52 protein-coding genes and 3 tRNA genes (2 of these 55 running past the window's edge) are annotated in these 56850 nt (G+C 72.4%); 36 read left to right on the top strand and 19 right to left on the bottom strand.

Annotation, left to right across the window (positions count from 1 at the left end; all coding sequences use genetic code 11):
- Positions 1 to 413, bottom strand: partial view of a Yip1 family protein gene (locus tag ACFYXS_RS19020; RefSeq protein WP_389249450.1) — the start only. It extends 442 nt beyond the left edge of the window; only the first 413 of its 855 coding nucleotides appear in the window; its start codon is at positions 411 to 413; the stop codon falls past the left edge of the window.
- Between the two features lie 228 nt (positions 414 to 641).
- Here ACFYXS_RS19020 and ACFYXS_RS19015 point away from each other — a divergent pair, with 228 nt between their 5' ends.
- The gene (locus tag ACFYXS_RS19015) at positions 642 to 1430 is read left to right on the top strand and encodes a thioredoxin domain-containing protein (protein WP_389249448.1); all 789 of its coding nucleotides are present in this window, start codon (positions 642 to 644) and stop codon (positions 1428 to 1430) included.
- A 91-nt stretch (positions 1431 to 1521) separates the two neighbouring features.
- On the opposite strand, the gene ACFYXS_RS19010 is transcribed toward ACFYXS_RS19015, so the two are convergent.
- A complete protein-coding gene (locus ACFYXS_RS19010; protein ID WP_389249446.1) occupies positions 1522 to 3789 on the bottom strand; it encodes a (Fe-S)-binding protein in 2268 nt (755 codons plus the stop codon).
- A gap of 324 nt (positions 3790 to 4113) precedes the next feature.
- On the opposite strand from ACFYXS_RS19010, the gene dnaK reads away from it, so the two are divergent.
- From dnaK to ACFYXS_RS18990, 4 genes are read left to right on the top strand one after another with little or no spacing between them, the layout of a single operon-like run.
- Positions 4114 to 5955, top strand: a complete 1842-nt coding sequence (gene dnaK, locus ACFYXS_RS19005; protein WP_389249444.1) for a molecular chaperone DnaK — start codon at positions 4114 to 4116, stop codon at positions 5953 to 5955.
- Positions 5952 to 6623 (top strand): nucleotide exchange factor GrpE, encoded by a 672-nt coding sequence (gene grpE / locus ACFYXS_RS19000; RefSeq protein WP_389249442.1) that lies wholly within the window; start codon positions 5952 to 5954, stop codon positions 6621 to 6623. The genes dnaK and grpE (ACFYXS_RS19000) overlap by 4 nt, the downstream gene beginning before the upstream one ends.
- A 39-nt stretch (positions 6624 to 6662) precedes the next feature.
- The gene (gene dnaJ, locus ACFYXS_RS18995; protein WP_389249440.1) at positions 6663 to 7847 is read left to right on the top strand and encodes a molecular chaperone DnaJ; all 1185 of its coding nucleotides are present in this window, start codon (positions 6663 to 6665) and stop codon (positions 7845 to 7847) included.
- Positions 7848 to 7851: 4 nt separating this feature from the next.
- Entirely contained in the window at positions 7852 to 8319 is a 468-nt protein-coding gene (locus ACFYXS_RS18990) for a heat shock protein transcriptional repressor HspR (protein ID WP_360900298.1), read from the top strand.
- A 10-nt stretch (positions 8320 to 8329) separates the two neighbouring features.
- Here the strand turns inward: ACFYXS_RS18990 and ACFYXS_RS18985 are convergent, their stop codons facing one another.
- Genes ACFYXS_RS18985 through ACFYXS_RS18975 form a run of 3 tightly spaced genes read right to left on the bottom strand, consistent with a single transcriptional unit; the run spans position 8330 to position 12112 of the window.
- Positions 8330 to 8872, bottom strand: coding sequence for a hypothetical protein (locus ACFYXS_RS18985; RefSeq protein WP_389249437.1), 543 nt, complete (start codon positions 8870 to 8872; stop codon positions 8330 to 8332).
- Complete coding sequence (locus ACFYXS_RS18980; protein WP_389249435.1) at positions 8869 to 10038, bottom strand: helix-turn-helix domain-containing protein; 1170 nt, start codon at positions 10036 to 10038, stop codon at positions 8869 to 8871. The genes ACFYXS_RS18985 and ACFYXS_RS18980 overlap by 4 nt, the downstream gene beginning before the upstream one ends.
- Positions 10039 to 10087: 49 nt before the next feature.
- Positions 10088 to 12112, bottom strand: a complete 2025-nt coding sequence (locus tag ACFYXS_RS18975; protein ID WP_389249433.1) for a PA14 domain-containing protein — start codon at positions 12110 to 12112, stop codon at positions 10088 to 10090.
- A gap of 218 nt (positions 12113 to 12330) precedes the next feature.
- Here ACFYXS_RS18975 and ACFYXS_RS18970 point away from each other — a divergent pair, with 218 nt between their 5' ends.
- Positions 12331 to 12795, top strand: a complete 465-nt coding sequence (locus tag ACFYXS_RS18970) for a hypothetical protein (RefSeq protein ID WP_389249431.1) — start codon at positions 12331 to 12333, stop codon at positions 12793 to 12795.
- A gap of 148 nt (positions 12796 to 12943) precedes the next feature.
- Here ACFYXS_RS18970 and grpE (ACFYXS_RS18965) read toward each other — a convergent pair whose 3' ends face one another.
- The 4 genes from grpE (ACFYXS_RS18965) to ACFYXS_RS18950 all read right to left on the bottom strand — a co-directional run bounded on the left by grpE (ACFYXS_RS18965) (position 12944) and on the right by ACFYXS_RS18950 (position 16829).
- Entirely contained in the window at positions 12944 to 13546 is a 603-nt protein-coding gene (gene grpE / locus ACFYXS_RS18965; RefSeq protein ID WP_389249428.1) for a nucleotide exchange factor GrpE, read from the bottom strand.
- A complete protein-coding gene (locus tag ACFYXS_RS18960) occupies positions 13543 to 14703 on the bottom strand; it encodes a tetratricopeptide repeat protein (protein WP_389249426.1) in 1161 nt (386 codons plus the stop codon). The genes grpE (ACFYXS_RS18965) and ACFYXS_RS18960 overlap by 4 nt, the downstream gene beginning before the upstream one ends.
- 22 nt (positions 14704 to 14725) lie before the next feature.
- A complete protein-coding gene (locus ACFYXS_RS18955) occupies positions 14726 to 16309 on the bottom strand; it encodes an Hsp70 family protein (protein ID WP_389249424.1) in 1584 nt (527 codons plus the stop codon).
- Between the two features lie 115 nt (positions 16310 to 16424).
- Positions 16425 to 16829 (bottom strand): pyridoxamine 5'-phosphate oxidase family protein, encoded by a 405-nt coding sequence (locus ACFYXS_RS18950; RefSeq protein ID WP_389249422.1) that lies wholly within the window; start codon positions 16827 to 16829, stop codon positions 16425 to 16427.
- A gap of 183 nt (positions 16830 to 17012) precedes the next feature.
- Between ACFYXS_RS18950 and clpB the strand changes: the two genes are divergently transcribed.
- The 3 genes from clpB (at position 17013) to ACFYXS_RS18935 (ending at position 21358) form a co-directional block, all read left to right on the top strand.
- On the top strand, positions 17013 to 19610 hold the full coding sequence (clpB, locus tag ACFYXS_RS18945) for an ATP-dependent chaperone ClpB (protein ID WP_389249420.1): 2598 nt from the start codon (positions 17013 to 17015) through the stop codon (positions 19608 to 19610).
- A gap of 95 nt (positions 19611 to 19705) precedes the next feature.
- Entirely contained in the window at positions 19706 to 20242 is a 537-nt protein-coding gene (locus ACFYXS_RS18940; RefSeq protein ID WP_389249418.1) for a YbjN domain-containing protein, read from the top strand.
- A 213-nt stretch (positions 20243 to 20455) separates the two neighbouring features.
- A complete protein-coding gene (locus ACFYXS_RS18935; RefSeq protein ID WP_389249416.1) occupies positions 20456 to 21358 on the top strand; it encodes an ATP-grasp domain-containing protein in 903 nt (300 codons plus the stop codon).
- 13 nt (positions 21359 to 21371) lie between these two features.
- On the opposite strand, the gene ACFYXS_RS18930 is transcribed toward ACFYXS_RS18935, so the two are convergent.
- Positions 21372 to 22565 (bottom strand): pyridoxal phosphate-dependent aminotransferase, encoded by a 1194-nt coding sequence (locus ACFYXS_RS18930; protein ID WP_389249414.1) that lies wholly within the window; start codon positions 22563 to 22565, stop codon positions 21372 to 21374.
- A gap of 103 nt (positions 22566 to 22668) precedes the next feature.
- Between ACFYXS_RS18930 and ACFYXS_RS18925 the strand changes: the two genes are divergently transcribed.
- The 14 genes from ACFYXS_RS18925 to ACFYXS_RS18860 all read left to right on the top strand — a co-directional run bounded on the left by ACFYXS_RS18925 (position 22669) and on the right by ACFYXS_RS18860 (position 36208).
- Positions 22669 to 23007, top strand: coding sequence for a hypothetical protein (locus tag ACFYXS_RS18925; protein WP_389249412.1), 339 nt, complete (start codon positions 22669 to 22671; stop codon positions 23005 to 23007).
- A 346-nt stretch (positions 23008 to 23353) separates the two neighbouring features.
- On the top strand, positions 23354 to 23887 hold the full coding sequence (locus ACFYXS_RS18920; RefSeq protein WP_389249410.1) for a DUF2617 family protein: 534 nt from the start codon (positions 23354 to 23356) through the stop codon (positions 23885 to 23887).
- 108 nt (positions 23888 to 23995) lie between these two features.
- The gene (locus tag ACFYXS_RS18915; protein ID WP_389249408.1) at positions 23996 to 25576 is read left to right on the top strand and encodes a polyamine aminopropyltransferase; all 1581 of its coding nucleotides are present in this window, start codon (positions 23996 to 23998) and stop codon (positions 25574 to 25576) included.
- Between the two features lie 84 nt (positions 25577 to 25660).
- Entirely contained in the window at positions 25661 to 26617 is a 957-nt protein-coding gene (locus ACFYXS_RS18910; protein WP_389249406.1) for an SRPBCC family protein, read from the top strand.
- A 10-nt stretch (positions 26618 to 26627) separates the two neighbouring features.
- Complete coding sequence (locus tag ACFYXS_RS18905; protein ID WP_389249404.1) at positions 26628 to 27458, top strand: aldose 1-epimerase; 831 nt, start codon at positions 26628 to 26630, stop codon at positions 27456 to 27458.
- Positions 27459 to 27468: 10 nt separating this feature from the next.
- Positions 27469 to 28008 carry an orotate phosphoribosyltransferase gene (gene pyrE, locus ACFYXS_RS18900; RefSeq protein WP_389249402.1) on the top strand — a complete coding sequence of 180 codons (540 nt, stop codon included), beginning with the start codon at positions 27469 to 27471 and terminating at the stop codon, positions 28006 to 28008.
- Positions 28009 to 28198: 190 nt separating this feature from the next.
- On the top strand, positions 28199 to 29221 hold the full coding sequence (fbaA, locus tag ACFYXS_RS18895) for a class II fructose-bisphosphate aldolase (protein WP_389249400.1): 1023 nt from the start codon (positions 28199 to 28201) through the stop codon (positions 29219 to 29221).
- Positions 29222 to 29306: 85 nt separating this feature from the next.
- Positions 29307 to 29720 (top strand): DUF3151 domain-containing protein, encoded by a 414-nt coding sequence (locus tag ACFYXS_RS18890; RefSeq protein ID WP_389249398.1) that lies wholly within the window; start codon positions 29307 to 29309, stop codon positions 29718 to 29720.
- 195 nt (positions 29721 to 29915) lie between these two features.
- Positions 29916 to 30749 carry a tryptophan 2,3-dioxygenase family protein gene (locus ACFYXS_RS18885; RefSeq protein ID WP_389249396.1) on the top strand — a complete coding sequence of 278 codons (834 nt, stop codon included), beginning with the start codon at positions 29916 to 29918 and terminating at the stop codon, positions 30747 to 30749.
- Entirely contained in the window at positions 30742 to 31965 is a 1224-nt protein-coding gene (kynU, locus tag ACFYXS_RS18880) for a kynureninase (protein ID WP_389249394.1), read from the top strand. Before ACFYXS_RS18885 ends, kynU begins: the two co-directional genes overlap by 8 nt.
- A gap of 2 nt (positions 31966 to 31967) precedes the next feature.
- The gene (locus tag ACFYXS_RS18875) at positions 31968 to 32921 is read left to right on the top strand and encodes an alpha/beta hydrolase family protein (protein WP_389249392.1); all 954 of its coding nucleotides are present in this window, start codon (positions 31968 to 31970) and stop codon (positions 32919 to 32921) included.
- Between the two features lie 84 nt (positions 32922 to 33005).
- Positions 33006 to 34301, top strand: coding sequence for a histidine kinase (locus tag ACFYXS_RS18870; protein WP_389249390.1), 1296 nt, complete (start codon positions 33006 to 33008; stop codon positions 34299 to 34301).
- Entirely contained in the window at positions 34298 to 34966 is a 669-nt protein-coding gene (locus ACFYXS_RS18865) for a response regulator (RefSeq protein ID WP_389249388.1), read from the top strand. The genes ACFYXS_RS18870 and ACFYXS_RS18865 overlap by 4 nt, the downstream gene beginning before the upstream one ends.
- A gap of 24 nt (positions 34967 to 34990) precedes the next feature.
- Entirely contained in the window at positions 34991 to 36208 is a 1218-nt protein-coding gene (locus tag ACFYXS_RS18860) for a cytochrome P450 (RefSeq protein WP_389249386.1), read from the top strand.
- 72 nt (positions 36209 to 36280) lie between these two features.
- Here the strand turns inward: ACFYXS_RS18860 and ACFYXS_RS18855 are convergent, their stop codons facing one another.
- Both ACFYXS_RS18855 and ACFYXS_RS18850 read right to left on the bottom strand, forming a co-directional pair.
- On the bottom strand, positions 36281 to 37804 hold the full coding sequence (locus tag ACFYXS_RS18855) for an ABC transporter permease (protein WP_389249884.1): 1524 nt from the start codon (positions 37802 to 37804) through the stop codon (positions 36281 to 36283).
- Positions 37805 to 37869: 65 nt separating this feature from the next.
- Positions 37870 to 38784, bottom strand: coding sequence for an ATP-binding cassette domain-containing protein (locus ACFYXS_RS18850; RefSeq protein WP_389249384.1), 915 nt, complete (start codon positions 38782 to 38784; stop codon positions 37870 to 37872).
- A gap of 70 nt (positions 38785 to 38854) precedes the next feature.
- Here ACFYXS_RS18850 and ACFYXS_RS18845 point away from each other — a divergent pair, with 70 nt between their 5' ends.
- Positions 38855 to 39346: a GbsR/MarR family transcriptional regulator gene (locus ACFYXS_RS18845; protein WP_389249882.1), complete on the top strand. Its 492-nt coding sequence runs from the start codon at positions 38855 to 38857 to the stop codon at positions 39344 to 39346.
- Here the strand turns inward: ACFYXS_RS18845 and ACFYXS_RS18840 are convergent.
- Positions 39343 to 40158 carry a diacylglycerol kinase gene (locus ACFYXS_RS18840; RefSeq protein ID WP_389249382.1) on the bottom strand — a complete coding sequence of 272 codons (816 nt, stop codon included), beginning with the start codon at positions 40156 to 40158 and terminating at the stop codon, positions 39343 to 39345. The two genes, ACFYXS_RS18845 and ACFYXS_RS18840, sit on opposite strands and share 4 nt — an antisense overlap.
- 151 nt (positions 40159 to 40309) lie before the next feature.
- Here ACFYXS_RS18840 and ACFYXS_RS18835 point away from each other — a divergent pair, with 151 nt between their 5' ends.
- The 4 genes from ACFYXS_RS18835 (at position 40310) to ACFYXS_RS18820 (ending at position 44550) form a co-directional block, all read left to right on the top strand.
- Entirely contained in the window at positions 40310 to 41593 is a 1284-nt protein-coding gene (locus tag ACFYXS_RS18835) for an adenylosuccinate synthase (RefSeq protein ID WP_384285382.1), read from the top strand.
- Positions 41594 to 41695: 102 nt separating this feature from the next.
- A complete protein-coding gene (locus ACFYXS_RS18830) occupies positions 41696 to 43054 on the top strand; it encodes an aspartate aminotransferase family protein (protein ID WP_389249380.1) in 1359 nt (452 codons plus the stop codon).
- 110 nt (positions 43055 to 43164) lie between these two features.
- The gene (locus ACFYXS_RS18825) at positions 43165 to 43851 is read left to right on the top strand and encodes a GntR family transcriptional regulator (protein WP_389249378.1); all 687 of its coding nucleotides are present in this window, start codon (positions 43165 to 43167) and stop codon (positions 43849 to 43851) included.
- A gap of 45 nt (positions 43852 to 43896) precedes the next feature.
- Positions 43897 to 44550, top strand: coding sequence for a hypothetical protein (locus tag ACFYXS_RS18820; RefSeq protein WP_389249376.1), 654 nt, complete (start codon positions 43897 to 43899; stop codon positions 44548 to 44550).
- An 18-nt stretch (positions 44551 to 44568) separates the two neighbouring features.
- Here ACFYXS_RS18820 and ACFYXS_RS18815 read toward each other — a convergent pair whose 3' ends face one another.
- Positions 44569 to 45321, bottom strand: a complete 753-nt coding sequence (locus ACFYXS_RS18815; protein WP_389249374.1) for an SLATT domain-containing protein — start codon at positions 45319 to 45321, stop codon at positions 44569 to 44571.
- A gap of 231 nt (positions 45322 to 45552) precedes the next feature.
- Between ACFYXS_RS18815 and purD the strand changes: the two genes are divergently transcribed.
- From purD to ACFYXS_RS18795, 4 genes are all read left to right on the top strand, one after another.
- Entirely contained in the window at positions 45553 to 46803 is a 1251-nt protein-coding gene (gene purD, locus ACFYXS_RS18810; RefSeq protein ID WP_389249372.1) for a phosphoribosylamine--glycine ligase, read from the top strand.
- A 201-nt stretch (positions 46804 to 47004) separates the two neighbouring features.
- On the top strand, positions 47005 to 48672 hold the full coding sequence (locus ACFYXS_RS18805; protein WP_389249880.1) for a hypothetical protein: 1668 nt from the start codon (positions 47005 to 47007) through the stop codon (positions 48670 to 48672).
- Positions 48673 to 48816: 144 nt separating this feature from the next.
- A complete protein-coding gene (locus tag ACFYXS_RS18800; RefSeq protein WP_389249370.1) occupies positions 48817 to 50301 on the top strand; it encodes a N,N-dimethylformamidase beta subunit family domain-containing protein in 1485 nt (494 codons plus the stop codon).
- A 72-nt stretch (positions 50302 to 50373) separates the two neighbouring features.
- Positions 50374 to 51270: a phosphoribosylaminoimidazolesuccinocarboxamide synthase gene (locus ACFYXS_RS18795; RefSeq protein WP_389249368.1), complete on the top strand. Its 897-nt coding sequence runs from the start codon at positions 50374 to 50376 to the stop codon at positions 51268 to 51270.
- 188 nt (positions 51271 to 51458) lie between these two features.
- Here the strand turns inward: ACFYXS_RS18795 and ACFYXS_RS18790 are convergent, their stop codons facing one another.
- The 5 genes from ACFYXS_RS18790 to ACFYXS_RS18770 all read right to left on the bottom strand — a co-directional run bounded on the left by ACFYXS_RS18790 (position 51459) and on the right by ACFYXS_RS18770 (position 52922).
- Positions 51459 to 51701, bottom strand: coding sequence for a DUF6059 family protein (locus ACFYXS_RS18790; RefSeq protein WP_389249366.1), 243 nt, complete (start codon positions 51699 to 51701; stop codon positions 51459 to 51461).
- A gap of 186 nt (positions 51702 to 51887) precedes the next feature.
- A tRNA-Gly gene (locus tag ACFYXS_RS18785) sits at positions 51888 to 51960 on the bottom strand.
- 343 nt (positions 51961 to 52303) lie between these two features.
- A tRNA-Gly gene (locus ACFYXS_RS18780) sits at positions 52304 to 52376 on the bottom strand.
- Positions 52377 to 52423: 47 nt separating this feature from the next.
- Positions 52424 to 52495, bottom strand: a tRNA-Gly gene (locus tag ACFYXS_RS18775).
- A 109-nt stretch (positions 52496 to 52604) separates the two neighbouring features.
- Positions 52605 to 52922: an Lsr2 family protein gene (locus tag ACFYXS_RS18770; RefSeq protein ID WP_319660269.1), complete on the bottom strand. Its 318-nt coding sequence runs from the start codon at positions 52920 to 52922 to the stop codon at positions 52605 to 52607.
- Positions 52923 to 53182: 260 nt separating this feature from the next.
- On the opposite strand from ACFYXS_RS18770, the gene purS reads away from it, so the two are divergent.
- From purS to ACFYXS_RS18750, 4 genes are all read left to right on the top strand, one after another.
- Positions 53183 to 53428 carry a phosphoribosylformylglycinamidine synthase subunit PurS gene (gene purS, locus ACFYXS_RS18765; protein ID WP_319660270.1) on the top strand — a complete coding sequence of 82 codons (246 nt, stop codon included), beginning with the start codon at positions 53183 to 53185 and terminating at the stop codon, positions 53426 to 53428.
- Positions 53425 to 54105 (top strand): phosphoribosylformylglycinamidine synthase subunit PurQ, encoded by a 681-nt coding sequence (gene purQ, locus ACFYXS_RS18760; RefSeq protein WP_389249363.1) that lies wholly within the window; start codon positions 53425 to 53427, stop codon positions 54103 to 54105. The genes purS and purQ overlap by 4 nt, the downstream gene beginning before the upstream one ends.
- Positions 54102 to 56360, top strand: a complete 2259-nt coding sequence (purL, locus tag ACFYXS_RS18755; protein ID WP_389249361.1) for a phosphoribosylformylglycinamidine synthase subunit PurL — start codon at positions 54102 to 54104, stop codon at positions 56358 to 56360. Before purQ ends, purL begins: the two co-directional genes overlap by 4 nt.
- Positions 56361 to 56458: 98 nt before the next feature.
- Positions 56459 to 56850, top strand: the 5' portion of a protein-coding gene (locus ACFYXS_RS18750; RefSeq protein ID WP_389249359.1) for a hypothetical protein. 466 nt of this gene lie beyond the right edge of the window; the window shows 392 of its 858 coding nt (coding positions 1–392); the start codon lies at positions 56459 to 56461; the stop codon falls past the right edge of the window.

Genomic DNA, 56850 nt, shown 5'->3' with positions numbered 1-56850 from the left:
AGCGCGGGCGCCCACACCTGGTAGTCGCGCATCTGCCAGAAGGTGGCCGCCGGGCGCATCACGATCCCGCTGAGCAGCTGCTTCCAGGGCAGCCGCGGGCCGGCCGGGGGCGCCGTGGTCCGGCCGGCGCGGTAGGTGGAGACGTTGTCGGGGTGCTGCGTCCCCTCGGGGTCGTAGGCGTCCGGGCCGTCGCCGATGGAGAAGGCGCGGGTGTGCCCGGGGTTGTTGTCGTACGAGCTGTGCTGCGCCGGCGTGCCGAAGTACTCGGGCTCGCCGTCGGCGGCCTGCGAGAACCCGTACTGGGGCGGCTGCTGGCCGCCCGGCCGCGTGTTCTGCTGAGGGTGTCCGCCGTACTGCTGATGCGGGTGCTGCACGTCCCCGTCCCGTCCGCGTCCGTTGTCGAATCCAGCCACGTCTTCGAACGTACCCGTTCCAGCGGGTGAAGAGCGGGGCCCTCCGCCCGCGGACGGGCTTTGCGGCCAAGCTGTGACAGTGGGCGGACGGGCCGCCGGAACTGGTCGCGGGCACGGGTTTTTTCGCGGGCGGGGGTGTGACGCCTTAGCGTTCGGGGGCAATGTGATCCGAAGGGACGGGAACCGCCGATGGCCATCAGGGTTGTACCGAACGCAGCACGCCCGCGCGTGCGTCATGCCGCCCGCGTCGCGGCCGGGGCGGCCGCCGCCGGGCTGCTGACCCTCTCGCTGTCGGCCTGCGGCCTGCTGACGACCGATTCACAGGGTTCCCCGGGTTCCTCCGGCTCCTCCGGTGCGTCGGGGTCCTCGGCCTCGCCGGCGGCCGGCTCCGTTCCGGGGGTGCCGACCGCGACCGATCCCAAGGTGCTGGCCGGGCTGCCGGCCCGCATGGAGGCCGACGGCACGACGATCACCGTCGGCGACCCGGCGGCGCCGAAGACCGTGCACGTCTACGAGGACCCGCGCTGCCCCATCTGCCAGGCCTTCGAGAAGGCGGCCGCACCGCAGTTGGCGGCGCTCGCGGCGGACGGCCGGATCCGGCTGCAGTACACGCTGGCCTCGTTCCTGGACGACAAACTGGGCGGTGAGGGCTCCAAGAGGGCCGCGAACGCCCTGCGCGCCTCCGTCGAGGCCGGCACGGGCGCCTTCGCGACGTACCACGAGACGCTCTACGCCCATCAGCCCGCGGAGACCGAGGACGGCTTCACCGACGCGTACCTGCTGAAGCTCGCGTCCGACGTCAAGGGGCTGCGCGGCAGCGCCTTCGACCAGGCCGTGGCCAAGCGGTCCTACGGGGACTTCGTCGGCGCCTCCGAGGAGGCGTTCATCAAGAGCGGTGCCACGGGCACCCCTTACGTGCAGATCGACGGCCGGGCGGTGTCCCAGGACGACCTGCAGAAGCTGTTCGACCCTGCGTCCTTCGCCCTCCTGCTGCGGCAGGCCGGGATCGGCGCCTGACGGGACCGGGCGGCGACCCGCACAACGCCGGTGGGCGCGTACGGACTTCCGTACGCGCCCACCGGCGTTGTGACGTGGGGGAGGGGCCCGGCTACTTCGCGGGCTCGGGCTCCGGCTCCACGGCCGACTCCTGCGCGCCGTCCGGGTCGAGCGGGACCCTGACGGAGTCCAGCAGCAGCTGGGCGACGTCGACGACCTGCAGCGACTCCTTGGCCTTGCCCTCGTTCTTCCGGCCGTTGACGGAGTCCGACAGCATCACCAGGCAGAACGGGCAGGCGGTGGAGACGATGTCCGGGTTGAGGGACAGCGCCTCGTCCACGCGCTCGTTGTTGATGCGCTTGCCGATCCGCTCCTCCATCCACATGCGGGCACCGCCGGCGCCGCAGCAGAAGCCGCGCTCCTTGTGGCGGTGCATCTCCTCGTTCCGCAGGCCCGGCACCTTGGCGATGATCTCGCGCGGCGGTGTGTAGACCTTGTTGTGGCGGCCCAGGTAGCAGGGGTCGTGGTAGGTGATGATGCCCTCGACCGGGGTGACGGGGACGAGCTTGCCCTCGTCGACCAGGTGCTGCAGCAGCTGGGTGTGGTGGATGACCTCGTACTCGCCGCCGAGCTGCGGGTACTCGTTCGCCAGGGTGTTGAAGCAGTGCGGGCAGGTGGCGACGATCTTCTTCTTCGAGGCGGGGAGCTTGGTGCTCTCGTCCTCGTCGTCCTCGCCGAAGGCCATGTTCAGCATCGCGACGTTCTCGGCGCCGAGTTGCTGGAAGAGGAACTCGTTGCCCAGGCGGCGGGCGGAGTCGCCGGTGCAGTTCTCCTCGCCGCCCATGATCGCGAACTTCACGCCCGCGATGTTCAGCAGTTCGGCGAAGGCCTTGGTGGTCTTCTTGGCGCGGTCCTCCAGGGAGCCGGCGCAGCCGACCCAGTAGAGGTACTCCACCTCGGTGAGGTCCTCGATGTCCTCGCCCACGACGGGGACCTCGAAGTCGACCTCCTTGACCCACGCCAGGCGCTGCTTCTTGGGCAGGCCCCAGGGGTTGCCCTTCTTCTCCAGGTTCTTGAGCATCGTGCCCGCCTCGGACGGGAACGAGGACTCGATCATGACCTGGTAGCGACGCATGTCGACGATGTGGTCGATGTGCTCGATGTCCACCGGGCACTGCTCGACGCAGGCGCCGCAGGTGGTGCAGGACCACAGGACGTCGGGGTCGATGACGCCGTTCTCCTCGGCGGTGCCGATCAGCGGGCGCTCGGCCTCGGCCAGGGCCGCCGCGGGGACGTCCTTGAGCTGCTCCTCGGAGGCCTTCTCCTCGCCCTCCATGGTCTTGCCGCCGCCGGCCAGCAGGTACGGGGCCTTGGCGTGCGCGTGGTCGCGCAGCGACATGATCAGCAGCTTGGGGGAGAGCGGCTTGCCGGTGTTCCAGGCGGGGCACTGCGACTGGCAGCGGCCGCACTCGGTGCAGGTCGAGAAGTCGAGGATGCCCTTCCAGGAGAACTGCTCCACCTGGCTGACGCCGAAGACGTCGTCCTCGCCCGGGTCCTCGAAGTCGATCGGCTTGCCGCCGGAGGTCATCGGCAGCAGGGCGCCGAGCGCGACGTCGCCGTCGGCGTTGCGCTTGAACCAGATGTTGGGGAAGGCCAGGAAGCGGTGCCAGGCGACGCCCATGTCGGTCTTGAGGCCGACCGTGATCATCCAGATGAAGGAGGTGCCGATCTTGATCATCGCGGTCAGGTAGACCAGGTTCTGCAGCGTGCCGACGCTCAGCCCCCTGAAGGCCGTGACCAGCGGGTACGAGGCGAAGTAGGCGGCCTCGTAGCCGTGCACGCCCGCCAGGGCGCCCTCCAGGCCGCGCAGCGTCATGATCGCGAGGCCGATGATGAGGATGACGGCCTCGACGAAGTACGCCTGGCCGAGGTTGGAGCCGGAGAAGCGCGACTTGCGGCCGGGCCGGTCGGGCAGCGACAGCTGGCGGATGACGATCAGGGTGAGGATGCCGAGCGTGGTCATCAGGCCGATGAACTCGACGAAGACCTCGTAGGGCAGCCAGTGGCCGATGATCGGCAGTGCCCAGTCGGCCTGGAAGAGCTGCCCGAAGGCGTTCACCAGGGTGAGGACGAGGGAGAAGAAGCCGACGGCGACGAACCAGTGGGCGACGCCGACCACGCCCCAGCGGTTCATTCGGGTGTGCCCCAGGAACTCCCGCGCCACCGTGATGGTGCGCGCGCGCCAGTCGTCGGTGCGCGTGCCCGCGGGTACGTCCTGGCCGAGTCGTACGAACCGGTAGATCTGGGCGATGGCTCGGCTGAACAGCGCCACGCCGACCACGGCGAGTACCAGCGACACGATGATCGCGGCGAGTTGCATTTCAGGGCTCCTCGGGCCTGCGAGAGCGGAGGCGCGGGCCGACTGCCCGGCTGACTACTAAGCAGTAACTTATTCGTTTCTCCTGAGGGTACCCAGTATCGGCGCACGTGCGCAGCCGCGCCGCCGGTGATCTGCGTCGCTGAGGGCCGCCTTGCCTGGGCCGGGACGGGGGCGAAACGGCTCGTGAACGCGCTGCGCAGGCGGCCATGCGCGCAGCGTCCGCTCCAAAGTTGAGTGGCTTCGACTCAGGTCTGTTGACACCGGGAAAACCGTCCGGCACTCTTGAGTCAGTTCCACTCAAGTAGGCAGTTGGAGGGTTTCACCATGGCACGTGCGGTCGGCATCGACCTGGGCACGACTAACTCCGTCGTCAGCGTTCTCGAAGGCGGCGAGCCCACCGTCATCACCAACGCCGAGGGTGCCAGGACCACGCCGTCCGTCGTCGCCTTCGCGAAGAACGGTGAGGTTCTCGTCGGCGAGGTCGCCAAGCGCCAGGCAGTCACCAACGTCGACAGGACGGTCCGGTCGGTCAAGCGCCACATGGGCACCGACTGGCGGATCAACCTGGACGGCAAGGACTTCAACCCGCAGCAGATGAGCGCCTTCATCCTGCAGAAGCTGAAGCGTGACGCCGAGGCCTACCTGGGCGAGAAGGTGACCGACGCGGTCATCACCGTCCCGGCGTACTTCAACGACTCCGAGCGCCAGGCCACCAAGGAGGCCGGCGAGATCGCGGGCCTCAACGTCCTGCGCATCGTCAACGAGCCCACGGCCGCCGCCCTGGCGTACGGCCTGGACAAGGACGACCAGACCATCCTCGTCTTCGACCTCGGTGGCGGCACCTTCGACGTCTCGCTGCTGGAGATCGGCGACGGCGTCGTCGAGGTGAAGGCCACCAACGGCGACAACCACCTCGGTGGTGACGACTGGGACCAGCGCATCGTCGACTACCTGGTGAAGCAGTTCGCCTCCGGTCACGGCGTGGACCTGTCCAAGGACAAGATGGCGCTGCAGCGTCTGCGCGAGGCCGCCGAGAAGGCGAAGATCGAGCTGTCCTCGTCCACCGAGACCTCGATCAACCTGCCCTACATCACCGCGTCGGCCGAGGGCCCGCTGCACCTGGACGAGCGCCTCACCCGCGCCCAGTTCCAGCAGCTGTCCGCGGACCTGCTCGAGCGCTGCAAGATCCCGTTCCACAACGTCATCAAGGACGCGGGCATCCAGCTCTCCGAGATCGACCACGTCGTCCTCGTCGGTGGCTCCACCCGCATGCCCGCCGTCGCCGAGCTCGTCAAGGAGCTGACCGGCGGTCAGGACGCCAACAAGGGCGTGAACCCGGACGAGGTCGTGGCCATCGGCGCCGCGCTCCAGGCCGGTGTGCTCAAGGGCGAGGTCAAGGACGTCCTGCTGCTCGACGTCACCCCGCTGTCCCTCGGTATCGAGACCAAGGGCGGCATCATGACCAAGCTGATCGAGCGCAACACCACGATCCCGACCAAGCGCTCCGAGATCTTCACCACGGCCGAGGACAACCAGCCGTCGGTCCAGATCCAGGTCTACCAGGGCGAGCGCGAGATCGCGGCGTACAACAAGAAGCTCGGCATGTTCGAGCTGACGGGCCTGCCGCCGGCGCCGCGCGGCATCCCGCAGATCGAGGTCGCCTTCGACATCGACGCCAACGGCATCATGCACGTCTCCGCCAAGGACCTCGGTACCGGCAAGGAGCAGCGCATGACCGTCACCGGTGGCTCCGCGCTGCCGAAGGACGACATCGACCGCATGATGCGCGAGGCCGAGCAGTACGCGGAGGAGGACCACAAGCGCCGCGAGTCCGCCGAGACCCGCAACCAGGCCGAGCAGCTGGTCTACCAGACCGAGAAGTTCCTCAAGGACAACGAGGACAAGGTCCCCGCCGACGTCAAGACGGAGGTCGAGGCGGCCGTCGCGGACCTCAAGGAGAAGCTGAAGGGCGAGGACTCCGCCGCCATCCGCGAGGCCACCGAGAAGGTCGCCGCCACCTCCCAGAAGCTGGGCCAGGCGCTCTACGCCAACGCCCAGGCCGAGGGCGGCGCGGCCGGTGCCGCGGGCGGTGCCCAGCCCCAGGCCGACGACGACGTCGTCGACGCCGAGATCGTCGACGAGGACAAGAAGGACGGTGCCGCGTGACGGAGGAGACCCCGGGCTTCGAGCAGGAGCCTGACGTCCCCTCTGCCGAGGCCGGTTCCGCGTCGTCCGCGGATTCCGCGGGTGACACGGCACCGGGTGCCGGGTCCGCCGAGCAGGCGGCCCCGGCGTCCCCGGCCGGGGACGCGAACGCCACGGTCGCTCTGCAGGCGCAGCTGGACCAGGTGCGCACGGCGCTCGGTGAGCGCACGGCGGACCTGCAGCGGCTCCAGGCGGAGTACCAGAACTACCGCCGCCGGGTGGAGCGGGACCGCGTCGCCGTCCGCGAGATCGCGGTCGCCAATCTGCTCACCGAGCTGCTCCCGGTGCTCGACGACATCGGTCGTGCCCGGGACCACAAGGAACTGGTCGGCGGCTTCAAGTCGGTCGGCGAGTCCGTGGAGACGGTCGCCGCCAAGCTGGGTCTCCAGCAGTTCGGCAAGGAGGGCGAGCCCTTCGACCCGCTGGTGCACGAGGCCCTGATGCACAGCTACTCGCCGGACGTCACACAGACGACCTGCGTGCAGATCCTGCAGCCCGGGTATCGCATCGGGGAGCGCACCATCCGCCCCGCGCGGGTGGCGGTCGCCGAGCCCCAGCCGGGGACGCAGGGCACGCAGGGCAACGCCGACTCGGCGGACGAGGAGAACGGTGGCCCGGAGCAGGGCTGACGTGAGTCACGCAAGGGCACGGAAGGAGGGACGCCGGGGATGAGCATCAGCAGGGATTTGTTCGAGAAGGATCTCTACAAGGTCCTCGGCGTCCCGAAGGACGCCACCGAGGCGGAGATCAAGAAGGCGTACCGGAAGCTCGCCCGCGAGTTCCACCCGGACGCCAACAAGGGCGACGCCAAGGCCGAGGAGCGCTTCAAGGAGATCTCCGAGGCCAATGACGTGCTGTCCGACCCCAAGCGCCGCAAGGAGTACGACGAGGGCCGCGCCCTCTTCGGCAACGGCGGCTTCCGCGGCGGCCCGGCCGGCGCGGGCGGGTTCGGGTTCGACCTCGGTGACCTCTTCGGCGGCGGCACCGCCGGCGGTGCCGGCACGCCCCAGGGCGGCGGCTTCGGCGGCGGTCTCGGGGATGTGTTCGGCGGTCTGTTCAACCGGGGCGGTACGACGACCCGTACCCAGCCCCGGCGCGGCCAGGACGTCGAGACCGAGGTGACGCTGAAGTTCACCGAGGCGGTGGACGGCGCCACGGTCCCGCTGAAGATGACCAGCCAGGCCCCCTGCAAGGCCTGTTCGGGCACCGGCGACAAGAACGGCACGCCCCGGGTGTGCCCGACCTGCGTCGGCACCGGCCAGGTGTCGCGCGGCGGCGGTGGCGGGTTCTCGCTCACCGACCCCTGCGTGGACTGCAAGGGCCGCGGCCTGATCGCGCAGGACCCCTGCGAGGTCTGCAACGGCAGCGGCCGGGCCCGCTCGGCGCGCACCATGCAGGTGCGCATCCCGGCCGGCGTCACCGACGGGCAGCGCATCCGGCTGCGCGGCAAGGGCGCCCCCGGCGAGCGCGGCGGCCCGGGCGGCGACCTGTACGTGACCGTGCACGTCGACGCCCACCCGGTCTTCGGCCGCAAGGGCGACAACCTCACCGTCGTCGTGCCGGTCTCCTTCACGGAGGCGGCCCTCGGCGGCGAGATCAAGGTCCCGACGCTGGGCGGCCCCCCGGTCACCCTGAAGCTGCCCCCGGGCACGCCCAACGGGCGTACGCTGCGGGCGCGTGGCAAGGGTGCCGTCCGCAAGGACGGCTCGCACGGCGATCTGCTGGTCACCGTCGAGGTCGCCGTTCCGGCGGCCACCGAGGGCAAGGCGCTGGACGCCCTGGAGGCGTACCGGGAGGCGACCGCGGACATCGATCCGCGGGCAGAGCTGTTCAAGGCCGCGAAGGGAGTCTGAACCGATGAGCATGGGCGGCGGCATGCGAGGCGGACGGGGGCGCAACCCGTACGAGCTGACGGACGAGTCCCCCGTCTACGTCATCTCGGTGGCGGCCCAGCTCTCCGGCCTGCACCCTCAGACCCTCCGGCAGTACGACCGGCTCGGCCTGGTCTCGCCCGACCGCACGGCCGGGCGGGGCCGCCGCTACTCGGCCCGTGACATCGAGCTGCTGCGCGAGGTGCAGCGCCTGTCGCAGGACGAGGGCATCAACCTCGCGGGCATCAAGCGCATCATCGAACTGGAGAACCAGGTCGCGGCCCTGCAGTCCCGGGTGGCCGAACTGGCCGCGGCCGTCGAGGGCGCCGCGGCGGCCATGCAGCAGCGCGAAGCGGCCGTCCACGCCTCCTACCGGCGGGACCTGGTGCCGTACCAGGACGTGCAGCAGACCTCGGCGCTGGTCGTGTGGCGGCCGGCGAAGCGGCCCGAGTAGCCGTTCCCCGCTACGCCAGCAGGTCGGCGGGTCCCTGCGACACGCGGTGCAGATGGCGCCCCGAGGCGATCATGGCGTGCAGCAGGCGATGGCCCTCCGCCGCGGGCACGAGTCCCTCGGCGCAGGCGTCCCGCATCAGGTCGAAGGTCTCCTTGGTGGTGATGCCGCGCCGGCGCGTGAAGTTGCGGGCGGAGCGGTCGTCGGTGATCCAGACGGAGCCGCGGAACTCCCGCCGGCGGGTGATCAGTACGCAGGTCTCGGCCTCGCCGAGATGCCGGGTCGGCGCGTGCGCCGGGCCGCCGAAGACCGCGCGGCGCAGCCGGTCGACCTCCCGCAGTTCGTCCCTCTCGGTGATCTCCACGGGCTCGCCCAGCCAGCCGGCCTCGGCCAGCCCCGCCAGCCGCGGCAGGAACCGCGCGGAGCGGGCCGCCTCGTAGGCGACGGCCTGGGTCCAGCGACCGCGGCCGTCCAGCACCTTCTCCAGCAGGAGCATCCGGTCCACGGCGGCGAAGTTGCACAGGACGGTGTTGTCCGGGAACCACCAGGCGGTCATGGCTGGAAGACCAGGTCCCCTTCTTCGGCGTCCTGTTGATCGGCGCCGTTGCCGGTGCTGTTTCCGGGTGCGGATCCGGGGGCCAGCAGGTCGTGCAGCCGTTCCACGTCGGTGTCCAGCAGCGCGGCCAGCGGGCGCAGCGTCGTCTCGCCCGCCAGATAGGCCTTGTACAACTCCGAGGCCAGGCGCGGCGGAAAGCGTTCCGCCGATGCCCGCGCCGCCTGCCGCTGGTACTCGTCACCGGCGCCCGCCAGCAGATGGCAGGACTCGGTGGTCAGGCCGCGCAGGTGCTTGCGGCGTACGGCGTCGATGAGGCCGAGCTGGTGCAGCCGCGCGGCGAGGGCGCTCGGCGACACCCGGAAGCGGACGACCAGCCGCTCGAAGGCGGTGTCCGTCAGCTCCCCCTCCGCGGCGGCGGCCTCCGTCAACTCCCGGGCGGGCATGAGCAGATGGGAGGCGAAGACATTGGCCCGCACCTCGGCCAGGTCCTTCTGCCGGCCGGGGGCGACGTGCGACTCCACGACGACGCTGCGGGCGTCCTTGGCGAGGATGTGGCAGAGCTCGTGGGCCAGGGTGAAGCGCTGCCGTGTCCACAGGTCGGTGGGCGCGACGAGGACGAGGCGGAAGGTGTCGGTCTGCCACGCGAGTCCGTCCACAGCCTGGGGAAGACCGGTGATGGCCACGTCGACCCCGAAGTGCTCCTCGACCGCGGCGATCAGCTCGTCGGTCTCCAGCTCCGCCGCCGGCAGCCGCTCCCGCGCCTGCTCCGCCAGCCGCTCGCCCTGCGCCGCGTACCGCTCGAGGGCGGGGTCCGGCTCCGGGACGGCGGGCAACTCCCCTGCCCGGTCGAGTAGTTCCAGCACCTCGTAGGCGGTCGCGAAGCGCGCCGTGACCTCCTGCGTGCCGGCCGGGTCGGGGGCGCTGTCGCTGCGCGTGCGGGCCGCGAGGGCGGGGCGCAGCGGTTCGTTGCCGGTCAGCAGCCAGTCCACGGTCGTGCCGCCGGCCTCGGCGATGAGCGCCAGGTCGAGCGAGGTGAAGCGGCGCACCCCGCTGAGCGACTTCGACAGCTTGTCCGGGGTCAGCCCGACCGACCGGGCGAAGGCGCCCTTGGTCATCGCGGCCGCGTCCATCACGGTGCGTACACGTTCGATGACATGCGGGTCCATGGAAACAGCGTAGGCGGGCCTTGCGATTATCGCAAGGCCCGCCTTTCTGTCATGGGGCCAGGATCGCGGAGGCCCCGCCCGGCGCGGACTCCGTGCCGTCCGCGTCCACGGCGGTCACCCAGTAGTAGTGGGTGGTGCCGCGGGGCGCGGTGGTGTCCGTCCAGGCCGTGCCCGTCACCGGGTCCGGCGTCAGGCTCTCGTACCGGCCGGCGGCACGGTCCCAGCGGTAGACGCGGTAACCGGCGGCGCCTGCCACCTCGTTCCAGCCCAGCCGCACGCCGCTGACCACGTCCTCGGCGGTCAGCTCTACGGGCGATCCCTCGGGGGTTGCGACGGACGGGGTCAGGTCGAGTTCGGTGAACTCCACCACGGAGACCTCGCGCTCGGACGTGAAGAGGGAGTTGCCCCAGGTGTCCTCGGCGTCGACGAAGTAGCAACCCCGCTCGCCGTCGGGCAGCCGCTCGGCGAGGTACTCCGTGGCGTCCGGAGCCAGCCACTCGACTGCGTGGCCGAGGCACGTCCGCTGCTCGTCGTCCTCGTACAGCTCACCGCGGTAGACCGTGTAACGGGCCAGATCCGACTCGGTGTTGGGGTCCCAGTGCAGGCGCACCCCGTACTCCGTCGGCTCGACGGTCAGCCCGGAGACCAGGGCCGGGGGGACCTCGTCGCCGGGAACGGTGTAGGTGACGTCGTTCGAGGGTGCCGAAGTGAGGCCGTCGGCGCTCTGGGTGACGACGTAGTGGTAGGTCACGCCGCGCCGCAGGGACGCGTTGTTGTCGGTGCAGCTGTACCGGGCCGGGTCCGCGCCGAGGTTGCCCTCGTGATCGACCGTGCAGGTGACGCGGGTCGCGGTGGCCGGGTCCACCGGCGAGGTGGTCGAACGGTAGACCGTGTACGTCCCGACGTCCTGAGCCGCCGGGAGGCTCCACGTCAGCGTGACGCCGAGCAGGTTCACGAGGGGGGTCGCCGCCAGGTCGCGGGGCGCGACCGGCCGGATCACCAGCGGCGCCGCGCCGGCGGTGGTGGACCTGCCCGAGGAGTTGCCGGCGGCGTCCACCGCGGTGACGGCGTAGACGTACGTCGTCCTGGAGGCGGCCGTGCTGTCCGTGTACGACGCGCCCGGCGGGGTGCCGAGCGGAGTCCACGGGCCGGTCGCCGAGGTCGCGCGGTACACCTGGTACTTCACCGCGTCCGCGATGGCGTTCCAGGTCAGCGCGTAGCCCCTGCCGTCGGCGGTGGCCACGACCTTCAGGCCGGTCGGCGTGGCCGGGGCCTGCTCGTCGATCGAGGTGACCGTGACCGCGGCCGACAGCGCGGAGGCGTTGCCCGCCTTGTCGACGGACGTGATCGCGTAGGAGTAGCGGGCGCCGTTGGACGGCGGCAGGTCCCGGTAGGACGTCGAGGTCACCGTCGGCGCGCCGCTGACCCGGACCCAGCTGCCCGAGCCCACGCGGCGGTAGACGCGGTACCCCGCGAGGTCCATCTCCGCGCCCCTGGTCCACGCGAGCGTGAACGCGTGGCCGGTGGCCGGGGCCTTCAGCCCGGTCGGCGTCAGCGGCCTGGTCTTGTCGACCGAGGCCGTCGTGCGCGGGGCGTAGGTGAACTTGACGTTCGCGGTGCCCTTGCAGGCCGCGTAGTCGACGCGCAGGGTGTGCCTGCCCTTGGGGACCGTGAGGTTGAGGGTCCTGTTCTGGGTGGTGCTCACGTCCTTCCACAGATCGATCCTGCGGGCGCCGTCGACGTACACCCGGATGCCGTCGCGGGTCGAGGCGGTGAAGGCGAACGGCCCACCGGAGCCGAAGTCGCGGGTGAGGCTCCAGCGGACGCCGAAGTTGTCCTTGGGCAGCGTGACCCCCGCGGGGTCCCCGGTGCCGTAGTTCTCGTTGATCGAGGCGTCGCAGACGGTCCTCTTCGGAGCGCCCTTGAACGTGGTGTTGGGGTAGTAGGTGGCCGTCCACTCACCGGTCTTGCAGGTGATGGTGGCGTGGGCGGTACCGGCGGGCAGTGTGGCGAGGCCCGCGGACGCCGTGGCGAGGACGAGTGCGGTGGCGGTCGTCCGTATGTACGTGGTCAAAGATCCCTCCCTGAGGAGTAAAATCCTGACACCCCCGAACGCCTGTGCCCAGAGGTCACGCCCGCCCGTGATCATGCCGTGTCCTGCGACCCCGGTTCGCGCCGACTCCGCGCGGTGGCCCCGCCCGTACACGCACGGCGCCGTAGGTGTGACGCCGAAGGGGTGGCGGGAGCGGGCGGGGGAGGCCTGTGGGGGGCGGGACGGGGAAGACGCGGGATATGTCACGTGGAGCGGTGTGGACGGGAGTGGTGGCGGGTCTGGCCTTCGGGATGCTGGCCGCGGCGGTGCCGCACGCGCTGGCGTGGAGCTCCGAGGGGCTGGACGTGGCCATGGCCACGGTGGCCCTGTGGGCCGCGTTGCGACTGGCCTCGGACCGCGAGGGGCCGTGGTGGGTCTCGGGCGTCCTGGCGCTGGTCCTGGTGAGCCTCGGGGTGGCGGCGTACGGGCTGGAGCAGGTGCCGCGGTACGCGGACCTGGTGCCGGTCCCGGTGGTGGTGGCGCTGCTCGCGGTGGGCGGTGTCGGATCCGTGTGGGCCCGGCGCCGGGAGGTGACCGTGACGGGTGCGGCGCTCGGCGCCGGTGCGCTGCTCGCGGCCGCGTGGCTGCCGCTGTGGGCGGCGGTGGCGGTGTGGGCCGCGGCTCAGGCCGGCTCGACGTCGCGGACCTCGCTGCGCACGAGGTAGTCCTCCGGCCGCGGCGGCATCCGCTCGCGCCCGGGGCCGTTCCGGGAGCGGGCGCCGGCCGCCCCGAAGCCGCGCGCCCGGAGCGCGTTCGGCGTGATGGTGGACGTCCGCGGCTGCAAGGTCCCGGCCGGGCGGGACTCCCGGGGTGTCAGGGGGCCGCGTGGACGCGGACCTGCTGGGGGCGGACGACGCGGTCACCGACGCGGTAGCCGTGCCGGACCACTTCCGCGACGTCGCCCGCGAGTTCGGGCCGGGGCGCGGGGACGGTGCCGACGGCCTCCTGGTGACCGGGGTCGAAGCGGCCGGCGGCGACCGGGACGCGGGTCATGCCGTACTTCTCCAGGACGGTGAGGAGTTCGGCGCCGACGGAGTCCGCGAAACCGCCGTCGATGCCGGGGTGGCGGTCGATGCGGTCCAGCAGGAGCACGAGGTCGTACAGCAGGGGCTGCATCAGGCGGCCCTCGGCTGCCTTGCGGGTGTGGTCCAGCTCGGCGCGCAGTTCGTCCAGGCCGCGCCGGCCCTCGCGGTCGTTGAGCAGCCTGCGGCGGAACTGGTCGCCGAGCGCGGCCATTTCCTCCCGGAGCCCGTCCACGGCGTCGGCGACGATCGCGAAGGGATCGGGGGCCGGCGCCGGCACGGGCACCGGCGCCGGTGCGGTGACGACGGCCTCCGGCGGCATCGGGAGTGCGGGCGGCGCGGGTTGCGCCGGCGGCGTGGGCGGGACCGGCGGTACGGGCGGCGGAGTGCTCATGCGGTGCTCCAGGGCTGCTGCTGTCGCTGCGGGTCGCGGGCGTGCCGGGGAAGGGACTTGCGGGTGTGGAACCATCGGGGCCGGTAGCCGAGCCAGGCGACGAGCGCCGCGGTGACGGCCAGTACCAGGAGGCTGTAGAGGCCGACCTTGCCGTCGCCGACGGCGAACGCCAGCGCCACGCCGGCGAGGACGACCAGGAGCATGCCGCCGCGCCAGTTCCAGGTCTTGCGCAGGGCGTCGCGCGCGAGCCCCCCGTAGAACTCCAGCCGTCCCGCCAGTTCCGGGTCGCCGGGACGGACGGCCAGTCCCTGGTCGACGCAGTGCAGCACCCGCTGCGCGGCCTCCGCGGCCGCGACCACCAGCCGCCGGGTGTACGGATGGGTGACCATGGCGCCCTCCGCGCGCAGCGACCAGATGCGGGCGATCTGGTTGCGCAGCCCGGCGTGCCCGGGGGAATGGGCCAGGGCCTTCTCGTACCAGCTCAGGGCCTCGTCGAAGCGCGAGGCGGCATACAGCCCGTCGCCGATGGCGATCTCGGTCCCCAGGTCGCCGGGGGCGAGGGTCGCGGCCTTCAGGTACCAGCTCAGAGCGGTGCCGTGGTCGCCCAAGGCGGTGTGGACGGTGCCGACCAGATAGTGCGTGCCGGCGTCGGCGGGTTCCAGTTCCAGGGCGCGCCGGTGCTCCTGGAGGGCGTCCCGGTACTCGCCGAGATCGGTGTGGACGGCGCCGAGCAGCCGCCAGGCGAAGGCGTTGCGGTCGTCGTGGTGCACGGCCTGGCGCAGTTCGTAGGCGGCGGCCTGCAGGTCGCCCTCGGTGATGAGTTGCTGGGCGGTGCCGATCCAGTCGCGGACGGTGCCGCCGAGGGTGGGCTGCACCGGTTCCGGCCGGGGCGGCTGCCGCGGCACGCTCTTCTTGGCGCGGGCGAGCTTCTGGTCGTACAGGGTGCGGGCGGAGGGGTCGGTGAGCGCCTTGCGGGCTTCCGCGATGAGCCGCACCCTGTCCTCGGCCTCGCGGCGCTTGTCGGAGGTGGGCGCCTTGCCCGCCCGCCCCGCCCAGCTGCGGTGCTCGCGGTCGAGGTGCTTGCCGATCTCCTGCGGTGTGGCGCTGGTGCTGATCCCGAACTCGGCGTAGTAGTCGGGGACATCGGTCGCGGTCATGGCGCGGCGCCTCCGGCTCCGGTCACAGGGCGGCGGTACGGGCCACCCGGTCGCTGAGTTCTTCCAGCTGCCCGGTGCCGAGGTTGTCGGGGCGCTCGACCTCGAACTCGCCCAGCCACTCGCCGGAGGTCAGGTCCTTGACCTCGACGTGGATGATGCCGTCGACGTCGTAGGAGTAGAAGACCTCGAAGGGCGCGTGCCGGGGGTACGGCGGGATCCTCAGCGTGCTCTCGCCGACCACCTTCACGTAGTCCAGGTCCTCGCCCTCGCCCTCGGTGACCTGCACGCGCAGCGCGGTCTGCCGTTCGGCGACGGTGTAGAAGGTGTCGCTCTCCTTGGCCGGGACGGTGGTGTTGTGCGTGATGATCACCGCGTTGTACTCGGGGGAACCGGGGGCCTCGTCGTGCACCGCGACCATGCCCAGCGACTGCGAGGTGACGTCCTTGATGGACCTGACCCTGCCCTTGGTCAGCCGGGCCAGGCCGTCGCCGGGGGCGGACTCCACGTGGGCGCCGCTGCCGATGTACTTCTTGCGCTCCGCGGCCTGTTCGGCGCGCACCTCGGCGTCCAGGGCGATCAGCGCGGCGCCGAGCGCCACCACCTCGTCCTGGTTGACGCCGCGTTCCGCGCTCTTCCCGGACAGCCGCTCGACCAGCGCCGGGACCTGGGGCATCCGCGTGGAGCCGCCGACCAGCAGCACCTTGTCGATGTCGGCCCAGGTCAGGCCGGACTCCTCCAGGACGCCCTCGGTGAGGATGCGGGTGCGGTCCAGGAGTTCGGCGGTCAGCTCCTCGAACCTGGCCTGGGTGATGCGGATCTGCTCGTGGCGCCCGCCCGCCGAGAGCACGACCACGGCCTGCGGGGCGTGGGACAGCGTGCGCTTGGCGATCTCCGCCTTGTCGCGCAGTTCGGCGAGGGTGGCGCTGTCCTCGGTGAGGTCGGGGCCGCCGGCCGCCATGAAGGCACCGTTGAGGTGCTCCATCAGCACCCCGTCCCAGTCGAAGCCGCCGAGGTTGCGGTCGCCGTCGGTCGCGACGACCTCGTAGTCGCCGTCCTCGACCCTCATCACGGTCACGTCGAAGGTGCCGCCGCCCAGGTCGTAGACGAGGACGGTGCCGACGCGCTCGTCCTCGTCCTGGTCGACGCCGTAGGCCAGCGCGGCGGCGGTCGGCTCGTTGACGATCCGCAGCACCTCCAGGCCGGCGATCCGGCCGGCGTCCTGGGTCGCCTTGCGGCGGGCGTCGTCGAAGTACGCGGGAACGGTGATCACGGCGCGCTCCACCGGCTCGCCGAGCATCATCTCGGCGTCCTCCTTCAGCCGCTTGAGGATCAGCGCGGAGATCTCCTCGGGCCGGAAGTGCGTGCCCGACTCGGAGGTGTAGACGGGGTGGGGCTCGCCCATGTAGCGCTTGACGAACTGCACGACGTGGTCGGGCGCGGTCGCCGCCGACCGCTTGGCCTGCGAGCCGACGACGACCGTGTCGCCCTGGAACATCACCACGGAGGGGGTGATGTTCTCCCCCTCACGATTGCGGACGATGGACGCGGTGCCGGTCCGGTCGGCCACCGCCACCGCGGAGTACGTCGTTCCGAGATCGATTCCCACAACCCGTGCCACCCCCGGGCACCTCCCCGTAACTCGTGCCGCCCGAATCTGCCGGAGCGTCAATCATGCAGCATGCAGGGGTGTTCACGGGATGGGATTGACGGGGTCGGAGGGGTCAGGCGCGACCCATCGCACGGGTCAGCGCGATCTCGACGACGACCCGGTCCGGATTGGGGGCGGGGGTGCGGCCGTACCGCTCGGCGTACCGGCGCACGGCGTCCGCCACCGCCTCCGGATCGGTGTTGACCCGGGCCACGCCCTCCAGCGTGGCCCACCGCCCCTTGTCCACCTGGCAGACCGCGACCCGGGCGCCCCCGGGCCCGGCGGCCAGCACGTGGGCGACCTTGCGGCTCGCCTTGTTGGTGATCACCCGCGCCAGCCCCGCCTCCGGGTCGTACGTCACCCCCACCGGCACGACGTGCGGTGAGCCGTCGGGCCGGTGGGTGGTGAGCGTGCTCATGAGGTACTCCCGCCAGAAGGCGAGGTACGCGGGGTCCGGGTTGCGTGGGTCGATGGCCATGGCATCGACGGTACCGGGGCGGGGGGTCCGGTGAGCGAGGCCGCCGGGCGGCCCGTACCCGGGGGAACGCTCGGCGGTGCCGTGCTTTGGCCTTGGAAACCAACCTTGAGTGGAATAGACTCAACTTGTCTCACGCTGGACTAGGCAGTTTTACGGTTCGGGCAGAAGGAGGAGTACGCGGACGTGGATGCCGAGCTGACCAACAAGAGCCGGGAGGCTGTGGGCGCCGCCAACACCAAGGCGGTGTCGGCGGGACACGCGGACCTGACCCCCGCGCACCTGCTGCTCGCGCTTATGGAGCAGCCGGAGAACGACAGCGTGCTGGACGTGCTCGCGGCGACCGGCGCCGACGTGGCCGCGGTGCGGTCCGGGGCCGAGCGGCTGCTGGGCGGACTGCCCAGCGTGCAGGGCAGCACAGTGGCGCCCCCGCAGGCGAGCCGCGACCTGCTCGCCGTGATCGCGGACGCCACGACGCGCGCGAAGGAACTCGGGGACGCCTATGTGTCCACCGAGCACCTGCTGATCGGCATCGCCCTCAAGGGCGGGGCCGCCGGCGAGTTGCTGGCGCAGTACGGTGCGACAGGCAAGAAGCTGCAGGACGCGTTCGAGCAGATCAGGGGAGGTCAGCGCGTGACGACACCCGACCCCGAGGGCACGTACAAGGCGCTGGAGAAGTACGGCACCGATTTCACCGCCGCCGCCCGCGAGGGCAAGCTCGATCCGGTCATCGGCCGGGACAACGAGATCCGGCGCGTCGTGCAGGTGCTGTCACGGCGCACGAAGAACAACCCGGTCCTCATCGGCGAGCCCGGCGTCGGCAAGACGGCGGTCGTCGAGGGCCTGGCCCAGCGCATCGTCAAGGGCGACGTGCCCGAGAGCCTGCGCAACAAGCGCCTGGTCGCCCTGGACCTCGGGGCCATGGTCGCCGGCGCGAAGTACCGCGGCGAGTTCGAGGAGCGGCTGAAGGCGGTGCTGGCGGAGATCAAGGCCAGCGACGGCCGGATCGTCACCTTCATCGACGAGCTGCACACCGTCGTCGGCGCCGGCGCGGGCGGCGACTCCGCCATGGACGCGGGCAACATGCTCAAGCCGATGCTGGCCCGCGGCGAGCTGCGCATGGTCGGCGCGACCACGCTGGACGAGTACCGCGAGCGCATCGAGAAGGACCCCGCCCTGGAGCGCCGCTTCCAGCAGGTGCTGGTCGCCGAGCCGAGCGTCGAGGACACCATCGCGATCCTGCGCGGTCTCAAGGGCCGCTACGAGGCGCACCACAAGGTGCAGATCGCCGACGCCGCCCTGGTCGCCTCGGCCACCCTGTCCGACCGCTACATCACCGCCCGCTTCCTGCCCGACAAGGCCATCGACCTGGTCGACGAGGCCGCCTCGCGGCTGCGTATGGAGATCGACTCCTCCCCCGTCGAGATCGACGAACTGCAGCGTTCCGTCGACCGGCTCCGCATGGAGGAGATGGCGCTGGAGAAGGAGACCGATCCCGCCTCCAAGCAGCGGCTGGAGAAGCTGCGCAAGGACCTCGCCGACAAGGACGAGGAGTTGCGCGGCCTGACCGCCCGCTGGGAGAAGGAGAAGGAGGGCCTGAACCGGGTCGGTGAGCTCAAGGAGCGCCTGGACGACCTGACCACCCGCATCGAGCGCGCCCAGCGCGACGGCGACTTCGAGGCCGCGTCCAAGCTGATGTACGGCGAGCGGCCGAAGCTGGAGGCGGAGCTCGCCGAGGCCACCGAGGCGGAGGAGGTGGCCAAGCGCGGCACCATGGTCAAGGAGGAGGTCGGCCCCGACGACGTCGCCGACGTGGTCGCCGCCTGGACCGGTATCCCGGCCGGCCGTCTGCTGGAGGGCGAGACCCAGAAGCTGCTGCGCATGGAGGACGAGCTCGGCAGGCGCCTGATCGGCCAGACCGAGGCGGTGCGCTCGGTCTCCGACGCCGTGCGCCGCTCGCGCTCCGGCATCGCCGACCCGGACCGGCCCACCGGCTCCTTCCTCTTCCTCGGCCCGACCGGCGTCGGCAAGACCGAGCTGGCCAAGGCGCTCGCGGACTTCCTCTTCGACGACGAGCGGGCGATGGTCCGCATCGACATGAGCGAGTACGGCGAGAAGCACTCCGTCGCCCGCCTGGTCGGCGCGCCTCCCGGCTACGTCGGCTACGAGGAGGGCGGCCAGCTGACCGAGGCCGTGCGCCGCCGCCCGTACACCGTGGTGCTGCTGGACGAGGTGGAGAAGGCGCACCCCGAGGTCTTCGACGTCCTGCTCCAGGTGCTCGACGACGGCCGGCTCACCGACGGCCAGGGCCGCACCGTCGACTTCCGCAACACCATCCTCATCCTCACCTCCAACCTGGGCAGCCAGTACCTGGTCGACCCGGTGCTGGGCGACCAGGAGAAGAAGGAGAGCGTCCTGGAGACGGTCCGCGCGTCCTTCAAGCCGGAGTTCCTGAACCGGCTGGACGACATCGTCGTCTTCACCGCCCTCGGCAAGGAGGAGCTGCGCCGCATCGCCCGGCTGCAGACCGATCGCCTGGCCCTGCGGCTGCGCGACCGCCGGATCGGCCTCGACATCACCGACGAGGCGCTGGACTGGCTGGCCGAGGAGGGCAACGACCCGGCGTACGGTGCCCGTCCGCTGCGCCGCCTGGTGCAGACCGCGATCGGCGACCAGCTGGCCCGCGAGATCCTGGCCGGTGAGGTCAGGGACGGGGACACCGTGCGGGTCGACCGGGTCGGTGACCAGCTGCTGGTCGGGACGGCCACCGGCAAGACCCTCTGAGTCCGGCGACGCGTCGCCGGACCGACGGGCCGCGCTTGCACAGCGCGGCCCGCCGTGAGGGAGGATGGGGTTATCCGTACGAAGGGAACTCCAAGGTGAGCATCGACCCGTCCTCGATTCCGAATTTCGGGGGCCAGCCGGACCCCCAGCCCGGCCCTGCCGGGAACGTGGTCATTCCTGACCAGGATCTGGTCAAGCAGCTGCTGGAGCAGATGGAGCTCAAGTACGTCGTCGACGAGGAAGGCGACCTCGCCGCGCCGTGGGAGGAGTTCCGCACCTACTTCATGTTCCGCGGGGAGGAGGACCAGCAGATCTTCGCGGTCCGCACCTTCTACGACCGCCCGTACAGCATTGAGGACAAGCCCCAGCTGCACGAGGCGCTCGACGACTGGAACCGCCGCACCCTGTGGCCGAAGGTCTACACGCACACCCACGACGACGGCACGGTCCGCCTGATCGGCGAGGCCCAGATGCTGATCGGTCTCGGCGTCGGCCTGGAGCACTTCGTCTCCAGCACCGTCAGCTGGGTGCGCGCGTCCATCGAGTTCGAGAAGTGGATCCTCGAGGCTCTGGGACTGGAGAAGGACGCCGACTCCACCGACGGTGAGGGCGACGGCGACGCCGAGGACTGAGCCCGCCGCGCCGCAGGGCGCACGCCGGCAGGCCACCGGGACGGAGACCAGCAGGTACGTCCCGTAGGTGAACGACAGCCCGGCCCCTCCCGACCGCCCCCGGCGGCCGTGCGGGGCCGGGCTGCCGTCCTCCCGGCCGCGGCCCCGGGCACCGGCCCCGCCGCCGCACAAAGGGCCGGACCGGGCGGTCGCCAGGCCTCTACCGTGGGGCGGGTGACCGTCTCCCTGCTGCTGTGCGACGACCCCCTTCGACCGGCTCGCTGCGACCCGCACTTCGCGCCGCAGGCCGCCGCCGCCCGTGCGGCCGGAGCGGAGGTGGCGCTGCTGGACCACGACGCGCTGCTCCGCGGCGACACGGACGAGGCCGTGCGACGCGTGCCGCGCGGCCTGGGAGCGGTCTGGTACCGCGGCTGGATGATCCCGGCCGCCGCGTACGCGGAACTCGACACCGCGCTGGCCGGACGCGGCGTCCACCTGCTGACCACGCCAGGGATGTACCGGGCGGCACATGAACTGCCCGGCTGGTACGCCGCTTTCGCCGAGATGACGCCGACGAGCGCCTGGATGCCCTGCGAGCCGGGCAGGCCCCCGGGTCCGGATGCGCTCGCACGGGCCGCGGCCCGGCTCCCGGCCGGCCCGGGAATCGTGAAGGACTTCGTCAAGTCCCGCAAGCACGAGTGGGACGAGGCCTGCTACCTGCCCGACCTCGCGGACACCCCGGCCGTCCACGCCGTGGTGTCCCGCTTCGTCGAGCGTCAGGAGGACTCCCTGACGGGCGGGATCGTGCTGCGCGCCTTCGAGGATTTCCGGCGGGACACCGGCGAGGCCCGGATCTGGTGGCTCGACGGCGAGGCGGTCCTGGCGACCGGGCACCCCGACACCCCCGGTCTGCGGCCCGTGCCCGATCTCGACCCCGTCCGTCCCCTGGTGCGCGGGCTGGACTGCCGGTTCGTCGCCACCGACCTCGCCCGGCGCACCGACGGGACGTGGCGCGTCGTCGAGGTCGGCGACGGGCAGGTCAGCGACCTCGGCGCCGGCGCCGACCCGGCCGCCCTGCTCGGCCCGTTGCTCGCCGTGGAGCACGGCCCGGAGGGCCGTTGGGGCAGGGACGCCTGATCGGCACGTCCGGTCAGCCGGCGAACGCCGTGCGGAGTCGGGCGGCCGCCTCGGTGAGGACGTCGTCGCGTTTGCAGAAGGCGAAGCGGACCTGGCTGCGGCCGGCGTCGGGGTCGTCGTAGAAGACGGAGTTGGGGACGGCGACGACACCGCAGCGTTCGGGGAGGGCCCGGCAGAAGGCGAGGGCGTCCTTCTCGCCGAAGGGGGTGATGTCGGTCGTGATGAAGTACGTGCCCTGGGGCTGGTGGACCTCGAATCCGGCGGCGCGCAGGCCGTCGGCGAGCAGGTCCCGCTTGCGCCGCAGACCGTCGCGGAAGTCCCGGAAGTAGGCGTCGGGCAGGGCGAGGGCCTCGGCGACGGCGTACTGGAACGGGCCGGAGGCCACGTACGTCAGGTACTGCTTGGCCGCGCGGACCGCGCTGACCAGGGGTGGGGCGGCGGTGACCCAGCCGACCTTCCAGCCGGTGAAGGAGAAGGTCTTGCCGGCGCTGGAGATGGTGACGACGCGGTCGCGCAGGCCCGGGAAGCGGTCGGCGAGGGCGGCGAGCGGGATGTGCTCGGCGTCGTAGGTCAGGTGCTCGTAGACCTCGTCGGTGACGACCAGCAGGTCGTGCTCGAGGACGAGTTCCGCGATCGCGGTCAGTTCCTCGCGGCTGAGCACCGTCCCGGTCGGGTTGTGCGGGCTGTTGAGCAGCAGCAGCCGGGTGCGGGGGGTGATCGCGGCGCGCAGCGCGTCGAGGTCGGGGCGGAAGCCGGGGGCGCGCAGGGTGAGGGGGACGCGGACGGCGCCGGCCATGGCGATGCACGCGGCGTACGAGTCGTAGAAGGGCTCGAAGGCGATCACCTCGTCGCCCGGTTCCAGCAGGCCGAGCATGGCGGCGGCGATGCCCTCGGTGGCGCCGGCGGTGACCAGCACCTCGGTGTCCGGGTCGTACGTCAGGCCGTGGAAGCGCGCCTGGTGGGCGGCGACGGCCTGCCGCAGCTCGGGCACGCCGGGGCCGGGCGGGTACTGGTTGCCGCGGCCGTCGCGCAGCGCCCGGACGGCGGCCTCGCGGACCTCCTCGGGACCGTCCGCGTCGGGGAATCCCTGGCCGAGGTTGATCGCGCCGGTGCGGGCGGCGAGGGCCGACATCTCGGCGAAGATGGTGGTGCCGAACTCCGCGAGTGCGCGGTTGAGCGGGGGTCGCGAGGAGGTCATGCCCGCCATCCTCCGCCGAACCTCTGGACTTCCTCAACTCTGCTTTCGGCCGCGAGGGGCGGGGGCATCACCGGTGCACAACGGAAAGCAAGGAAAGCGGGGGGTGGTACCGATGGGACCTCTTGTCATTCTGCTGATCCTCTTCGGGTTCGGCGTGGTGCTGGTACTGGCGATCGCGGCGGCGCGGAACGCCCATCGCGGGGGCGGCAGCCGCCGGCACCGGCACGGCTCGTCGGCCGCCGACGCCGGCGGTGTGGGGGTCGCCGCCTGGTGGGCGGGGGACAGCGGCCCGTCCTCGCACGGGGGAGGCGGTGGCCACCACGGAGGCGGCCACGGCCACCACGGCGGGGACCACGGGGGCGGTCACCATTCGTGCGGCGGCGGCGGTCACTCCTCCTGCGGCGGGGGGAGTTCCTGCGGGGGCGGTGGCGGCTGCGGCGGCGGAAGCTGACGATACGAAATTGCGCATTGCCCGTGCCGAATCGCATATGCGCCCGGCGGGTTACTCGCCTACCGGGCGCATTTGTGGTGAACACCTGAACCCGTACGCGCCCTTGGGGATGTAAAGCGGGTGGAGATGGGTAAAAACGCTGAAGACGGCGCGCCTTTCATGATTGCGTATTCTCCGACCCCTGCGTGGGCGCAAGCCGACGGGCGATTTCCCCACAGGCGCGGGTCGTCCCGTCTTCTTCCGTGTGAATTTTCTCCGTCCTGGCCTGCTCCCCCTGCCGCCCGCCCCTGGTTCCCTCCCCTCCCCCTTCCCTGCTTGCTCGCGATGTGCCTGCGGAGCCGACTCCATGCTCACCACCCTTCAGACCGCCTACACCGACACCCGCGCCGGGGACCTGGCCTGGTGTCTGGGAAAGGAAGAGCTGCCGGCGCTGGCCGTGCTCGACCGTGAACTCCCGGGCATCGGGACGGCGGTCGCCGCGCCCGCGGTCCAGGTCCAGATGCGGCTGCTCGGGGCGTCCCACCAGGTCGTCCTGGACTCGCCGAGCGGCCGGTGCTCGGAGACCGTGGCCTGTATGCCCGGCAGCAGCACGCCGCTGCCCTTCGGAGTGGCCAGACGGGTGTCCGGCTGGGACTACGAGTTCGCGGCGCGGATCGAGACACTGTCGCGGGGCGGCTTCGCCGGTCGCGCACAGGAGTTGCTCGCACTGGTGGCCGATCACCCCAATGGCCTCGCCGGAACCTTCCCCGGCGATCCGCACGCCTTCACCGCGATGCTCGTGCAGTACAGCGGCGGAAGCGTGCTGTGGCGCACGTGGCACGCGTACCCCCAGGAGGGACGGCTGGTCGCGACCCGGTCGCGGCTGAGCGCGCAGACGTGAGCGTGGGTACGGCGGGCGACCTCCGGGACGTCAACGCGCCGCCGGGTGCCCCCCATCGCACCCCTGTGGGTGACGTCTGACGCCATAAACGTGACATAGCGTTCAGACATGATCGACCAGTCGACCTCCACCGCGCCCGGGTCACGGGCCCCGGCGGGACACGCGGGCCGGCTCCGGCTGCCCGTCCCGGCGGGGCAGGCACGGGCGCTGGTGCTCGCGGCGGTCTTCGTCTGCGCCGCGTGCGGCCTGGTGTACGAGCTCGAACTGGTCGCCCTCGCCTCGTACCTGGTGGGCGACTCCGTCACCCAGGCGTCCGTCGTGCTGTCGGTCATGGTCTTCGCCATGGGCGTCGGCTCGCTGCTCGCCAAGCGGCTCAACTGCGCGCCGGCGGTCGGCTTCGCCGGGGTGGAGATCGTGCTGGCGCTGGTCGGCGGCCTGTCGGTGATGGGGTTGTACGCCAGCTTCGCCTGGTGCGGTCAGTCCCGTGCGGCCATGGTGGGCTTCGCGTTCGCGATCGGCGTGCTCATCGGGGCCGAGGTCCCGCTGCTGATGACGCTGATCCAGCGGATCCGCCGGCAGGACGCGGGCGGCGCCGTCGCCGACCTCTTCGCAGCGGACTACGTGGGCGCCCTGGTCGGCGGGCTGGCCTTCCCCTTCCTCCTGCTGCCCGCACTGGGCCAGTTGACCGGGGCGCTGCTCACCGGCGCGGTCAACGCGGTCGCGGGCGGTCTCATCGTGCTGTGGCTCTTCCGCCCCGACGTCACTGCCCGCGCGCGCGCCCGGCTGCTCGTCGCCAATGTCGCCGTCCTGGCGGTGCTGGCCGGCGCGGCCTGGGCGGCCGGGCCCTTCGAACGGGCGGCGCGGGAGGCGGTGTACGGCGGCCATGTGCGGCTGGCCGAGCGGACCGCGGTCCGGGAGGTCGTGGTCACCGGCTCCCCGTTGCGGCTCTACCTCGACGGGCGGCTGCGGGTCTCCGGCCGCGACGAGTACCGCTGCCACGAGGCCCTGGTCCACCCGGCGATGGCCGGTCCGCACCGCCGCGTCCTCGTCCTCGGCGGGGGCGACGGCCTCGCGCTGCGGGAGGTGCTGCGCTACCCCGACGTCCGCTCGGTGACGGTCGTCGACCTCGACGCCGAACTCGTCGCCCTCGCCCGCACCGACCCGGAGCTCTCCCGGCTGAACCGGCACGCCTACCGCGACCCCCGGGTGCGGGTGCGGGCCGGGGACGCCTTCGAATGGCTGCGCCGGGCGGGCCCCGATGCGGGGCCGTCGCGGAGGTACGACGTCGTGCTGGCCGATCTGCCCGACCCGGACATCTCGCGCAGCGCGAAGCTGTACTCGCAGGAGTTCTACGGGCTGGCCGAGCGCGTGCTGGCCCCGGACGGGCGGCTCGCCGTGCACGCGGGCACGCCCGGGGCGTCGCCGAGCGGCTTCTGGACCGTGGACGCCACCGTGCGCGCCGCGGGGCTGCGCACCGCCGACTACTGGATCGGCACCGGTCACCGGGGCGGTGACTGGGGCTTCGTCCTCGCCGCCCGGCACCGCGCCCCGCCGCTGCGCCTGGCGGCGGACGCCCCCCGTCTGCGCTCGCTGTCCCCCGCGACGCTCGCGGCCGCCGCGCGCCGGGCGGACGCTTCCGCCCGGCGGGACCTGCCGCCCTCCACCCTGATGCACCCGCGTACGGGCTGAGCGGACCCGGAGGACGGCACCCGGGGGCGCGAACCCGGGCCGATCGCCCACCGGATCGCGCCGGGGGCGATTAGGCTCGCCCGCATGGAGCCGCATGAGGTGTTCGTTCCGTTTCCGGCCGAAACCATTCGCCAGGCGCTCGCCGACCTGGAACGCGTCGCCCGCTGCGTTCCCGGCCTCCAGCGCGACGCCGGCGCCGAGGAGGGCCTCGCCGGCCGCCTGAGGCTCCGTATCGGCGGCTCGACGATCACCTACCGCGGCACCCTCCGGCTGGCCCCGCGCGGCGGCAGCCTGTCCGTGGAGGGCGAGGCGGTGGAGGCGCGCGGCGCCGGCACGGTCAAGCTGGCGCTGGAGGTCGGCGTGGACGCCGTGTCGGGCGGGACGCTGCTGACCTTCACCGGCGGGGCGCAGGCCGACGGCCGGCTCGCGGAGTACGACGACGCCGTCGCGGCCGCCGCGGGCGTGCGGTTGCTGGACCGGTTCGCCGCCGCCCTCACCTCCGACCTGGAACCGGCCGGGGAGGGCATCGAGGAGATCGCCGGTCTGGTCGACCTCGCCGAGGACGACCTGCCCGCGCAGGTCGACGAGTTCACCGTGCACGACGTGCACGAGACCCGCGACGCCCGCGGCCCGGAGACCGCGGAACCCGGCGAGGCCGCCGATCACCTCGACGACCACCTCGCCGGCGAACTCCGCGGTGACCTCGACGACGACGTGGACGACGACCTCGCGGACGACCTCGACGAGGACGAGGACATCGACGGCATCGGCCCCATCGGCCGGGTCCCGGACGTCCCCGAGGACCCCGCCGGGATCGACCTGCCCGCCGAGGCCGCCTACGCCCGCCGCACCCTCATCGGCCGCAGCGCCGAGGAGGTCGACCACGCCCCGCCGCGCGGCCGGTACGCTCCCGTGCCCGCCCCGCAGAACGGTTCGGCCACGGCCTCGCTGCGCCGCTACGCCCCGGCCGCGGCGGCGCTGCTGCTGTCGGCGGTGGTCGCGGGGCGCGTACTGAGGCGCCGCAGGCGGTCGTTCCCGTAGGGTCTGGTCCGTGGCCACGGACCAGACCCATGACGGGCGTATCGACGAGCACGCAGTCCAACTCGAGGCCGGGCAGGCGCGGCTGACGATCCACCCGGATCGCGGCTGCCGCGTCGCCTCGCTGACCGTCGGCGGCGTGGAGCTGCTGCGGCAGGGCGAGAAATTCGGGTCCTTCCCGATGGTGCCGTGGTGCGGCCGCACCCGGGACGGGCAGTTCCGCAACGGCGGCGTGCTGCACCAGCTGCCGCGCGACGCCGGACCCCACGCCATCCACGGCACCGGCCGGCACACCGCCTGGCAGCAGGCGCCGGGCGCCACCGCGAGCGAGGTCAGCTTCTACTACGACCTCGCCGAGCCCTGGCCGTACAAGGGCCGGGTCACCCAGCGCTTCGCGCTCGCCGAGGACCACGCCGAGCTCACCATGAGCGTGGAGACCACCGGCGACTCCTTCCCCGCCCAGGCCGGCTGGCACCCCTGGTTCCTGCGCAACCTCGGCCACGGCGGCCAGGACGCCGAGATCGCCTTCTCCCCGGCCTGGATGGAGCAGCGCGGCGAGGACCACCTGCCCAACGGCAACCGGGTGGACCCCACGCCGCGCCCGTGGGACGACTGCTTCGGCATGCCGGACGGCGTGGACGTCACGCTGACCTGGCCGGGCGAACTGCTGCTGCGGGTCACCAGCCCCGCGCCGTGGGTGGTCCTGTACGACGAGCAGCCCGAGGCGGTCTGCGTCGAACCGCAGTCCGGCCCGCCCAACGGCCTCAACACCGACCCGCGGCTGGTCACCCCGATCGAGCCGCTGGAGATGCGCGCGACCTGGGCCTGGGAACGGCTCGGATAGGCTCGTGACCATGAGTGACGCGCGTGAAGCCCTGCTGCGGCAGATCAAGGACAAGGCCGTGGTGCACGGCAAGGTGACCCTGTCGTCGGGCCTTGAGGCCGACTACTACATCGACCTGCGCCGGATCACGCTGGACGCCGAGGCGGCCCCGCTGGTCGGCCAGGTCATGCTGGACACCACCGCGGACCTGGACTTCGACGCCGTCGGCGGGCTCACCCTGGGCGCCGACCCGGTCGCCACCTCGATGCTGCACGCCGCCGCCGCGCGCGGCCGGAAGCTGGACGCGTTCGTCGTCCGCAAGGCGCAGAAGGCGCACGGCATGCAGCGCCGGATCGAGGGCCCGGACATCGCGGGCCGCCGGGTGCTGGTCGTCGAGGACACCTCCACCACCGGCGGGTCCCCGCTGACCGCCGTGGAGGCCGCCCGCGAGGCCGGCGCCGAGGTGGTCGCCGTCGCCGTGATCGTCGAGCGCGGCGCCGCGCCGGCCATCGCGGAGGCAGGCCTCCCGTACCTCCAGGCCTTCGGCCTCGAGGACCTGGACCTCGCCTGACTCCCGTTCTGAGCTGGGGTTTTCATCGGGGGTCGGACGTTTCACGTGAAACGGCCGACCCCTGACGTATGTCCACGGTGCGCATAGTGTGGAGCTGATGCGGTCGTCTGCCAAGATGGGGACGACGATGACGTCGATCCCAGGTCAGGGTCACTCACCGAACAACCCGCACATCACAAGGAGCGGACACATGCCCATCGCAACCCCCGAGATCTACAGCGAGATGCTCGACCGGGCGAAGGCTGGCAGGTTCGCCTACCCGGCCATCAACGTGACCTCGACCCAGACCCTGCACGCCGCGCTGCGCGGCTTCGCGGAGGCGGAGAGCGACGGCATCGTCCAGATCTCGACGGGCGGCGCCGAGTTCCTCGGTGGCCAGTACAACAAGGACATGGTCACCGGCTCGGTCGCGCTCGCGGAGTTCGCGCACATCGTCGCCGAGAAGTACCCGGTCAACGTCGCGCTGCACACCGACCACTGCCCGAAGGACAAGCTCGACGGCTATGTGCGCCCGCTGCTGAAGCTCTCCCAGGAGCGCGTGGCCGCCGGCCGCAACCCGCTGTTCCAGTCGCACATGTGGGACGGCTCCGCCGAGACCCTCGACCACAACCTCGCCATCGCGCAGGAGCTGCTGGCCGAGGCCGCCAAGGCGAGGATCATCCTCGAGGTGGAGATCACCCCCACCGGCGGTGAGGAGGACGGTGTCACCCACGAGATCAACGACGAGCTGTACACCACCGTCGAGGACGCGCTGCGCACCGCCGAGGCGCTCGGCCTGGGCGAGAAGGGCCGCTACCTGCTGGCCGCCTCCTTCGGCAACGTCCACGGCGTCTACAAGCCGGGCAACGTCGTGCTCCGTCCCGAGCTGCTGAAGGACCTCCAGGCGGGCGTGGGCGCCAAGTACGGCAAGCAGGAGCCGTTCTGGTTCGTCTTCCACGGCGGCTCCGGCTCCACCAAGCAGGAGATCGCCACGGCGCTGGAGAACGGCGTCGTCAAGATGAACATCGACACCGACACGCAGTACGCCTTCACGCGCCCGGTCGTGGAGCACATGTTCCGCAACTACGACGGTGTGCTGAAGGTCGACGGCGAGGTCGGCAGCAAGAAGCAGTACGACCCGCGCACCTGGGGCAAGTCGGCCGAGGCCGGCATGGCCGCCCGTGTCGTCGAGGCCTGCGGAGACCTGCGTTCCGCCGGGACCAGGCTGAAGTAACCAGCCGCCGCCGCGTACGAACGGCACCGGCACCGGGCCCGGTCCCTCCAGGTGGAGGGGCCGGGCCCCGGCCATACTGGGGCCCATGGCCATTCACGAGAACCTGCTCGGGGGACCGCCCCCGACGAACCTGCCCGACGACCCCGAGCCGCGCGAGCTGCTCGCCTCCGGAGCGGCTGCCGCGGACGTCGCCGCGAAGTACCCGACGTCTTCCCTGGCCTGGGCGGAGCTGGCGGACGACGCCTACGCCGGCGGCCGGGTCGTCGAGTCGTACGCCTACGCGCGGACCGGGTACCACCGCGGCCTGGACGCGCTGCGCCGCAACGGCTGGAAGGGCCACGGCCCGGTGCCCTGGGAGCACGAGCCCAACCGCGGCTTCCTGCGCGCCCTGCACGCGCTGGCGCGGGCCGCCCGGTCGATCGGTGAGAAGGAGGAGTACGAGCGCTGCTCGGCCTTCCTGCGCGACTCCTCGCCGACCGCCGCGGACACCCTGGGCTGACGCCCGCGGGGCCCGGAACGGCAGATCCGTGACCATCGAGCCAGGTGGGAGGGGCTTGCCGGACCGGGCCCCGACCACGGATGATGCGCGATGGGTCCGGCACCCGTGTGAGCGCGGACCCGAGGGGACCGGGGCCCGCCGTCGGACGGCGGGGGGCAGACCGCTACCCGGTAGCTCGTATTCACGGAGACACCGATGTCCCACCACCCCGATGTTTCCCAGGTGGCCCCCGAGGCCCCGCACCTGGACTTCGAGGGCACCACCCCCTACGAGGACTACGTCCAGGCCGACGTCCTCACCCACCTCCAGCAGCCCCGCTCCGACGACCCCGGCGAGATGGTCTTCCTGGTGACCACCCAGGTCATGGAGCTGTGGTTCACCGTCATCGTGCACGAGTGGGAGACCGCCTCCCGGGCGCTGGCGGCCGACGACCTGCCGACGGCGATGGCTGCGCTGGGGCGCAGCACGTACGAACTGCAGTCGCTGAACGCGTCGTGGGAGCCGATCGCGCACCTCACGCCGGCGCAGTTCAACGCGTACCGCGCGGCGCTCGGCGAGGGTTCCGGCTTCCAGTCCGCGATGTACCGGCGCATGGAGTTCCTGCTCGGCGAGAAGTCGGCCTCGATGCTGGTGCCGCACCGCGGCTCGCCGCGCGTCCACGCCGAGCTGGAGAAGGCGCTCCATGAGCCGAGCCTGTACGACGAGGTGCTGCGCCTGCTGGCGCGGCGCGGGTACGCGATCCCGGCGCGGGACGACCTGTCCCAGCGGTACGAGGGCGACCCGGCCGTCGAGCGGGCCTGGCAGGAGATCTACTCCGGTGACCAGGCCACCGATCTGGTGCGGCTCGGCGAGGCGCTGACCGAGGTCGCCGAACTGGTGTGGCGCTGGCGCAACGACCACCTGGTCGCCACTCGCCGCGCGATGGGTGCCAAGACCGGCACGGGCGGCTCCGCGGGGGTCGCCTGGCTGGAGAAGCGCGCCACGAAGAACGTGTTCCCCGAGCTCTGGACGGCCCGCAGCCATGTCTGACACCACGAACCTCCCCGAGTCCCCGGCGGCGAAGGCACTGCGCCTGGACACCGGCGACGAACTGGCCAAGGTCCGCGACCGCTTCGTGCTGGACGACGTGATCTACCTGGACGGCAACTCGCTGGGCGCGCTGCCCGCCGGGGTGCCGGACCGGATCGCGGACGTCATCGCGCGCGAGTGGGGCTCCCTGCGCATCCGCTCGTGGACCGAGAGCGGCTGGTGGACCGCGCCCGAGCGGATCGGCGACCGCGTCGGCGCGCTGATCGGCGCCGCGCCCGGCCAGGTCGTGGTCGGCGACTCCACCAGCGTCAACGTCTTCAAGGCCGTCGTGGGTGCCGTTCGGATGGCTCAGCAGGCCGATCCGGCCCGTACCGAGGTGCTGGTCGACGCCACCACGTTCCCCACCGACGGGTACATCGCCGAGTCCGCCGCCCGGATGACCGGCTGCTCGATCCGCGCGGTCGACGCGGCCGGACTGGCCGCCGCGGCCGGCCCGCACACCGCGGTCGCGCTGGTCAACCACGTCGACTACCGCAGCGGCCGGCTGAACGACCTGCCGGGCACCACCGCCGCCCTCCACGCGGCCGGCGCGCTGGTGGTCTGGGACCTGTGCCACACGGCGGGGGCGCTGCCCGTGGGGCTGGACGCGCACGGTGTGGACCTGGCGGTCGGCTGCACCTACAAGTACCTCAACGGCGGCCCGGGCGCGCCCGCGTACCTGTACGTCCGCCGTGACCTGCAGCCGCGCTTCGACTCGCCGCTGCCGGGCTGGAACTCCCACCGCGACCCGTTCGCGATGGAGGCCGCCTACCGGCCCGCCGACGGCAGTGCCCGCGGCCGGGTCGGCACCCCGGAGATCCTGTCACTGCTGGCGCTGGACACGGCCCTCGACGTCTGGGACGGCGTGTCCCTGGGCGCCGTGCGGGCCAAGAGCCTGGCCCTGACCGACTTCTTCCTGGAGTGCGTGGCCGCCTACGTCCCTGCGGGCCTGGTCACCCCGGTGACCCCGGCCGCGCACGCCGAGCGCGGCAGTCAGGTCGCCCTCCGCTGCGCCGACGCGGGCGCGGTGATGGGCGAACTCATCGGCCGGGGCGTGGTGGGCGACTTCCGGGAGCCGGATATCCTCCGCTTCGGATTCACCCCGCTGTACACGAGGTTCGCGGACGCGGAGCGCGCGGCCCGGGTCCTCGCCGAGGTCCTCGAAGGAAGCCGGTAAGCATGCACGACCCCACCCCGCCCTTTGCCTCCGCCGGCCGACCGGAGGTGGCCTCCGGGCCGAGCGATACCACCGCGGCCGTCGGCGCCGGGGCGGGGGAGGGGGCCGCGCTGCGGGACGCCGCCGAGGAGGCGTCGGCTCTGGGGCACGCCCCCGTGGCGCCCGACGCCACCGCCGCGTACGGCGAACACCCCGACCAGATCGTCGACTTCTACCGGCCGGGCGACGCCGCGCAGGGGCGCCCGGGTCCGCTCGTGGTGTTCTTCCACGGCGGTGCCTGGCGGGCCGCGTACGACCGGCGGCACGTCTCGCCGCTCGCGGCGTTCCTGGCGCGGCGCGGCTTCGCGGTGGCCTCGGTGGAGTACCGCCGGGGCAACGGCGGTCCGGTCGCGGGGCGCTGGCCGGACACCTTCGACGACGTGGCCGCGGCCGTGGACGCCGTGCCGGGACTGGCCGCGGCGGCCCTGGGCGCCGAGGCCGTTGACGCCCGGCGGATCGTGCTCGCCGGGCACTCCGCCGGTGGTCATCTCGCGCTGTGGGCGGCGGCCCGGCACATGCTGCCGTCGCAGTCGCGCTGGTACCGCCCGTCGCCCGCCCGGCTGCGCGGAGTGGTCGCGCTGTCACCGCTGGCGGACTTCGCCACCGCGGTGGAGCTGGACGTGTGCTCCGGCGCCGTCGCCGAACTGCTCGGCGGTCCGGACCGGCTGGCGTCGCGCGGTCCCGAGACCGACCCGGCCGTGCTGCTGCCCACCGGCATCCCGGTGACCGTCGTGCAGGGCGGCGCCGACACCGTCGTGCCGGCCCAGGTCGCCGAGGCGTTCGTGGCCGCGACGGCCAAGGCGGGCGAGGAGGCGCAGCTGACGCTGCTGGCGGACGTGGGCCACTTCCCGGTCATCGATCCCGACGCCGACGCGGCGGCCGTGGTCGCCGAGGAGATCGCGCAACTGGCCTGGTGACGACGGTGTCGTACTTGAGACGGATGCCCGGACGTCATCTTCTGCGGTGACGACGGCGAACGGAGCGATCCCTACGGTGAGAGCGTGACCGAGACAAGCCAGACCACGCTGCGGACCGAACTCCGCATGGCCCGCGGCGCCCTGAGCGGACTGCGGCGGGACCTGATAGCCGACGCCTTCGCCTTCCACCCGATGGCACCGCTCCGTGACGGGCATCCCCTGCTCGGCCTGGTGCCGCGCCGGCTGCGGGTGTACGCCCGCTGGCTGCCGCACGCGACGCTGACCGGCTTCGCGTTCCTGCTGATGCTGATCGCGGCCGAGAGCTACAGCGGCCTCGGCGGCGTCGTCGCCGCCCTGCTCGCCGGTGTGCCGTTGCTGACGACGATGTTCCGGCCGATCGGCGCCTGGTGGCTGTCCTTCGGTGCGGCGATCCTGACCGGGCTGCTGTTCGCCGACGGCTGGTCGTCCACCGGGCCGTGGACGGACACCGGTTTCGTCTCGCACCTGACGGTGATGGCGGTGGTGGCGGCGCGCTCCCGGCCCCGGGTGGCCGCCGAGATGTGGCTGCTCACCGCCGTGCTGGCACTGGCCTTCAGCTCCCTGGCGGGCTGGTACGGGGCCGACCCGTTCATCATGATCTTCCTGTCCGGCATCCTCCTGTTCGTCGTGGCGGCAGTGCGCGGGCTGCGCGACTCCAAGAGGAAGGTGGCCGCGCAGGTCGCCGTCACCGAGGTCGAGCGCACCCGCCGCACGCTGCTGGAGGAGCGCACGACCATCGCTCGCGAACTGCACGACGTCGTCGCCCACCACATGTCGGTGATCGCCATCCAGGCGGAGGCCGCCCCCTACCGGGTCGAGGACCCGCCCGAGGCGCTGACCCAGAGCTTCGCGATCATCCGCGAGAACGCCGTCATCGCGCTCACCGAGCTGCGCCGGGTGCTCGGCGTCGTACGCGCGGAGGACTACGAGGCCCCCGACGCCCCGCAGCCGACGCTGGGCGACCTGGACCGGCTGATCGCCAACGTGCGCGAGGCGGGGCTCGGGGTGGAGAAGACGGTCACCGGCGCGGTGCGCGAACTGCCGCAGGGCGTCGAGCTGTCGGCGTACCGGATCATCCAGGAGGCGCTGAGCAACACCCTGCGGCACGCGCCGGGCGCCTCCGCCCGGGTGGAGATCTCCTACGTCCTCGGCGGCCTCGGCCTGCGCGTCGTCAACGGGCCGCCGCGCGGTCTGGCGAAACCGTCACCCGGGGCCGGCCACGGCATCACCGGCATGCGGGAGCGGGTCACGATGCTCGGCGGCGAGATGACCGACGGGACCACCGAGGACGGCGGTTACGAGATCGCGGTCTTCATCCCCGTCACCGCGGACCGGTCATGAGCGCCACGAGGATCCGGGTGCTGGTCGCGGATGACCAGATGATGGTCCGCGAGGGCTTCTCGGTGCTGCTCAACGCGCAGCCGGACATCGAGGTGGTCGGCGAGGCGGTCGACGGCCGGCAGGCGGTCGAGCAGGTCGCTGCGCTGCGGCCGGACGTGGTCCTGATGGACATCCGCATGCCCGAGATGAACGGCCTGGAGGCGACCCGTGAGATCGTCGCCGCGGACGCCGACGCCAAGGTGCTGGTGCTGACCACCTTCGACCTGGACGAGTACGTCTACCAGGCGCTGCGGGCGGGCGCGTCGGGCTTCCTGCTCAAGGACGCCTCCGCGCGCCAGCTCGCCGACGGGGTGCGGATCGTCGCCGCGGGGGACGCGCTGCTGGCCCCGGCGGTCACCCGGCGGCTGATCACCGAGTTCAACCGGCTCGGCACGCCGAGGCCGCCGACCCAGGAACGGGTCGGGGACCTCACGGAGCGTGAGACGGAGGTGCTGGTGCTGGTCGCCCAGGGACTGTCCAACGCGGAGATCGCCGAGCACCTGGTGGTCGCGGAGTCGACGGTGAAGACCCACGTGAGCCGCGTGCTGGTGAAGCTCGGGCTGCGCGACCGGACGCAGGCGGCGGTCTTCGCGTACGAGGCACGCCTGGTCACCCCCGGCGGCTGACGGGACGGAGGGTAGTCTCCGCACATGAGCAGCCCTGCGACCGCCTTCGATCCCTGGTCGGCCGAGTTCGTGGCCGACCCCTACCCGGCGTACTCCCGGCTTCGGGCGGAGGGCCGCGCGCACTGGTTCGAGCCCAGCGGCCAGTGGCTGATCCCGCACTACGCGGACGTCAGCGCCCTGCTGCGGGACCGCCGCCTCGGCCGTACCTACCTGCACCGCTTCAGCCACGAGGACTTCGGGCGCACCCCGCCGCCGCCCGAGCACGAGCCCTTCACCGTGCTCAACGGCAACGGCCTGCTGGACCTGGAGGCCCCGGACCACACCCGCATCCGGCGGCTGGTCTCCAAGGCCTTCACCCCGCGTACGGTCGAGCGGCTCACCCCGACCGTCCAGCGGCTGGCCGGGGAGCTCGTGGAGCGGCTGGTCGCGGAGGGCGGCGGCGACCTGATCGCCGCCGTCGCCGAGCCGCTGCCGGTCGCCGTCATCGCCGAGATGCTCGGGATACCGGCCGGCGACCGGCACCTGCTGCGGCCGTGGTCGGCGGACATCGTCGGGATGTTCGAGCTCAACCCGACCGAGGAGGCCGCGCGGCGGGCGGTCCGGGCGAGCGTGGAGTTCTCCGAGTACCTGCGCGAGCTGATCGCCGAGCGGCGCAAGGCGCCCGGCGAGGACCTGATCAGCGCGCTGATCGCGGCGCACGACGAGGGCGACCGGCTCAGCGAGCAGGAGATGATCTCCACCTGCGTGCTGCTGCTGAACGCCGGGCACGAGGCGACCGTCAACACCACCGGGAACGGCTGGTGGACGCTGTTCCGGCACCCGGAGCAGCTGGCGGCGCTGCGCGCGGCGCCGGAGGAGCTGCTGCCGACGGCGATCGAGGAACTACTGCGCTTCGACACGCCGTTGCAGATGTTCGAGCGGTGGGTGCTGGACGACATCGAGGTCGGCGGCACCGTCATCCCGCGCGGCAGCGAGGTGGCCCTGCTGTTCGGCTCGGCCAACCGCGACCCCGAGCGGTTCGCCGACCCCGACCGCCTGGACCTCACGCGGCCCGACAACCCGCACATCACCTTCGGCGCGGGCATCCACTACTGCCTCGGCGCGCCGCTGGCCCGGATCGAACTGGCCGCGTCCTTCTCGGCCCTGCTGCGGACCGCGCCGCGCCTGGAACTGGTGGCGGAGCCGAGCTGGAACGAGGGGTACGTCATCCGGGGCCTGCGGGAACTGCGCGTCAGCTGCTGAACGCCGGTGCGCCCCCCGCCGCCCGGTCCTCCCGGGTGGCGGGGACGGCGGGGGCGCTTCGCCGCCGGGCCGTCACGCGACGAGGTCCCGGCGGCGCAGGGCCGCGAGTCCGCCGGCGCCCAGGGCGAGCGCGAGCACGGTGAGGAGCACCAGCGGGCCCGGGGTGACCTCCGCGGACGGTGCCTTCGGCAGGTGCGTGAAGACCGACAGGTCCATCACCCAGGGCGAGAGCTTCAACGCCGGCCCGTACAGCCCGATCCCCAGGGTCAGCGAGGCCACGCCCCAGCTCGCCACCGCGGCCTTGGGGACGGCGCCGTACAGCAGGAGCGCGACCGCCGCCACGCACCAGACCGCGGGCAGTTGCACCAGGGCCGCGCCCGTCAGCCGCGCCATCTGGTGCCCCGCACCGCCGGTCGTCGCCCCGTAACCGAGGCCCATGGCGAGCCCGGACACCAGCAGGAGCAGCACGGACCCGCCCGCGGCGAGCAGCGTGTGGCTCATGGCCCAGCGGACCCGGCCGACACCGGTGGCGAGGACGGGTTCGGCACGGCCGGAGTTCTCCTCGCCCTGGAGCCGCAGGACGGCCTGGACGGCGTAGAGCGCCGCGATCATGCCCATCACGCCGCTCATCGAGGCGAGATAGGAGTCGACGAGGCCCGACGCGCCGCCCATGTCGCGGATGACGTCCGCGAGTCGGTCGTTGCCGCGCACGAGGTCGGTGGCCCCGTCGGCCAGGGCGCCCAGCGTGGCGCCGCCCACGGCGAAGCCGAACGCCCAGCCCCACAGGGAGCCGCGCTGCAGCCGCCAGGCCAGGCCCTGCGCACCGCGCAGCCGGGGACCGGCCGCTGCGGGTCCGGGACGGGAGGGGATCAGGGAGGCGTCGATGTCCCGCCGGGCGACCAGGGCGTACGCGAGGGCGACGAGCCCGGCGACCCACGCGACGAACAGCCCCGGCACCCACCAGCGTTCGCCGCCGTAGGGTCGTATGTTCTCGGCCCAGCCGAGCGGCGAGAACCAGGTCAGCGTGCCGGAGCCGCCGTCGCCGGCGGCGCGCAGCAGGAAGGCGAGGCCGAGCACGGCGCCGCCGATGCCCCGGGCGGCGCGGGCACTCTCGGTGAGCTGCGCGGCGACCGCGCCGACGGCGGCGAAGGCGCAGCCCACGCCCGCGAAGGCACATCCGAAGGCCAGGGCCCCGAGCGCGCCGTGCCCGAGCAGCCCGAGGGTGACGAGGACGCCGAGCGCGACGGAGGCCCCGAAACCGGTGACCAGGGCCGCGGCCAGCGGCGCCCGGCGGCCGACGGCACCCGCGCCGACGAGCTCCAGCCGGCCCGCCTCCTCTTCCTCGCGGGTGTGCCGGACGACCAGGAGCACGGCCATCAGCCCGGCCGCGGCGGTGCCGAAGGCCATCGTGCGCCAGGCCGTCAGCCCGCCGATGCCGGTGTCGAAGACGGGTCCGTACAGCGCGCGGAGCGAGGCGTTGCCCGCGGTGCTCGCGGCCACTTCGGCACGCTTGGCGGCGGTGTCGTACAGCGAGCCGAAGGCGGAGGCGGTGGAGACGACGAGCAGGGCGATCGGCACCGTCCACGCCGGGATCATGATCCGGTCGCGGCGGAGCGCGAGGCGGGTGAGCACCGCCGTGCCGGCGAGCGCGTCCGGCCGGTTCACCGCGCCGCCTCCGTCACGACCGCGTCGTCGTCCGTCTCGTAGTGCCGCAGGAACAGCTCTTCCAGCGTGGGTGGCGTGCTGGTCAGGCTGCGGACCCCGGCCTCGCTCAACTGCCGGAGCACCGCGTTCAGTTCACCGGCGTCGACCTGGAGCTTCACGCGGCTGCCCTGGATGTCCAGGTCGTGCACACCGGGCAGGGCGGCCAGGGCGTCGGCCGGTCCGGCGAGCTCGGCGGTGACCGAGGTGCGGGTGAGGTGCCGCAACTCGGCCAGGCTCCCGGTCTCGACGGTGCGTCCCTTGCGGATGATGCTCACCCGGTCGCACAGCGCCTCGACCTCGCTGAGGATGTGACTGGACAGCAGCACCGTGCGGCCGCGGTCGCGCTCCTCCCGGACGCACTCGCGGAAGGCCTCCTCCATCAGCGGGTCCAGCCCGGAGGTGGGCTCGTCGAGTATCAGCAGCTCCACGTCGGAGGCGAACGCGGCGACGAGCGCGACCTTCTGCCGGTTGCCCTTCGAGTACGCGCGGCCCTTCTTCGTCGGGTCCAGCTCGAAGCGCTCCAGCAGGAGGCGCCTGCGCGCCTCGTCCAGCCCGCCGCGCAGCCGCCCGAGCAGGTCGATGACCTCGCCGCCGCTGAGATTGCGCCAGAGCGTGACGTCACCGGGGACGTAGGCCAGTCGCCGGTGCAGCGCGACCGCGTCCCGCCACGGGTCCCCGCCGAGCAGCTGGGCGGCCCCGCCGTCCGCACGGAGCAGCCCGAGCAGGACGCGGATGGTCGTGGACTTCCCCGCCCCGTTGGGCCCGAGGAAGCCGTGCACCTCACCCGTCTCGACGGCCAGGTCCAGGCCGTCCAGTGCGTGCGTGCGGCCGAAGGACTTGTGGAGTCCGGCCACACTGATTGCCTTCGTCATGGTTGTGAACGTACAGTACGTTCACAAATTTGTGAAGTTAAGGAACTGTATAAACTTCAGGCGGGAGGCGATAGCGGTGGCAGAGGGATCCTTCGAGCCGATGACGTTCGTCGAGCGGTTCGCGGCGGAACTGGTCGAGGCCGGCATGCAGCGCATGGCCGCCCGCGTCTTCGCGGCGCTGCTCGCCTCCGACACCGGGATGCTCAGCGCCGCCGACCTGGCCGAACGCCTGCAGGCCAGCCCCGCCGCGATCTCCGGCGCGGTCCGCTACCTCTCGCAGGTCGGCATGCTGACGCGCGAGCGCGAGCCCGGCTCCCGGCGCGAGCGCTACCGGGTGCACAGCGACCAGTGGTACGAGACCTTCACCCGCCGCGACCGCATCCTCGCCCGCTGGGAGGGCACCCTCCGCGACGGCATCGCGGAGGTCGGTCCCGACAGCCCCGCGGGCCGCCGCATCGCGGAGACCGCCGCCTTCTTCGACTTCCTCCAGAAGGAGATCGTCGACCTGATGGACCGCTGGCGCGAGCACAAGTCGGAACTCCGCGAGAACGGGCTCCTCTAGAAGGACCGCGGCACCGTCAGCCGCCAGGCGGCCGGCATCACCGTCCAGGTGCGGCGGCGGACCGGGCCCGCGCTCGTCGCGTCCGCCGTGTAGCGGAAGTCCCGTCCGGAGACGGTGACCGTGCGGGCGTGCACCGGGCCGGCCGGGGCGGCGCCGTCGCGGCGGACGAGGACCTCGGCGAGGCCGGGGGCGGCCATGGAGACCGACACCTCCTCGACGCAGTCGTCCAGGTCGGCCAGGACGACCCCGTCGGCCTCGACGCGCAGCCGCTGGACGCCTCGCATGGCGAGCCCCGTGGGGTGCCCGTGCAGGCTGAACGTGCGGGCCAGCGAGCGGGCGCGCCGCTCGACGGGCATCAGCCACGCCGGGGTCGCGGAGGAGATGCGCAGGGCGCCCAGCACGATGCCGCCGCTGTCGTCGAGCAGGAGGTCCAGTTCCCGTTCGGCCCCGTCGAGCACGGCACGCGCCGCGTTCACCGCGCCGCCGGGCACGCCCAGTGCCCGGGCCAGCGCGGTGCTCCGCCCGACCGGCACCAGTCCGACCACCGCCTCGCCCAGCGCCCGCGCCCCGTACAGCGCCCGTACGGTGCGCAGCAGCGCCGCGTCGTCGCCCACCACGACCGGGCGCCGCCGCCCGCGGTGCTCCAGCGCCCGTACGGCCTCTTCCTCGGACTCCGGGAGCGCGATCTTCACGGAGGGCGATCCCCCGCACAGCACATCCTTCGCGATGCGTACGGATTCGCCGTCCATGACACGGGCGGCAGGGTCGATGACCACGAGCAGGGGCTGCCCGACCGGTCGCTGAGCCGACACCTTGGTCCTTCCTCAGGTAACATCTCGGTGCAAGAGCCCCTTGCGCTGCCTTGCGCCAGGGGCTTCGTCTATTCCGGGGCACCGGTCCGACCGCTCTCCCCGCCATGGGGAGCCACGTTGGACATGCCCCGCCCGGAAGGGGTGTACGCCTGTGCCCGCACTTGTGCTGCTCGGTGCTCAGTGGGGTGACGAGGGCAAGGGGAAGGCCACCGACCTGCTCGGTGGTTCCGTGGACTACGTGGTGCGCTACCAGGGCGGCAACAACGCCGGCCACACGGTGGTCGTCGGTGACCAGAAGTACGCGTTGCACCTTCTGCCCTCCGGAATCCTCTCGCCCGGGTGCACCCCCGTGATCGGCAACGGCGTCGTCGTCGACCCGGCGGTCCTGCTCTCCGAGCTGAGCGGGCTGAACGAGCGCGGCGTCGACACGTCGAAGCTCGTCATCAGCGGCAACGCTCACCTGATCACGCCGTACCACCAGACCCTGGACAAGGTGACGGAACGCTTCCTCGGCAAGCGCAGGATCGGCACCACCGGCCGCGGCATCGGTCCGGCGTACGCCGACAAGATCAACCGCGTGGGCATCCGGGTGCAGGACCTGTTCGACGAGTCGATCCTGCGGCAGAAGGTCGAGGCCGCGCTCCACGACAAGAACCAGGTCCTGGTCAAGATCTTCAACCGCCGGGCGATCAGCATCGACCAGGTCGTCGAGGAGTACCTCGGCTACGCCGAGCAGATCAAGGACTACGTCGCGGACACGACGTTCCTCCTCAACTCCGCCCTCGACGAGGGCAAGGTCGTGCTCCTGGAGGGCGGCCAGGGCACCCTGCTGGACGTCGACCACGGCACGTACCCCTTCGTGACATCGTCCAACCCGACCGCGGGCGGTGCCTGCACGGGCTCGGGCATCGGCCCCACCAAGATCAGCCGGGTCATCGGCATCCTGAAGGCGTACACCACCCGCGTCGGCGCCGGCCCCTTCCCGACCGAGCTGTTCGACGAGGACGGCGACGCGCTGCGGCGCATCGGCGGCGAGCGGGGCGTCACCACCGGCCGTGACCGCCGCTGCGGCTGGTTCGACGCGGTCATCGCCCGGTACGCGACCCGGGTCAACGGCCTGACCGACTTCTTCCTCACCAAGCTCGACGTGCTGACCGGCTGGGAGCGCATCCCGGTCTGCGTCGCCTACGAGATCGACGGCAAGCGCGTCGAGGAACTGCCGTTCAGCCAGACCGACTTCCACCACGCGAAGCCGGTCTACGAGACGCTGCCCGGCTGGAGCGAGGACATCACCCAGGCCAAGACCTTCGCCGACCTGCCGAAGAACGCGCAGGCGTACGTGAAGGCCCTGGAGGAGATGTCGGGCGCCCCGATCTCCGCCATCGGCGTCGGCCCCGGCCGGACCGAGACGATCGAGATCAACTCGTTCCTGTAGCCGGACCGGGCGGGCGTGCCGTACAAGCTGTCGGCACGCCCGCCCACCGTCATACAGGGTGCCAATGGGAGGTCGCCCGGGCGTCTGCTTAGCCTTGGGGCCATGACCCCTCCTTACGCAGACCCCGAGACCGGCGCCGCCGTGAAGGCCGCCGACCGTGCGCACGTCTTCCACTCCTGGTCGGCGCAGGACCTGATCGACCCGCTGGCGGTCGCCGGGGCGGAGGGCGCGTATTTCTGGGACTACGACGGCAACCGCTACCTGGACTTCACCAGTGGCCTGGTGTTCACCAACATCGGGTACCAGCATCCGGCGGTCGTCGCCGCGATCCAGGAGCAGGCCGCGAAGCTCGTCACGTTCGCGCCCGCGTTCGCCGTGGAGGCGCGCTCGGAGGCCGCCCGGCTGATCGCCGAGCGCACCCCCGGGGACCTGAACAAGATCTTCTTCACCAACGGCGGCGCCGAGGCCGTCGAGAACGCCGTACGGATGGCCCGGCTGCACACCGGCCGTCCCAAGGCGCTCTCCGCCTACCGCTCGTACCACGGCGCCACCTCCGCCGCGATCAACCTGACCGGTGACCCGCGCCGCTGGCCGTCCGACAACGGCTCGGCCGGCGTCGTCCACTTCTGGGCGCCGTTCCTCTACCGCTCGCCGTTCCACTCGGAGACCGAGGAGCAGGAGCGCGACCGCGCGCTGCAGCACCTGGAGGACACGATCGTCTTCGAGGGACCGCAGTCCGTCGCGGCGATCGTGCTGGAGACCGTGCCGGGCACCGCGGGCATCATGGTGCCGCCGCCCGGCTACCTGGCGGGTGTCCGCGCGCTCTGCGACCGGTACGGCATCGTCCTGGTCCTGGACGAGGTCATGGCGGGCTTCGGCCGCACCGGCGGCTGGTTCGCCGCCGAGCACTTCGACGTCGTCCCCGACCTGCTGACCTTCGCCAAGGGCGTGAACTCCGGTTACGTGCCGCTCGGGGGTGTCGCCATCAGCGAGGAGATCGCCGCGACCTTCGCCACCCGCCCCTACCCCGGCGGGCTCACCTACTCCGGGCACCCGCTGGCCTGCGCCGCGGCCGTCGCCACGATCGGGGTGATGGAGGACGAGGGCGTGGTCGCCCGGGCCGCCGCGCTCGGCGAGCACACCCTCGGCCCCGGGCTGCGCGAGCTGGCCGGGCGCCATCCGTCGGTGGGCGAGGTGCGGGGCCTGGGCGCCTTCTGGGCGCTGGAGCTGGTGCGCGACCGGGAGACCCGCGAGCCGCTGGTCCCCTACAACGCCTCGGGCGAGGCCAACGCCCCCATGGCGGCCTTCGCGGCGGCCTGCAAGAAGAGCGGGCTGTGGCCGTTCGTGAACATGAACCGCACCCACGTCGTGCCCGCCTGCAACATCACCGAGGCCGAGGCCAAGGAGGGCCTCGCGCTTCTCGACGCGGCCCTGTCCGTCGCCGACGAGCACACGCGCTGAACCCGACCGGCCGCGCGTGACCCGTGCCACAGGCGCGGGCCACCCGCGGCCGGCCCTCGCATAGGGTGAGGCGCATCCAGGCGCACGCACATCCGAGGGAGGCACCGGGCATGCGGGATGGTGCAGATGCAGGCGGCCCCGTCAGACGGAGCAGTCTGCGCCAGCAGATCGCCGACGCACTGCGCGACGAGGTGCTCACCGGCCGCATGGTCGCCGGACGCCACTTCACCGTGAAGGAGATCGCCGAGCTGTACGAGGTCTCCGCGACCCCCGTGCGCGAGGCGCTGGTCGACCTCGCCGCGCAGGGGCTGCTGGAGGTCGAGCACCATCGCGGCTTCCAGGTCCGCCGCTTCACCGACTCCGAGTTCCGCTCCATGGTGGGGGCCCGCACCCTGGTCGTGGAGGGCATCTTCCGCCGGATCGCCGCACGCGGCATGCGCGAGGTCGAACCCGCCGCGCTCGCCTCCGTCCGGCGCCGTGCCGAGGCCGCCGCGCCGGCCGCCCGCGCCGGTGAGCTGGACGTGCTCATCGGCCACGACATCCGCTTCTGGCGGGAGCTCACCGCGCTGGCGGGCAACGCCCACGTCGCCGAGTTCCTGGACCGGATCCGCATGCAGACCTGGGCGTACGAGGTGCCCTTCCTGCGCGCCCGCACCTCTCTGGCGGGGGTGTGCTGGGCGGACCACGTGGAGCTCGTGGGTGCCGTGGAGGAGCGCGACCCGGAGACCGCCCAGCGGATCATGGAGGAATTCAACGACCACTCTCTCGGGCTGATGCGTCGGCCCCCCGGGCCCTAGCCCACTACGCTGGCCCGACCACGCACGGAAGGACTTGGAGCGCCTGTGGCCTGCGACTTGTGGCTGGTTCCCCTGGTGGACGTGCTCTGCCACAGCCCGGACAACCCGTTCGCCGAGGAAATCGCCCGCTACGACAAGGTTCTGAGCGACGCCGGTCTGCCTCCGGTGCCCGTCTACAGCTACATGCCGGGACTGTCCGGCGACGTCGCGCCGGTCGCCGGGTTCGACTACGACGCACTGCACTTCCTGCGCCGCGCGTACCTGCTGCACATCCAGGGCCTGGCCGTCACCCCGGTCGACGAACTCGGCGGGGACTACGAGCAGTTGCTGGAGATGTTCGAGACCACCGCCCAGCAGTCGCACCTGGTGTGGCACTACGACCACGCCGGCGCGTACGTGCCGCTGGACTTCCCCTTCCCCCTGGTCAACGACGAACTGCTGGAGGGCGGCGGCCCACTGGGCTCGGCCCACGGGCTGCTGCGCGAGCTGGACTTCGTCGCGCCCGTCATCGGCATCGACCCGCTCAACCCGCCGCCCCCGCCGGTGCCGCCGGCCGGGCCCACCGATCTGGAGGAGCCGGCCGCCGCGCCCGCCCCCGACGGCGGCGGTCCCTTCGCGCGGGAACGGCACGTGTGGCTGGGGCTGCACGCGGCGGCCACCCGCTCGCTCGGCCAGGGCTCGATGATCGTCTTCAGCTAGCGTCCCCCGGGGCGTTGTTCAGCCCGCGCGGGGCCCCTCCGGGGGCCGCTGGCGCGGCATGTTCGGCCGGCCGCCCGGCAGCAGCGGGAACCGCCCGCCGGTGCCGGGCGCACCGCCCTCCGGGCTCCGCGCGCCCGAACCCCAGGTCAGGGACTGCGTACGCAGCGGGGCGCCACCGGCCCGGAAGTCCAGCATCCAGTCCGCGGTCTCGGACCGTACGAGCTCCGAGACGTCCTCGGAGAACCGGCGCAGCACCGACAGGCAGCGCTCGGCCGCCTCGGCCGCGGTGCCCTCGGTGGGGCCGAGCACCTCGCGCACGGACTCCGACGCCCAGTCGTAGCGCAGCGCCTCCAGGCGCCGCTGCACGGCCTGCGCGGTGGCCACGTCGCGCATCCACCCGGCGGTCAGCCCGAGGTGGCGGTCCAGGCCGACGCAGACGACGGCCAGCAGCAGCGCGGCGTACGCCCAGCGGTCGCGGACCCCCGCGCCGGTCACGGCGAGCACGGCGCCGGAGGTCGCGGCCAGCGCGGCCGCGATCCGCAGCCCCCTGGCCCACAGCCGCTTGCGCACGCGGTCGGCGAGGTACCACTCGACGGTGCGCACCGCCTCGGCCTCGGCCCAGCGGTAGAGCTCCTCCAGCCGTTCCGCCGGCTCGCCCCAGTCGCCCAGCGGGAACGAGGGCGCCCGAAGGTCCTCCCGCTGCCGGTGGAGCGCCCGCCGTTTCGGTTCCTCCCGAGGTACCTCCTCGGGATACATGTCCGGCTGGCTCACCTGCACGCTCCCTCGCGACGTCGATGACGGAGCCCCCTTCTTACCGCCGAACGGCTGAGCTTGCGAAGTGGATGAGGGTAATTCCGCCCTTACGAGGGGCTTGATCAGGTATGGGACCGCACAGGCAGCACCCGAACGAGTGACGCCGCCGCTGCCGGGCGACGGGCCCGGCGTGCGACCGGCGGCGGGAGGGGCACGGGGGAGCCGGTGCCCAGCCGATACCCTTGCGCCGTGAACGTCCTTGTCATCGGCGGCGGTGCCCGCGAACATGCCCTGTGCCGCGCTCTGTCCCTCGACCCCGACGTGGTGGCGCTGCACTGCGCCCCCGGGAACGCCGGCATCGCCGAGGTGGCGCGGTTGCACGCGGTGGACCCCCTGGACGGGGAGGCGGTCGCCGAGCTCGCGGTCCGGCTGGAGGCCGACCTCGTGATCGTCGGCCCCGAGGCCCCGCTCGTGGCCGGGGTCGCGGACGCCGTGCGCGCCCGGGGCATCGACACCTTCGGCCCCTCGCGGGAGGCGGCCGCCCTGGAGGGCTCCAAGGCGTTCGCCAAGGACGTGATGGCCGCGGCCGCGGTGCCCACCGCGCGCGCGTACGTGTGCACCACCCCCGCCGAGGTGGACGAGGCGCTGGACGCCTTCGGCGCCCCGTACGTCGTCAAGGACGACGGCCTGGCCGCGGGCAAGGGCGTCGTGGTGACCGACGACCTGGCGGCGGCACGGGCGCACGCCAATGCCTGCGAGCGGGTCGTGATCGAGGAGTACCTCGACGGCCCGGAGGTCTCGCTCTTCGCCGTCACCGACGGCGAGACCGTCGTCCCGCTCCAGCCCGCCCAGGACTTCAAGCGCGCGCATGACGCGGACGAGGGCCCCAACACCGGCGGCATGGGCGCGTACAGCCCGCTGCCGTGGGCCGATCCGCGACTGGTCGAGGAGGTGGAGCGCACGGTGCTCCAGCCGACCGTCGACGAACTGCGCCGCCGCGGCACCCCCTTCTCAGGACTGCTCTACGCGGGCCTGGCCATCACCTCGCGCGGTGTGCGGGTCATCGAGTTCAACGCGCGCTTCGGCGACCCGGAGACCCAGGTCGTGCTGGCCCGGCTCAAGACCCCGCTGGCGGGGCTGCTGCGCGCGGCGGCGAGCGGCCGGCTGGCCGCCTTCCCGGAACTGCGCTGGAGCGAGGGCGCGGCGGTGACGGTCGTGGTGGCGTCCGAGAACTACCCCGGCACACCGCGCACCGGCGACCCGATCACCGGCCTGGACGAGGTGGCCGCCGAGGACGAGCACGCCTACGTGCTGCACGCCGGCACCAAGGCGGACGCCGACGGCCGGGTGGTGAGCGCCGGGGGCCGCGTCCTGTCGGTCACGGCGACCGGGCCGGATCTCACCAAGGCCCGTGACCGCGCGTACCGGGCGGTGGCCCGGATCGGGCTGAAGGGCTCGCACCATCGTTCGGATATCGCGGAAAAGGCCGCCAGGGGCTGAACCCTGGGCAAGGCCACTCCAAGGGGTGATGGCTTGGCCATCCTGCTGACGTGAGCCCGGGGCCCAACTAGGGTGCCGCGCAAGCGCACTGCGAGAACACACCACCACCGCACAATCGGCCCTACCGGCATTGCGGTGTCGGTGTGCGGTGCGACAGTGGGGGCATGCAGTCGCGTCAGCAGCTTGGGGGTGAGCACACCGTTGGCCGGGGAAGCAGGTGAAGGAGTCGCGCGGGCACGCGCGCTGGCCGTCCTGCGTATTCGCAGTACAGCGCTGGCGGTGGCACTGCTGCCCGCCGCGCTGGCGGTCGTGCTGCTGGTCGGCGGTGCGACGGGCCGGATCGTCGGCGAGACCTCCGACATCCTGCGCTGGCTGGTCGTCGCGGGCGCGCTGCTGGTGCTGCTGCTCGCGGGCGGCGTCGCGGCCGTGGTCGTCCGGGCGAGACCGGCGGTGAGTCCGACAGTCGCGGTCACCGAGAAGGCCGCCCCCGACCTGTACCGCATGGTGCGGGACCTCGCGGTGCGCCTGCAGGTGCCGGTGCCCTCCGCGATAGAGCTGACCCCGGACTGCGACAGCTGGCTGGAGGACCGCACGCACGGCACCCGCCGCAAGGCCCCGCCGCAGGCCCCCGCCCTGGTGATCGGCTCGCCCTTCATGTGGTGGATGCGGGTCGCCGAGCTGCGGGCGCTGCTCGCGCCGGTCGTGGCGGGCACGGGCCCGGCGGCCGATCCGGACATCGCCGCGGCCCGCCGCTTCGTGCGCGGGCTGGACGCGGCGGTCGGGGTGGCCACGGCCGCGTACGAGCCCTCGTTCACCGTATGGATACGCAGGCCCGCGTACGGGTTCCTCGGCTGGGTCGCCAAAATGCTGCTGCGCGGCTGCCGGGTGCATGCCGCGGAGATGGAGCGGGCGGTGGCCGGCGCCGCCTCGGAGCGGGCCCAGGCGGTCGACTACGGGCTGCGGATCGTGGCCCAGGAACAGGTGGGCCTCGCCTACGCGGGCTGGGACCGGCTGCTGACCCGGGTGGCACTGCCGGCCTGGCGCATGGGGCGCTGGCCGTCCCGGCTGGACGCGGGCGTGGTGGCGGCGCTGACCGAGCTGTCGCGGCGGGACCGGCTGGCCGAGGGGTTCGAGTCGCGGCTGGGCGAGCGTCCGGCCTGCGACCTGCTGGAGGAACCGGGCACCGTCGACGAGGCCGCCTCGCTGCTGGCGGCCCGGCTGTTCCACGGAGGCCCGCCGCGGCAGGGTCCGGACTGGTCGCCGGTCGCCTGGGACACCTATCCCGAGGAGGTCGTGGACCGCATCTGGCGCAGTGACGCGGCCCGTCTGATCACCGTCCTCGACGAGGTCCACGAGCCGGCGGAGGCGCTCGGGTCCCGGCGGGTGTCCGTTCCCACCGGCGCCGCCGCGGGCCTGCACGGCACTCCCGACCAGCCCGGCCGGGCGACCCTGGCCCGGGTGCTGGACCGGCTCTCCGCGGGCGGCAGCGAGGAACTGGCCGCCCGGATCACCCGGCACGTGGCCCGTGAGGAAGCCGCGCGCGAGGAGACCACCCGCGAGGAGGCCGCCGCCCAGGCGGCCGTGGACGGCGCGTTCGCCCCCGTCTACCACCTGCTGCCGCCCCGCACCGGCCGGGAGCTGCTCACCGATCACGTCACGGCGATGGTCTGCTGCGCCGCGGTGGACACCGCGGGCGCGGCCCCCGGCCTGGACTGGCTGGACGGCCCGGCCCTGCTGGTCGGCGGGGTCCGCAGGGGCGACCTGTCCTGGCCGGTGCTCCGGCTCGTGGAGAACGGGGACGCGGCCCCGCTGCGCTCCTGGCTCACGGCCGTGGGCGTGCGTCCCGAGAAGCCGATACGGCTTGTCTGACCGGAAGTTGACCGGGTGTGTCCCGTCGGCATGAATCCCTTTGAATAAAACGCCACGAACAGTGACCGGGACAGCGCATTGTGTGATGTCCTGGACCTGGGCACGCGTACACCACCTCGGGGGACGGCGAGGAGGGGAAGATTCGTGGTGAGGGAGCAGGTCCACCGCTGGCAGTCCGGAGCGCTGGCGCACGGGGTCACCGACCCGTTCGGTCAGGGCCCGGTGCCCTGGCTGCGCGGGGCAGAGCAATATCTGGACGACACCGGTCAGGTCGTCCCCTGGTACGTCGATCTGACCGCGTCCCGCGGTGAGTCGCACGCCGCGCCGCGCGTCCCGGGACCCCGTTCCGCGGACGACGTGCGCTGTCAGATCAAGGGCTTCGCCACCGGCGCCTCCGTGGCCCCGGGCGACGCGATCGACTTCCGGGTCACGGTCGACCCGCCGCAGAGCTACAACGTCGACGTCTACCGGATCGGCCACTACGCCGGGGACGGCGCCGCCCAGGTGGGCACCAGCCCGCGGCTGTCCGGCATCGTCCAGCCGTCGCCGCTGACGGCGGGCCGCACGGTCTCCTGCCACCACTGGTGGCAGTCCTGGCGGCTGCAGGTCCCGTCGCACTGGAACCCCGGCGCCTATGTGGCCGTGCTGACCACCCAGGACGGCTACCGCAGCCACGTCCCCTTCACCGTGCGCGACGACCGGCCGGCCGATCTGCTCCTCCTGCTGCCGGACGTGACCTGGCAGGCGTACAACCTCTACCCCGAGAACGGCAGGACCGGCGCCAGCCTCTACCACGCCTGGGACGAGCAGGGCCGGCTGCTGGGCGAGGCGGAGGCCGCGGTCACGGTCTCCTTCGACCGGCCGTACGCGGGCGCCGGGCTGCCGCTGCACGTGGGCCACGCCTACGACTTCATCCGCTGGGCCGAGCGCTACGGCTACGACCTGGCCTACGCCGACGCCCGCGACCTGCACGCGGGCAGGATCGATCCTTCCCGCTACCGGGGGATGGTCTTCCCCGGCCACGACGAGTACTGGACCGTCCCCATGCGGCGCGCCGTCGAGGCCGCCCGGGACGGCGGCACCTCGCTGGTCTTCCTCTCCGCCAACACCATGTACTGGCAGACCGAACTGGGTCCGTCCCCGTCCGGTGACCCCGACCGGCTGCTCAGCTGCCGCAAGCGCCGGGATGCGCCGCCCGGCCGCAGCGCGCTGTGGCGGGACATGGGCGAGCCGGAGCAACTGGTGCTGGGTGTGCAGTACGCGGGCCGGGTGCCCGAGCCGTCCCCGCTGGTGGTGCGCAACGCCGACCACTGGCTGTGGGAGGCCACCGGCGCGGGCGAGCGCGACGAGATCGAGGGCCTGGTGGCCGGCGAGGCGGACCGCTACTTCCCGCGCACCCAACTGCCCGGCTGCACCGAGCGCATCCTGCTCGCGCACTCCCCGTACGAGGACTCCGCCGGGCGCCGGGTGCACCAGGAGACCTCCCTGTACCGGGCGCCGTCCGGGGCGTACGTCTTCGCCTCCGGCACCTTCGCCTGGTCCCCCGCGCTGGACCGCCCCGGCCACGTCGACGAGCGGGTGCAGCGCGCCACCGCCAATCTGCTGGACCGCATCTGCAAACACGGCTGAGACCCCCGCGTCGCGCCCTCCCGGGCGGTGTGCGGGAGAATCGGGAGCCGAACCACCGATCGGGGAGGCCCCATGTCCGGATTCGTCGAGAAGCCCGAGCCGGTGCAGGTGCCCGGACTCGTGCACCTGCACACCGGCAAGGTGCGCGAGCTGTACCAGAACGAGGCCGGCGAGCTGGTGATGGTCGCCAGCGACCGGCTCTCCGCGTACGACTGGGTGCTGCCCACCGAGATCCCGGACAAGGGGCGTGTGCTGACCCAGTTGTCCCTGTGGTGGTTCGACAAGATCGCCGACCTCCTGCCGAACCACGTGCTGTCCACCGAACTCCCCGCGGGCGCCCCGCCGGAGTGGGAGGGCCGCACGACCGTCTGCAAGTCGCTGAGCATGGTCCCGGTCGAGTGTGTCGCCCGCGGCTACCTGACCGGCTCGGGTCTGCTGGAGTACCGGGCCGACCGCACGGTGTGCGGGCTGGCGCTGCCCGAGGGCCTGACCGACGGCTCCGAGCTGCCCGCGGCGATCTTCACCCCCGCCACCAAGGCCGCGGTCGGCGAGCACGACGAGAACGTCAGCTACGAGGAGGTCGCCCGCCAGGTCGGCGCCGACACCGCCGCCGCACTCCGCCAGGCGACCCTCGCGGTCTACTCGCGGGCCCGTGACATCGCCCGTGAGCGCGGCATCATCCTGGCCGACACCAAGTTCGAGTTCGGCTTCGAGGGTGAGACGCTGACCATCGCCGACGAGGTGCTGACCCCCGACTCGTCCCGGTTCTGGCCGGTCGACGAGTGGGAGCCGGGCCGGGCCCAGCCGAGCTACGACAAGCAGATCGTGCGCGACTGGCTGACCTCCGCCGAGTCCGGCTGGGACCGGCGCAGCGAGCAGCCCCCGCCGGCCCTCCCGTCGCACGTCGTGGAGCGGACCCGGACCCGGTACATCGAGGCGTACGAGCGCCTCACGGGCCAGAGCTGGTAACCGCCTGCCGCCCACGCGGGCCCCGGCCGTTCCCGGCCGGGGCCCGTTGCCGTTCCGGCGGCGCTCCGTTCACCCGTCGATCCTTCGTCCACAGGCTGTGGACAGAACATCGGTCGGGGCCGACACGGCGTCAGCGGTACGCCGCCACGGGCGGGTCGCCGGGCGCCGGCCCCGGACGCCCGCCGCCGTCAGCGCCCGGCCAGGTCCGGACCGAGCCGCAGCTCGTGGGACAACCACCGCTCCAGGGGGCTCAGCGGCACCTCGGGGCACAGGCGTTCCGGATGCCCGGGTGGCGGCCCGGCGCGGCGGCACGTCTCCTGCCGGCCGTCGATCGCGAAGTACAGCTCGCCCAGCGCTACCAGCTCCCTGGCGAGGACCCGGCAGACGGCCCGCAGGGCCTCGCCGGCGGACGCCCGGAGGGACTTGCGCATGGGGAACCTCCTGATCGGGCACCCCGGCCGCGGTGGGCGGCGTGCGGTGCGCGGTGCCGTCAGGATCGGCGCCGCGCACCGGTGACCGCACCGCGACACGCTCGGACGGGGCGCCGCGTCCCCCTCCCGGAAGCTCCCGGGGAACGAAGAAGGCCCCGGTCTGATGACCGGGGCCTTCTTTTCACGAGCGGACGACGAGGCTCGAACTCGCGACCTCAACCTTGGCAAGGTTGCGCTCTACCAACTGAGCTACGTCCGCATGCCCCGCGCTTTCCCGTGCGGTGCGTCCTCCACTATAGCCAACCCGGGGAGTGCTCGGCACGCACCACGCCCTGTCGTTTCACCGTGGTGTGTGCCGCCGGCCGCTCCGGTGTGGGTCGTCCGCCGCGCGCCGCCGGCCCGCGTGCGGCGGACAGCCGTCAATTCCCCAGCCCGGCAACGGTCTCGGGCCCGCGCCCCGGCGGGTCCGCGCATCCGCTCCCGCCCGGCGCGGCCGCGCCGTCCCGCCGCGATGTGGGGACCGTCACACGGGCGGCGAAGCCCGGAAAGGCGGACGGATACGAAGAAGGCCCCGGTCGAATGACCGGGGCCTTCTTTTCACGAGCGGACGACGAGATTCGAACTCGCGACCCTCACCTTGGCAAGGTGATGCTCTACCAACTGAGCCACGTCCGCATGGCGCGACCACTCTACCCGATCGTGAAGACCGGTCGAGCAGTCAGAGCGGGTGACAGGGATCGCACACTGCGCCTTCCCCCTGGAAGGAGGATGTTCTACTACTGAACTACACCCGCGTGATCCGTGAGTCCGGCCTTTCGGCCTCGCCCTCGGCGCGCTTCCGACTCTAGCGGATCAACGGGGGTGGCTGTCCAATCCGTTCGGCCGGGGGCCGGCCGAACGACATCAGTTGGCGGCGGCGTGCGCCTCGTAGACCTTCTTCGGAATGCGGCCGCGCGGCGGCACGTCGAACCCGTTGGAACGCGCCCAGGCGCGGACGGTGGCGGGGTCGGAGGTCAGCGCGGTGTGCTTGTAGGTCTTGCCGAGCCGGCTGTGACGGCGTCCGGCCTCGACGTACGGCGCGAGCGCGGTGCGGAGCCGCTCGGCGTTCCCGGAGGAGAGGTCGATCTCGTAGGACTTCCCGTCGAGGCCGAAAGTGACCGTTTCCGCTGCTTCACCGCCGTCGAGGTCGTCGGAGAGGGTGACCACTACGCGCTGCGCCATGGATGCCGGTCCTTTCATGGAGAAGGCGGGGAACCTGCCTTGGCCCCGTTGTTCTACCGAAGTCGGCGGCCCGGGGTCAATGCTTTCCCTTTTTACATCCGGAAATCTTTTCCCGGGAGCGCGCCCGGAGAATTTCTTCGGGTGTCCCCGGGCAATCGGGCCACCCGATATTCCTGGACCATTCCGGCTTATCTACCCGCGTAGACTTTCTGGCAGGGTACGGTTGGGGACATCACCGCAGCACACCACCGGGAGTGACCGTGGCACGCGTCGTAGTCGACGTCATGCTCAAGCCGGAGATCCTCGACCCGCAGGGCCAGGCCGTGCAGCGTGCGCTGCCGCGCCTCGGGTTCGAGGGAATCGCCGACGTCCGCCAGGGCAAGCGTTTTGAGCTCGAACTGGAGGGTCCGGTCGACGACGCCGCCCTCGCCCGTATCCGCGAGATGGCCGAGACCTTCCTCGCCAACACCGTGATCGAGGACTTCAGTGTGAAGGTGGAGTCGTGACGGCACGCATCGGCGTCGTCACCTTCCCCGGCACCCTGGACGACCGGGACACCCAGCGCGCCGTGCGCCTGGCCGGCGCCGAACCCGTCGCGCTCTGGCACCGTGACAAGGATCTCCACCAGGTCGACGCCGTCGTCCTCCCGGGTGGATTCAGTTACGGCGACTATCTGCGCGCGGGGGCGATTTCCCGCTTCTCGCCCGTGATGGACTCGATCATCGCGGGCGCCAAGGACGGTCTTCCGGTCCTCGGTATCTGCAACGGCTTCCAGGTGCTCACCGAGACGCATCTCCTGCCGGGCGCGATGTTGCGCAACAATCACCTGCACTTCATCTGCCGGGACCAGAAGCTGGTCGTCGAGAACAACACGACCTCCTGGACCGCGGATTACGAGCAGGGCCAGGAGATCAGCATCCCGCTGAAGAACATCGACGGCCGCTACGTCGCCGACGAGCACGTCCTGGACGAGCTGGAAGCCGAAGGCCGCGTGGTGTTCCGCTACGCCGACGGCAATCCCAACGGTTCGCTGCGCGACATCGCCGGCGTCACCAACGCCGCGGGCAATGTCGTCGGCCTGATGCCGCACCCCGAGCACGCGGTGGAGTCCCTCATCGGGACGGGGCGCACCGACGGCCTCGGATTCTTCACCTCGATCCTCAAGAAGCTGGTCACCGCATGAGCCGCACTCCTCTGGACACGGTCGAGAACGCGGCCGTGACCCCCGATGTCGAGCTGCCCTGGGCCGAACTCGGCCTGAAGAAGGACGAGTACGAGCGCGTCGTCGAGATCCTCGGCCGCCGCCCCACGGGCGCCGAACTCGCCATGTACTCCGTCATGTGGTCCGAGCACTGCTCGTACAAGTCCTCCAAGGTGCACCTGCGCCAGTTCGGCGAGAAGGCCCCGCAGTCCGACGCCCTCCTCGTCGGCATCGGCGAGAACGCGGGCGTCGTCGACGTCGGCCAGGGCTACGCCGTCACCTTCAAGGTCGAGTCGCACAACCACCCCTCGTACGTCGAGCCCTACCAGGGCGCGGCCACGGGCGTCGGCGGCATCGTGCGCGACATCATCGCGATGGGCGCGCGGCCCGTCGCCGTCGTCGACCCGCTGCGCTTCGGCGCCGCCGACCACCCCGACACCAAGCGCGTCCTGCCGGGCGTCGTCGCGGGCATCGGCGGCTACGGCAACTGCCTGGGCCTGCCCAACATCGGCGGCGAGGTCGTCTTCGACGCCTGCTACCAGGGCAACCCGCTGGTCAACGCCGGTGCCATCGGCGTGATGCGGCACGAGGACATCCACCTCGCGAAGGCGTCCGGCGCCGGCAACAAGGTCATCCTCTACGGCGCCCGCACGGGCGGCGACGGCATCGGCGGGGCCTCCATCCTGGCCTCGGAGACCTTCGACGACGCCAAGCCGTCGAAGCGTCCGGCCGTCCAGGTCGGCGACCCCTTCCAGGAGAAGCTGCTCATCGAGTGCACCCTGGAGGCCTTCCGGGAGAAGCTCGTCGTCGGCATCCAGGACCTCGGCGCCGCCGGACTGTCCTGCGCCACCTCCGAGCTCGCCTCCAACGGCTCCGGCGGCATGCGCGTCACCCTCGACGACGTACCGCTGCGCGACTCCACGCTCTCGCCTGAGGAGATCCTCATGAGCGAGTCGCAGGAGCGCATGTGCGCGGTCGTCGAGCCGGAGAAGGTCGCCCGGTTCCTGGAGATCTGCGAGAAGTGGGACGTCATCGCGACCGTCATCGGTGAGGTCACCGACGGCGACCGGCTGGAGATCTTCTGGCACGGCGGCAAGATCGTCGACGTCGACCCGCGCACCGTCGCCCACGAGGGCCCGGTCTACGAGCGTCCCTACGCCCGTCCGTCGTGGCAGGACGCGCTCCAGGCCGACGACGCGAACAAGCTGCCCCGCCCGGCGACGAGCGAGGAGCTGAGGGACCAGGTCATGCGACTGGTCGCCTCCCCGAACCAGGCCTCCAAGTCCTGGATCACCTCCCAGTACGACCACTTCGTGCAGGGCAACACCGTGCTGGCCATGCCCGAGGACTCGGGCATGATCCGCGTCGACGAGGAGACCGGGCTCGGCGTCGCCATCGCCACGGACGGCAACGGCCGCTACGCCAAGCTCGACCCGTACACGGGCGCGCAGCTCGCGCTCGCCGAGGCGTACCGCAACGTCGCGACGACCGGCGCCAAGCCGCTGGCCGTCTCCGACTGCCTGAACTTCGGCTCGCCCGAGGACCCGGCCGTCATGTGGCAGTTCGCCGAGGCCGTGCGCGGTCTCGCGGACGGCTGCCTGCAGCTGGGCACGCCGGTGACCGGCGGCAACGTCTCGCTGTACAACCAGACCGGCGAGGTCGCCATCCACCCGACGCCGGTCGTCGCGGTGCTCGGCGTCATCGACGACGTCGCCCGCCGCACGCCCGTCGCGTTCCGGGAGACGGGCCAGCTCCTCTACCTCCTCGGCGACACCCACGAGGAGTTCGGCGGTTCGGCCTGGTCGCAGGTCGTCCACGACCACCTCGGCGGGCTGCCCCCGAAGGTCGACCTGGAGCGCGAGCGGCTGCTCGGCGAGATCCTGATCTCGGGCTCCCGGGACGGCATGGTCGACGCGGCCCACGACCTGTCGGACGGCGGTCTGGTGCAGGCCGTGGTCGAGTCGTGCCTGCGCGGCGGGAACGGCGCGCGGCTCGTGGTGCCGGACGGTCTGGACCCGTTCGTCTTCCTGTTCTCGGAGTCCGCCGGTCGGGCGATCGTCGCGGTGCCGCGCAGCGAGGAGCTCCGCTTCACCGACATGTGCGGCGCGCGCGGTCTGCCCGCGACCCGCATCGGTGTCGTGGACGGCGAATCGGTCGAGGTGCAGGGGCAGTTCACGATTGGGCTGGACGAACTGCGCACGGCGCACGAGGGCACCATCCCGGCGCTGCTGGGCTGATCACAGGGCGCTGCCGACGCGCCCCCGTGCCGCTGGGCGCGGGGGCGCGTTGACCTTTTGGTAACCGTGCGCACGAACGGCTGGCCCATACTCCAGGCGTGAGCGAGCGCGGAGCCCCCGGCGAACTGCCCCTGTGGCGTGCCCGCGACACCAGGCGCTGGGCGGCCTGCCGGCCGGCCGTGTGGTCCCGGCCCCTGTGGGGAGTCCTGGTGCTGGCCGTCGCCGTCGGTGCGGCCGTCGCCGTGTCGCCCGGAGCCCTCGGGGCGCCGCACTACTGGCTGGTGGCGGCCCAGGCGTACTGGCTGTTCCGGCTGCCCCAGCTCACCTTGGTGTCGGCGCCCCTGTTCGTGGCGCTGCTGGCGTGGCTCGCGGAGCCCGCGGTGGCCCTGCCGGTCTCCGTGGCGCTCGCGCTGTGCTGGGCCGGGGCCCGTCACCGTCTCGCGGTCCGGCGCCGGCAGCGCCTGCTCGCGGCCAACGCGGCCGGTGACGT

It is taken from the genome of Streptomyces sp. NPDC002574 (genome assembly GCF_042889545.1).
In the GTDB taxonomy this organism is placed as follows: domain Bacteria; phylum Actinomycetota; class Actinomycetes; order Streptomycetales; family Streptomycetaceae; genus Actinacidiphila.
The sequence above is the reverse complement of the archived record's forward strand: the minus strand, read 5'-3'. Positions and strand labels throughout refer to the sequence as shown.

Coding starts and splice junctions, on each gene's coding strand:
- kynU (WP_389249394.1), top strand. CDS start 30,742: ATGTCTGACACCACGAACCTCCCCGAGTCCCCGGCGGCGAAGGCACTG.
- ACFYXS_RS18830 (WP_389249380.1), top strand. CDS start 41,696: ATGACCCCTCCTTACGCAGACCCCGAGACCGGCGCCGCCGTGAAGGCC.
- ACFYXS_RS18850 (WP_389249384.1), bottom strand. CDS start 38,784: ATGACGAAGGCAATCAGTGTGGCCGGACTCCACAAGTCCTTCGGCCGC.
- ACFYXS_RS18795 (WP_389249368.1), top strand. CDS start 50,374: ATGTCCGGATTCGTCGAGAAGCCCGAGCCGGTGCAGGTGCCCGGACTC.
- ACFYXS_RS18875 (WP_389249392.1), top strand. CDS start 31,968: ATGCACGACCCCACCCCGCCCTTTGCCTCCGCCGGCCGACCGGAGGTG.
- ACFYXS_RS18985 (WP_389249437.1), bottom strand. CDS start 8,872: ATGACCGCCTGGTGGTTCCCGGACAACACCGTCCTGTGCAACTTCGCC.
- ACFYXS_RS18860 (WP_389249386.1), top strand. CDS start 34,991: ATGAGCAGCCCTGCGACCGCCTTCGATCCCTGGTCGGCCGAGTTCGTG.
- ACFYXS_RS18885 (WP_389249396.1), top strand. CDS start 29,916: ATGTCCCACCACCCCGATGTTTCCCAGGTGGCCCCCGAGGCCCCGCAC.
- fbaA (WP_389249400.1), top strand. CDS start 28,199: ATGCCCATCGCAACCCCCGAGATCTACAGCGAGATGCTCGACCGGGCG.
- dnaJ (WP_389249440.1), top strand. CDS start 6,663: ATGAGCATCAGCAGGGATTTGTTCGAGAAGGATCTCTACAAGGTCCTC.
- ACFYXS_RS18890 (WP_389249398.1), top strand. CDS start 29,307: ATGGCCATTCACGAGAACCTGCTCGGGGGACCGCCCCCGACGAACCTG.
- ACFYXS_RS18825 (WP_389249378.1), top strand. CDS start 43,165: ATGCGGGATGGTGCAGATGCAGGCGGCCCCGTCAGACGGAGCAGTCTG.
- ACFYXS_RS18865 (WP_389249388.1), top strand. CDS start 34,298: ATGAGCGCCACGAGGATCCGGGTGCTGGTCGCGGATGACCAGATGATG.
- ACFYXS_RS18855 (WP_389249884.1), bottom strand. CDS start 37,804: ATGATCCCGGCGTGGACGGTGCCGATCGCCCTGCTCGTCGTCTCCACC.
- ACFYXS_RS18790 (WP_389249366.1), bottom strand. CDS start 51,701: ATGCGCAAGTCCCTCCGGGCGTCCGCCGGCGAGGCCCTGCGGGCCGTC.
- ACFYXS_RS18960 (WP_389249426.1), bottom strand. CDS start 14,703: ATGACCGCGACCGATGTCCCCGACTACTACGCCGAGTTCGGGATCAGC.
- ACFYXS_RS18950 (WP_389249422.1), bottom strand. CDS start 16,829: ATGGCCATCGACCCACGCAACCCGGACCCCGCGTACCTCGCCTTCTGG.
- ACFYXS_RS18770 (WP_319660269.1), bottom strand. CDS start 52,922: ATGGCGCAGCGCGTAGTGGTCACCCTCTCCGACGACCTCGACGGCGGT.
- ACFYXS_RS18970 (WP_389249431.1), top strand. CDS start 12,331: ATGTCACGTGGAGCGGTGTGGACGGGAGTGGTGGCGGGTCTGGCCTTC.
- ACFYXS_RS18925 (WP_389249412.1), top strand. CDS start 22,669: ATGGGACCTCTTGTCATTCTGCTGATCCTCTTCGGGTTCGGCGTGGTG.
- ACFYXS_RS18910 (WP_389249406.1), top strand. CDS start 25,661: ATGGAGCCGCATGAGGTGTTCGTTCCGTTTCCGGCCGAAACCATTCGC.
- pyrE (WP_389249402.1), top strand. CDS start 27,469: ATGAGTGACGCGCGTGAAGCCCTGCTGCGGCAGATCAAGGACAAGGCC.
- ACFYXS_RS18920 (WP_389249410.1), top strand. CDS start 23,354: ATGCTCACCACCCTTCAGACCGCCTACACCGACACCCGCGCCGGGGAC.
- grpE (WP_389249428.1), bottom strand. CDS start 13,546: ATGAGCACTCCGCCGCCCGTACCGCCGGTCCCGCCCACGCCGCCGGCG.
- ACFYXS_RS18930 (WP_389249414.1), bottom strand. CDS start 22,565: ATGGCGGGCATGACCTCCTCGCGACCCCCGCTCAACCGCGCACTCGCG.
- ACFYXS_RS19010 (WP_389249446.1), bottom strand. CDS start 3,789: ATGCAACTCGCCGCGATCATCGTGTCGCTGGTACTCGCCGTGGTCGGC.
- ACFYXS_RS18990 (WP_360900298.1), top strand. CDS start 7,852: ATGAGCATGGGCGGCGGCATGCGAGGCGGACGGGGGCGCAACCCGTAC.
- ACFYXS_RS18980 (WP_389249435.1), bottom strand. CDS start 10,038: ATGGACCCGCATGTCATCGAACGTGTACGCACCGTGATGGACGCGGCC.
- ACFYXS_RS18915 (WP_389249408.1), top strand. CDS start 23,996: ATGATCGACCAGTCGACCTCCACCGCGCCCGGGTCACGGGCCCCGGCG.
- dnaK (WP_389249444.1), top strand. CDS start 4,114: ATGGCACGTGCGGTCGGCATCGACCTGGGCACGACTAACTCCGTCGTC.
- purL (WP_389249361.1), top strand. CDS start 54,102: ATGAGCCGCACTCCTCTGGACACGGTCGAGAACGCGGCCGTGACCCCC.